Raw genomic sequence first — 41,928 nt, 5'->3', positions numbered from 1 at the left:
CGACCTCATCCCCAACATGCCACAGCCGCGCCTTGCGCCGCTGATGCAGGGCTTCGCCAAGGCCGTGGCAGATGCCAACCTCTTCGTGCGAGCCAACGCCGGTTCAAAATGAGGGGATGGGTGAGGGCGCGAAGACATGGTCGAAGAACTAGCTGCATGATACTGGATAAATTGTTGACGCCCTGCCTGGTCCTCGACCTCGGCATCCTCAGGCGCAACCTCGCCGCCATGCAGGCCGCTGTGGCGCGCCACCCTGGCCTCGTGCTGCGGCCGCATCTGAAGACGGCGAAGAGCCTCGAGGTCGCGAGGCTGGCGGCGCCGGGCTTCGGCCCGGTCACCGTCAGCACGCTTGCCGAGGCGCGCTACTTCGCGGCGGGTGGCTGGCGGGACCAGATCTACGCCGTCGGCATCACGCCGCAGAAGCTGGAGGCGGTGGCGGCGATCGAGGCCGAGGTGAAACTCATCACCGACGATCTCGACGCCGCCCGCGCCATCGCCGCCCACCCCGCCAGGCTGCGCGCCCTGATCGAGGTGGATGTGGGCGAGGGCCGCGGCGGCATCCCGCCGGAAAGCCCCCTGCTGCCGGAGATCGCCGCGGCGCTCGGGCCGCGCCTCGCTGGCGTCATCAGCCATTCCGGCCATTCCTATGCCGGGCGCAGCGACGCCGACATGGCCCGCATCGCCGAGGAGGAGCGGGCCGGCATCACCCTGGCTGCGTCGCGGCTGCGGCAGGCGGGGCATGCGGTCCCGATCGTCTCCCTCGGCTCCTCCCCCACCGCGCTGCATGCGCGGCGGATGGATGGCGTCACCGAGGTGCGGGCCGGCGTCTATATGTTCGGCGACCTGTTCCAGGCCCAGCTCGGCACCCATGGGCTGGAGGATATCGCGATGACGGTGCTCGGCTCGGTCATCGGCCGCAGCGAGGCGCGCAACACGCTGCTCCTGGACGCCGGCGCCCTGGCGCTCTCCAAGGACCGCAGCACCGAGGCAGCGCCGAAGGATTGGGGTTTCGGGAGGGTCCTGGACCTGGACGGCAGGCCCCTGCCCGGCGAGGCCTGGATCGCCCGCGCCTATCAGGAGCATGGCGAAGTCCGCGCCCGCGCCCCGCTGCCCATGCTGCCGGTGGGTGCGAAGCTGCGCGTCGCCCCCAACCACACCTGCCTCACCGCCGCGGCGCATGACCGCTACCATGTGGTGGATGGCGGGCGGGAAGTGATCGCGGTGTGGGACCGGGTGAATTACTGGTAGCCCGCGCCTTCCTTCCCCGGCCGGCGGGGGATGGCATGGGTGTGCTGCGGCGTGACGACGGGCGGCCAGCACTTCGTTCGTTCCGCCACCCCCACCCCAACCCTCCCCCCGCCAGCGAGGGAGGGAGCGGCTGACCGCCATCCCGCCTCCGCCTTCAGAACAGCAACGCAATCCAGACGTTCCGTGGACGCGGCGCTGGCACCGGGGCGGGCGCTTTCGCCCTCCCCTACCCGCCTTTAGGGTGCCGCGTTGCCAAACCGGCCCGGCCCCCGCCCGGCCCGCCCTGTTGCAGGAGCGATGCGATGATCCGCCGCTGGCTGTCCCTGCTCTATGTCCAGGTGCTCATCGCGATCGTCATCGGCGTCGCGGTCGGCGCCCTCTGGCCGGAAACCGGGGAAGCGCTGAAACCCCTGGGCGACGGCTTCATCAAGCTCATCAAGATGGTCATCGCCCCGGTGGTGTTCTTCACCGTGGTGCATGGCATCGCCAGCGTGCGGGATGCCGGCAAGGTCGGCCGCGTCGGCATCAAGGCGCTGCTCTATTTCGAGGTGGTCTCCACCTTCGCCCTCTTCATCGGCCTCGCCGTGGCGAAGCTCTTCCAGACCGGCAGCGGCTTCAACATCGACCCCAGCCAGCTCGATGCAAGCGCGGTGCAATCCTACGCCCAGCGCGCGCATACGGACAGCGTGACGGGGCATCTGATGGCCATCATCCCGGACACCTTCCTCGGCGCCTTCGCCGGCGGCGACCTGCTGCAGGTGCTGCTGCTGGCGGTGCTGACCGGCTTCGCCATCAACGCCCTGCCGGAAAAGGCCCGGCTGGCGGCGAGCGACGCGGTGGACGGGCTTTCCGCCATCTTCTTCGGGGTGGTGCGGATCGTGGTGAAGGCAGCGCCGGTCGGGGCCTTCGGCGCCATGGCCTTCACCATCGGCGCCTATGGCTTCGGCTCCCTGCTCCAGCTCGGGGAGCTGGTGGCGACCTTCTACCTCACCTCCATCCTCTTCGTGCTGCTGGTGCTCGGCGCCATCGCGCGCTTCTGCGGCTTCTCCATCCTCCGCTTCATCGCCTATATCCGGGAGGAGCTGCTGATCGTCCTCGGCACGTCGAGCAGCGAGAGCGTGCTGCCGCAGGTGATGCGCAAGCTGGAACGGCTGGGCTGCGCGCCGCAGGTGGTGGGGCTGACCGTGCCGCTGGGCTACAGCTTCAACCTGGACGGCACGAATATCTACATGACGCTGTCCACCATGTTCCTCGCCTATGCGACGAACACGCCGCTGACGCTGGGGCAGGAGATGACGATCCTGCTGGTCGCCATGCTCACCTCGAAGGGCGCCTCCGGCGTGACGGGGGCGGGGTTCGTGACGCTGGCGGCGACGCTCTCGGTCATCCCGGACATCCCGATCACCGCGCTGGCCGTGCTCGTCGGCATCGACAAATTCATGAGCGAGTGCCGGGCGCTGACCAACCTCGTCGGCAATGGCGTCGCCTGCGTCGCGGTCAGCCGCTGGGAAGGCGCGCTGGACACGGCGCGGCTGCAGGCGGAGCTGGCGCGCGGCCCGGATGCGCCGGCCCTGGCGGAGCCCGTTCCGGCCCGGGCCACGGGGTAAGGGCAGCAGGTCCCGGCCGCCGGCCCGGGGTCACTCCGGGCGCGCCCATCCGGGGTAGGCCGGCAGCCCGTCCGCCAGGCTGACCCAGCCCAGGCGATGGGCGGTCTGGGTATGGTCCTGCGGCGGCACCGCCTCCGGGTCGTCCAGGCTGGCGGTGGTGATGTCGATCTCTGCCGCATAGGCTGCGCTCTCATAGGTGAGCGAGGTGCCGCAGCGCGGGCAGAAGGTCCGGGTGACGCCGGGGCTGGAGGCGTAGCGGGCGGGCGTGCCGGCCAGCAGCCGGTATCCCTCCCGCGGCACCGAGAACCAGGCGACCACCGGCGCCCCCGCGGCGCGGCGGCAACTGCCGCAATGGCAAAGGGTGGGGTGGAAGGGCGCGCCATGCGCCGCGTACCTGATCTCGCCGCAAAGGCAACCGCCGGTGAGCATACGCCTCTCCTTTCCCGGGGACGGGCATGATCGCCGGCGCGGCCCGGGGCGCGTCAATCGCGCCGGCTTGCCCCGAGGAGCAAGAATGGGCGAGGCTGGCCCGGAGGAGACCCAGCCCATGCCGCCAACGCCCCTTTTCCCGCCTGCCCGCGTGGTGCCGCTCGGCGGCGGGGCGAAGCTGATCTTCTGCTCCGGCGTCACCGCCCGCGGCAGTCAGGCGGCGGGCCGTTCCGTGCAGGAACAGGCGCGGGAATGCCTGAACAAGCTGGAGCGCGCCCTGGCCGCCGAGGGGGCGCGGCTGGAGCATCTGCTGAAGATCACCACCTGGCTCAGCGACATGCGCCACTATGAAGGCTTCAACGAGGCCCGCCGCGCTGCCTTCGCCGGCATGGAAACGCCGCCCGCCAGCACCTGCGTCGGCGGGGCGCAATTCACCTCCACCGATGTCTGCATCGAGATCGAGGCGATCGCCGTGCTGCCGGGGCCGAAAGCATGAGCGCGAGCCTCGCCGAACGGATCCGGACGGAATCGGCGCGGCTGGCCGCGCTCTGCGTCGCCTGCGGCGAATGCGTCCGGGCCTGCCCGATGACGCCCTATGCACCGGGGGCGGAGGCGGCGGCGCCGAATGCCGTGGCCGCCGGCATGCGGGACGTGCTGCAGGATGGCGAGGGCACGCCGGAAGCCCGCGCCTGGATCGCCGCCTGCACCCGCAGCGGCGTGTGCAGCCCGGCCTGCCCGGAGGGGCTGGACGCCGCCTTCATGCTGCGCCTGGCGCAGTGGCGGGCCAAGGGCGCGCTCGGCAACGCGCCGCTGATCCCGGTGAAGGAGGACACGCAGTACTCGCCGAAGGTGAAGGCCTTCGCCCGGCTGACCCTGACGGAGGAGGAGCAGGCGAAATGGCTCTGAGTCCTTCCCACGACGTCGCTGCGCGCCATCCTGGGGACCCCGGGAGTCGCTGCCTTCCCGAAGCCTCCCACAGCCTGAAGCGGCAAAGCCGCTACACCGGGCAGCGACCATGACGGAGAGGACGCCATGACGGAGAGCGCCACCGCCATCTTCTGGTATGGCTGCAACATGACGCGGCATGGCGAGGTGATCCGCGCCACCACCCGCTTCCTCGAAGCCGTGGGCGTTGCCGCGGAGCCCTCCGGCGGCCCCGCCCATTGCTGCGGCAGCCCGAAGGATGCGAGCGCGCGCATCAATGAGGGCATGGCGCGGCGGACCATCACCGGCTTCAACGCCAGGCTGGCCGGTGCGGCCGATCCGGACCCCCAGGCTGCGCCTTCCGATCGTCGGACGGGCGCGGGCGGGCAGGTCATCACCTGGTGCCCCTCCTGCCACATGAACATGCAGGACAGCATGGCGCCGGTGACGCCGACCAATTTCGAGACCGTCCACATCACCGAGGTGCTGCATGCGCGGCAGGAGAGGCTGCGGCCGCTGCTGGCGCGCCCGGTGAAGCGGCGCGTGCTGCTGCACCAGCATCTCGGCTTCAACGGCCGCGTGCCGGTGAATTCCATGGTGGCGGAGCTGCTGCGCCTGGTCCCGGGCCTCACGCTGGCGGAGCACCCTTACCGGGCGCCGGGGCATATGTGCTCCTCCCTGGCCGGCGTGCCCGGCGCGCTGGCGGATGCGCAGCGTGCCACCCTGGCGGCGATGGCGGAGACGGGCGCGGACACCCTCTGCACCATCTTCCATTCCTGCCATCGGGACGCGGTGGCGCTGGAGCGCCACGGCATCCAGGTGGCGAATTGGATCCACCTGCTGGCCGAAAGCGCCGGCTGGCCGGCCGAGGACGAATACAAGGCCTGGCGCAACGCGGCGGATGCCGGCGCCGCCATCGGAGCCGAACGGATGGGCGCCGCCGGGGCCGTCGCGGTGGAGAAGCTGGTGCTGCCGGAACTGGCCAAGCCGCCGGTGGTCTGACGCCGCCGGATGCGAGGCCTTCGGCCCGTGGCGACTCCCCGGGTCCCCATGCGCTGCGCAGCAGCATCATGGGGATAAGGATCACCCCTCGATCGTCAGGTTCAGCCGCTCCGCGATCTCGGTCCATTCGCGCAGGTTGCGCTCGATCTGCGCCCGGAAGGTGGCGGGGTCCTGGTAGCTCGGCACGGTGTCCACCGCCAGCAGGCGCCGATGCGTCTCCGGCTTCCCCGCCGCCACGCGGAAGGCCGTATCCAGCCGGTCCAGGATGGGCTGCGGCGTGCGGGCGGGGGCGAGCAGGCCGGAGAAGCCGTTGAAGGAAAAGCGCTCGGAAAAGCCCAGCTCCTTCAGCAGCGGCACCTCGCCCAGCGCCGGGATGCGGCGGTCCCCGGCCGTCGCCAGCGGGCGGACGCGGCCGGCCTTCATCATCTCCCCCGCCGCGGCCATGGAATGGAAGCCGCCATGGATGGCGCCGGCCAGGATGTCCTGCAGCATCGGCGTCTCGCCGCGATAGGCGACATGCTCCATCTTCAGCCCCGCCTCCTCCGCCAGCAGCAGGGCGAAGGCATGGCCGGTGGAGCCCGGGGCGTAGGAGCCGAAGGAGAGATCCCTGCCCTTCGCCCAGGCGAGGAATTGCGGCCAGGTGGCGATCTCCGCCGGCACCCGCGGCCCGACGACGAAGGTGGTGGAGGTGGTGCCGAGCCGCCCGATCGGCGCGAAATCCTTCACCGGGTCATAGGGGAAGCGGCGCATCACCACCGGCGTCTGGACATGCGTGGTGATGGTGAAGAGCAGGGTGTAGCCATCCGGCACCGCCTTCGCCGCCGCCTCGGTGCCGACCATGCCGCCGGCCCCGCCGCGGTTCTCGATGACGATGGGCTGGCCGAGTTCCGGCTGCATCCCCTCCGCCGCGATGCGCGCCCAGGTATCCGTACCGCCGCCGGGCGGAAAGGGGACGATGAAGCGGATGGGACGGTCCGGATAGCTGCCCTGGTAGCTCCCTTGGGCCCGGGCCAGAACAGGGGTGGCAAGCGCGGTCAGCGCCAGCAGCCGGCGACGATGCATGCGGTTTCCTTCCCTCTTGGGCCCCCGGATGGCGGGCCTGCCCCGTTCGGGGTCGGTGCAGCCTTTCACATTCGCGGCCCGTCCCGGAAGGGCCGCGATGCCGGGACGCCCGGCAAGGCTTCCGGATCGCCGGCCCATGCCTCCGCCGGCGCGCCGCCTGCGGCGGCCATGGCGCTCGCGCCTGCGCCGGGCAGGATCCTCGCCGGGGCGGCACCGGGCCGCCGCCCGCGACGCGTCATCCCATGAAGGAAGGCGCGTGATCCTGCCGCGGCGCGGCGCCCGCCGGTGAAGCCCGGCGGCAGAAGGCCGGCCTTGTTTCGCTGCCCGCCTCGACATGAGGGTATGTTATAATGTAACGTCACTACCCTGTCATTGCGGGGCCTCCATGATGCTTTCATACCGTGCCGCCTTGCTCTCTGCGGTCGCCGCCGTGGCGTGCCTCGGCGTGCCGCCGCCATCCTCGGCGCAGGTGACGACCATCCTGCCGGAGATCTCGGTCACCGCGAGCCCCATCGCCGGCAGCCAGCCCGGCAGCTTCGTGCCGGTGACGACGATCGACCGCTCCCGGATCCTCCGCGAACCGGCCCGCTCCCTGGGCGACGTCCTGCTCAACGAGCCGGGCGTTACCGGCACCAGCTTCGCCCCCGGCGCCAACCGCCCGATCATCCGCGGCCTCGACAATTTCCGGGTCCGCCTGCAGGAGAACGGCTTCGGCGCCGGCGACGTCTCGGCCTATGGCGAGGACCATGCGGTGCCGCTGGATCCGCTCTCGGCGCAGCGCATCGAGGTGATCCGGGGGCCCGCCTCGCTGCGCTGGGGCTCCCAGGCGATCGGCGGCGTCGTGAACGTCATCAACAACCGCATCCCGACCGCCCTCCCCGACCGCGCGGTGCAGGGGCAGGTCTTCGGCGGCTGGAATTCCGGCACAAGCGGCTGGGACGGGGCGGCGACGGCGGAGATGCGGGCGGGCCGCTTCGTCCTGCATGGCGATGTGTTCGGCCGCCAGGACGGCAACTACCGCATCCCCGGCGGCAAGCGGCAGGCCAATACCGGCCTCAGCACCGATGGCGGCGCGGTGGGCCTCAGCTACATCTTCGACCAGGGCTTCATCGGCACCTCGATTTCGCGCTTCCACAGCCTCTACGGCATCCCGGGCGGGGAGGAAGCGGCGCTCGGCACCCAGATCAGCATGGAGCAGGTGCGCTGGGCGAGCCGCGGCCAGTACCGGCCGACTGCCGGCCCGATCCAGGCGGTCAATTTCTGGCTGGGCTACACCACCTACCGCCACGAGGAAATCGGCGCCGAGCACGAGGAGCACGACCATGACCACGATCATGAGCATGAAGAGGAAGGCGGCGGCCATGCCGAGACCGGCGGGGGCCGGCACATCCATGGCGGCTTCCGCAACCACTCCTGGGACAGCCGCTTCGAGCTGCAGCACGTACCGGTCACGACGGGCCTCGGCGAGCTGAACGGCAGCATCGGCGTTTCCTTCGAGCAGGAGCGGCTGCGCACCACGGGCGAGTTCTTCGAATTCCTGCCGCCCGCCCAGACGGACCGCTATGCGGGCTACGTCTTCGAGGAGCTGACCCTGGCGCCCGGCTGGCGGCTGCAGGGGGCGGCCCGCATCGAATTCGTCCGGGTCGATGGCTCCACGGCGACCTTCCCGGGCGGCAACCTGCCGCTCAGCGCCGACCAGGAATTGGAGAACATCACCCGCCGCCGCAATTTCACGCCGGTCAGCGTCAGCCTCGGCCTGCTGCACGACCTGCCCTGGGCCATGCAGCTTCGCCTGACCGGCCAGTATGTCCAGCGCGCCCCCAGCGCCGCGGAGCTGTATTCGCGCGGCGCGCATGATGCGTCCGGCACCTTCGACATCGGCGATCCGAATCTGGGCATGGAATCGGCCGGCACGCTGGAGCTGGGGCTGATGCGGGAGGTCGGCTCCCTCCGCTTCGACACCAGCGCCTATTACTCGCGCTTCGACGGCTTCATCTATCACGCGCTGACGGGCAACAATTGCGGCGAGAGCTTCAGCTCCTGCGCGCCGGGCGGCGATGGGGAGTTCCGGCAGGTAGCCTACGGCCAGCGGGATGCCACCTTCTATGGCGTGGAGGCGAAGGCGGAGCAGGACCTGCTCAGCTTCGGCGACAACACCCTCGGCGTCTCCGGCCGCTATGATTTCGTCCGGGCCGAATTCGCCGATGGCGGCGGCAACCTCCCGCGGATCCCGCCGCACCGCCTGGGCGGCGGCGTGTGGTGGCGCGGGGTGAATTGGCAGGCGAGCGTCGACTATCTCCACGCCTTCGACCAGACCCGTATCGGCGCCAATGAGACGCCCACCAAGGGCTATGACCTGCTGGGCATCCGCGTCGGCTACACCGCGCATGTCAACGATACGACGGCGGTGAACCTCTCCGTCATCGGCAGCAACCTGCTGGATTCCGACATCCGCAACGCCGCGTCCTTCAAGAAGGACGAGGTGCTGCTGCCGGGGCGCAGCGTGCGCTTCCTGCTGACGATGAATTTCTGAGCGCGCGGCCGGCTGCGGGGAGGCAAAGGCCCGCAGCCCTGCAGCTTCGGCAGGGCGCTCAGCCCCTTATCCGCGCGCGGCCGCCGCCTGCGCGTTGCCGTCGCTCGCCGCGCGCAGCAAGGCGAGCATCGCGCGGTTGAGCGGCGTCGGCATGGCGTGCCGCTCCCCCGCCGCCACGACGTAGCCGGTCAGCGCCTCGGCCTCCAGCGACTTGCCGGCCATGGTGTCGTGATACATCGATGTGCCGGCCTCCTCCGGGAAGGTCATGAGGGTGGCCCAGACCGAAGCGGCCTCCTCGGGCGCCAGCGCCACCCCCTCGGCCCGGCCGACCGCCACCGCCTCCTCCAGCAGGGCGAGGCCGAGGGCGCGGATATCCGGCCGCCGCAGCACGCGCTGGCGCTGGCGGGTCAGGGCGGTCAGCGGATTCGCCACGATGTTGAGCAGCAGCTTGCGCCAGGCGAGGACGGGGAAATCCGCCGCCTGCTGGGCGCTGAGCAGGCTGCCGCGGAACAGCGCCGCGAAGTCCCGGCCATGCGCATCGTCCGGCACCACGACATCGGGCGCCGGGACATGGCGGAGCCGCACCTCCCCGGGCGCGATGCGCTCGCCATTGTAGTAGACGATCACCGGCACGACCGGCGCCTCGCCCAGGAAGGGCCGCACCCGCTCCGCATGGCCCAGGCCGTTCTGCAGCACCGCCACGCGGGTGCCGGGGCCGGCCAGGCTTTCCAGCCAGGCGCCGGCCGCCGCCGTATCCTGCGCCTTGGTGCAGAGCAGGATCCAGTCCACCGGCGCGGCCTCGGTCGGGTCGGTCAGGCAGCGCAGCTTCACCTGCGCCATGCCCTCCGGATGGTGGAAGCCCAGCGTCCCGAGCGGCCGGCGGGCGCAGGCCAGGACATCATGGCGGCCGGCCAATTGCAGCGCCGCCGCGGCGACGCCGCCGATTCCACCCAGGCCGACAACGGCGATTTTCTGCGGCGTCATGGCACGCGCTCCTGCTTCCTGCGGGCATAGGGTCCCTGGTATCGGGCGGCCTGGCGGCGGCGGTGCGCTACTCCACCCCCAGCTCCGCCCCGCACAGCTCCCGCCCCTCCAACCGCATCTCATGCCCGTCGGCGAATACCGCCACCAGATCGGCCCGGCAGGCGGCGGCTTCCAGCTCCGCCTGCTCGCCCGGCGCCAGCTCCGCGCCCAGCCGGTTCGGGCCGCGTTCGGTGCCCGGCGCATCGGCATAGACCGCCACCACCGGTACCGTCCCCGTATTCCGTAGCCGGAAGCCGCCGCCGGCGGGTGCCGCGCCGGGCGCCGCCTCGCCCTCCAGCACCTCCGCCGCCGTCCAGCCCGGGCGCAGCGCGATCACCGGCGTGGCACAGATATCCACCTCCCGCCGTTCCTCCGCCGCGCGATTGTCGAAGACGATGCGGAGATCCGCCCGGCAACCGCCCGCGAATTCCACCGCATGGCTCGCGCCGGCCGGCAGCAGAGTCTCGCCCAGCCGGTCCTCGCCCCAATCATCATCGTCGGGCGGGCTGAGATAAAGCTGCTCGATGGTGCGCGGCATCAGGTTGCGCAGCGTCACCCGCCGCACCTCGCCCGCCGGGGCCTGGCCGAAGGCGAAGGGACCGCCGGCGCAGAGATCCACCCCTTCCTGTACCGCCTCCTGGTCGTTCTCGAACACCGCGCGCAGGTCGAAGCGGCATTCCTGGGCGCGGACCCGCAGGGTGAAATTCTCCCGCGGCGAGATGATGGAAGCCCCCAGCCGGTCCGGCCCCCAGCCGCCGGCGCCGACGCGCCGCGCATAGAGTTCCCGGATGGTGCGGCGGCCGCGATTCTCCACCTGCGCCTCCCGCACCGGCAGGTTCGGGTCGCCGAAGGCGAGGCGCGGCGTGCGGCAGAGATCGACGCCGCGCCGCATTTCCTCGGTGTCGTCGGAGAACACCGCCTGCACGTCGAAGACGCAGTCGCTGCCGCGCAGCCGCAGCCGGTAGCGCTCCCCGGGCGAGACGGTGGAGCTGCCGAGCCGGTCCCGCCCGCGCTCGGCCGCGCCGGGGCGGGCCAGGTAAAGCTCCCGCAACTCCTGATCCGCGTCATTCGCCACCTCCACATCGCGGCGAGGGCCGGTCTCGGCCAGGCGCAGGCGCGGGGACTGGCAGAGATTCACCCGGCGGCGCAGCTCCTCGCCATCCTCCAGCACGCCGCGCACCTCCCAGTGGCAGGTCCGCGCGGCCAGCGGCACGCGCAGGCTGCCGCGCGGCGGCAGCACATTGCTGCCGAGGCGGTCCGGCCCCTCCGCCTGGCCGGGCTGGAAGAGGTAGAGCTCATACAGCGTCTGGTCCGTCTCGTTGGCGATGGTCGCCTCGCGCGGCGGCTGGGGCGGCGGGGCCTGCTGCGCCTTCGCCGCGGCGCCGAGCGCCAGCAGCAGGGACAGGATCAGGGACAGGCGCATGCAGGACTCCTCCGCGAGGCGCCGGAGGATGCCGGGGCGCTCCCCCGGCTTGCAAGCGGCCCTTGCGTCCCCGGTCAGCGCGGCGGATTCTCGCCGAGATCCCACCAGATGCCGGCCATCAGCCCGAGACCTTCGCGCAGCAGCGGCGCCAGGGCGTGTTCATCCGGCCCGTGCTGGTTGCAGCCGGGATAGGAGTTGGGGATCCAGATGCAGGGCGCGCCGAGGATCTTGAGGAAGAGGTCCGAAGGCGAGGAGCCGGAGGAATTCGGCACGATGTTCGGCGCCCGGTTGGTGCTGCGCTGCATGGAGCGGGCGACGGCCTTCACCCAGGGGTCGTCCGGATCGGTGCGGCTGGCCGGGAACATGCTGCGGCTCATCGCTTCCTCGATCCGCACCATGGGGAAGCCCTCGGCATCCAGATGGCGGCGGAGGTTTGGGATGATGGTCTCGGCCGGCACGTCCACGGTATGGCGCACCTGCAGCCGGGCGCGCGCGCGGCCCTGCACGGCATTGGTCGGCGCATCCGGGTGGCCGCAGGTGAAGGCCAGGACGATGACGCTGGTCTGGGCATAGACGCGCTGCGCCTTGGAGAGGCCGGGCTCACCCCAATCCGGGCTGCCTTCCGGAATGCCCGGCATCTCCTCGAACTCCAGCGAATCCACCGCCGCCCGCACCGCCTGCGGCACCTGGGCCGGCTGCCAGCCGGGGACGCGGATTTTTCCGCGCGGCGTCACGATGCGCGACAGGGCGTGGGCGAGGACGAAGCCGGCATCGTCCAGGATGCCGCCGAAATGGCCGGAATGATGCTCGCCGGGGCGGAAATCCACCACCAGGTCGAAGGCGACGCCGCCGCGGGCGCCGAGCGTCATCTCCGGCACGGCGGTGCTCTGCCGTGGGCCGTCGAGCGCGATGAAGACATCGGCGGCGCAGAGATCGCGGTGGCGTTCGAGGAATTCGGCGAGGCCGGGGGAGCCGACCTCCTCCCCCGTCTCGACGAAGAATTTCACGTTGAAGCCGAGGCGGCCGCGCTCCGCGAGGACGGCGCGCAGCGCCTCCAGCGCGATGAGATGCTGGCCCTTATTGTCCACCGTGCCGCGGCCGTACCAGCGATCGCCTTCCAGGGTGACCTTCCAGGGGTCGCGGTGGTTGCTCCATTGCGGGGCGAGGCCGCGCACCACGTCGCCATGGCCGTAGATGAGGATGGTGGGCAGCGCCGGGTCCTCGAGGCGCGTCGCCAGCAGCACGGGGCCGCGCCCGGCTTCGGGATTCTCCAGTAGCTGGCTGGCGAAGCCGAGCGGCGCCAGCATGGGCGGCAGGGTCTCGGCGCAGTAGCGGATGAGGTCGGGCAGGCGCTCCGGCATCTGGCTTTCGGTTGGCACGGCGACCAGGGTGCGGAGCGCGGCGAGAAACGCGCCCTGATCGAAATAGGCATGGGCGCGGGCAATGGCGCCCTCGCGGGAAGCAGGCATGACGGACCCCCCTTCGGCTGGCGCCATGCTGCGGGGCGGACGGGGTGCGGTCAACGCGGCGGGGCCCGCCTCGCTGGCGCGTCGGCCATCGCCGGAACGGCCGGGCTGCATTAGCCTGCCTCCGGGCCATTCATTCGGGCCGGCCATCGGCTGCGGGAGTCAGGGCATGAGAGTTGGCGTCTTCCTGTTTCACGAATCTCGCTACCCATCGGCGGATGCGCAGGTGATCGACGAGGCGGTCCGCGAGGCCAAGCTGGCCGAGGATGAGGGCATGGATGCCGTCTTCCTCGCCGAACACCATTTCGACGGCAATTGCGCCTATGTCGATCCGCCGACATTCGCCGCCGCCCTGGCCATGGCGACCAGCCGCATCAAGATCGGCTTCGCCGTGCTGCAGACCTCGCTCTACCACCCGATCCGCATGGCCGAGCAGATCTCGCTCATCGACAACCTGGCCAAGGGGCGGCTGATCGTCGGCCTCGGCCGCGGCAGCATGGTCAACCTGCACGAATACAGCGGCTATGAGATCGACCCGGACAGCGCCCAGGAACGCTTCGAGGAGATCGAGCAGATCCTGCTGCAATGCTGGACCAGCGAGCAGCTCAGGCATGCCGGCAAATACTGGAATTTCGACGTCCCGATGATGCTGCGGCCGCGGCCCTACACCAAGCCGCATCCGCAGCTCCTGCGCAGCGTCGCCTCGGAGGGTTCGATCGCGGCGCAGGCCCGGCAGGGCCGCCCGGTGCTGATGGCGGCGGCGACCGCCGCCGGCGCGGCGCGCAATGTCGAGGCCTACCGCAAGGCGGCGCAGGAGGCCGGTGTCAGCGCCGACCGGATCGACCACGCCATTGCCGAGAGCTGGGTATCCCGCACCGTCGTCCTGGCGCCGACCGACGAGGAGGCGCATGCGGTCGGCATGCCCTATTTCCGGCAGATGCAGACCTACCGCGCGGCGCAGAGCTCGGCCTTCGAGGCGATGGTGGCCAAGGCCAATGCGCAGCCCGCCCCGCCAGTGCTCTGCGGTTCGCCGGAAAGCATGGTGGAGGATTTCCGCAGCCTGGCCAGAACCGGCATCGGCGGCGTCAGCATCCGCTTCCGCACCGGGCCGATGCCGGCGGAATTCTCCTCCCGCGCGCTGCAGCTCTTCATGCGGGAGATCGCGCCGGAAATCAGGGAAAGCGCGCCCCTCCCCGCGGCGTCCTGAACCCGGCCGCCCGGCGGGGATCGCTCTGCGTCGCCAGCCCGACGGCCAGCATGCGGGCGATGCCGAAGCGCATCGCCAGCCAGCCGCCGATCAGGTTGGCGCCGATCCCCGCCGCCTCATAGAGCAGGCAGCGGATCGCCGCCGTCATTGCCTGCGCCGCCCGGATCGACCGAAGCTCCCATTCCACTGCAAGAGCGAGGGAGGCTTTCCATGGCTTTGCCACTCACCGGCCGCGTCGCCCTGGTCACCGGCGGGTCCCGCGGCATCGGCGCCGCGATAGCGCTTGCCCTGGCCGAGGCGGGCGCGGCCGTCGGGGTCAATTACCGCGCCGGCGCGGCGGCGGCGGAGGCGGTTGCCGGCACCATCAATCAAGGTGCCGGCAAGGCCGTCACCGTTCAGGCGGATGTCTCCGACAGCGCCGCCGTCGCCGGCATGGTCCAGAGCGTCGCGGAGCGGCTCGGGCCGGTGGATATCCTGATCAACAATGCGGGCGTCGCCCTGATCCGCGGCATCGACGACCTGACCGAGGCCGATTTCGACGCGACGATCGCGGTCAACCTGAAATCCGCCTTCCTCTGCACCCAGGCGGTGCTGCCGCATATGCGCGCCCAGGGCTGGGGCCGGATCGTCAATATCTCCTCCGGCGCGGCGCGCGGGGCGGGGGGCGTCGGCCTGCACTACAACGCCTCCAAGGCCGGGCTGGAGGGGCTGACCCGCGGCTATGCCGCCCGGCTGGTCAAGGAGGGGATCACGGTGAATGCGGTGGCGCCCTCCCTGATCGAGACCGACATGGTGAAGGCGGGCCTGGCCCCGACGCCGGTGCGCATCCCGCTCGGCCGCTTCGGCACGCCGGAGGAGGTGGCGCAGGTGGTGATGCTGCTGATGGCCAACGCCTATATGACCGGCCAGACCGTGGCGCTTTCCGGCGGCATGGCATTCAACTGAGAGCGGCCGGGAGACGGGTGCCGCCCGCCGCTGCCCGGCCCCGCTGCCGCCGCGGCAACCGCGCGGCGACGGCGGGCGCCGCCCGGTTCCGGCCGTGCCGCCACGGCCGGGCGATGCCATGGGACCGGCCCGGCCACGCCGGGTCCGGCCCCGCTACCGCCGCGGCAACCGCGAGGCGACAGCCGGCCCCGCCCGGTTCCGGCCGTGCCGCCACGGCCGGGCGATGCCATGGGACCGGCCCGGCCGCGCCGGGTCCGGCCCCGCTACCGCCGCGGCAACCGCGAGGCGACAGCCGGCCCCGCCCGGTTCCGGCCGTGCCGCCACGGCCGGGCAATGCCATGGGACCGGCCCGGCCGCGCCGGGTCCGGCCCCGCTACCGCCGCGGCAACCGCGAGGCGACAGCCGGCGCCGCCCGGTTCCGGCCGTGCCGCCACGGCCGGGCGATGCCATGGGACCGGCCCGGCCGCGCCGGGTCCGGCCCCGCTGCCGCCGCGGCAACCGCGAGGCGACGACCGGCGCCGCCCGGTTCCGGCCGTGCCGCCACGGCCGGGCGATGCCATGGGACCGGCCCGGCCGCGCCGGGTCCGGAGCGGCTTCGCCGCGGCGCGGGTTACTGCGGCTGCCGGATCAGCAGCACATCCGCCGGGGCCGAATGGAGGATCCCCTTCGCGGTGCTGCCGATGAGGATGTCGAAGGCGGCGCTCCGCCCATGCGTGCCCAGCACGACCAGGTTGACGTTCCTCTCCCGCAGATAGGCGCGAATCACGGCTTCCGGCGGACCATGCTCGATCAGCACCCGGACCCGGCGCCGCACCTCCTCCGACAGCGCCGAGGCGGCGAGGAATTCGTCGCAGGCCTCGACCTCCAGCGCCCGGAAGCGGTCCCCGAGGTCGTGCCGGTCGAGCAGCCCGGCGAAGGGCATCTCGAAGGCGTGGAGCAGGGTGATGGCGGATCGCGGGAAGAGCTTCGCCGCGGCCTCCAGGGCCTGCCGCGAGGGGTCGGAGAAATCCGTCGCCACCACGATCTCGTCATAGGGCCGCAGCCGGCTCTTGACGGTCAGGATGGGAATGGTCGAGCGGCGGACCAGGCGATCCACCGTCGTGCCGAGGAGCTGGCGCCCCAGGCTTTCGTCGCGCGCCACCCCGGTCACGATGAGGCCGCACCCTTCCGCCTGCGCGACCTCCTCGATCACCGCGGCCGGCATCCCCGTCTCGACGCGGACCGCGACATCGCCGGGCTGCTCGCGCAGATCGCGGCGGATCTGCGCCTCGACCAGCCGGGCGGGATCCGGCGGCCGGCGCCAGGTCGGCAGGTAGTCCAGCCGCCGTGCCTCGAGAAACGCCTCCGCCGGGTCCATCGCATGCAGGACGAGCAGGCGGGCCTGCCACTGCCCGGCGAGCTGGGCCGCGCGGTCCAGCGCGCGATCGCACCGGCTGCTGAGATCGGTCGCCAGCAGGATCTTCCCCGGCGTGGTCCAGGACGGTGATGCCAAGGCTCGATCCTCCGCCATGTTGCGCATGGGCCAGGCTCGCCGCCCGTCTTGAGGCAGGCCTTGATCTATGACAAGTCGTTAATCTTTCCGCCATGGTCTCCTCGGCCAGCCGCGGATCGCAGGCCCTTGCCGCGCCGGCCTCAGGAGGTAACTGCGGTGCCGACACTTACCCTGATCGCGCTCGGCCCGTGCCTGGCCGGCCTTCTCGCGCTGATCGCGGGGGCCGAGCTGGTGACGCGGGGCGGCAGCGCCCTGGCCGCCCGGCTCAACGTGCCGCCGATTCTCATCGGGCTGACGATCGTCGCCGTCGGAACCAGCATGCCGGAGCTGGCGGTCGGGATTGATGCCGCCCTGCAGGGCAATGGCGCCCTCGCGGTCGGCAACATCGCCGGCACCAATACGGTGAACCTGCTCCTCATCCTCGGGCTCAGCGCGCTCATCCGGCCACTCGCGCTGCACCGGCGGAGTCTCAGGCTGGACCTGCCCACCATGGTCGTGGCGGCCCTGGCGCTGCTGCTCCTCGCCATGGATGGGCGCCTGTCGCGCGCCGATGGCGCGATCCTGATCGCCATGGGCGTGCTCTATACCGGTGCGATCCTCTGGACCGCCGGGCAGGAAAGCCGTGCCGTCCGGACGCAATTCCAGAAGGAATATGCACCCCCGGAGAATGGCCGGACCGACGGGCAAAGTGCCCTCCACAGCGGCGCGGCGCTCATCCTCGGCATCGCCGTCATCGTCGTCGCCGCGGATTGGTTCGTCGATGGCGCCGTCGCCCTGGCGCGGCTCTGGGGCGTCTCCGATGCCTTCATCGGCCTGACCGTCGTCGCGATCGGCACCTCCTCGCCGGAGCTGGTGACGACACTCGTCTCCACCGTCCGGGGGGAACGCGAGATCGCCATCGGCAATCTGCTGGGCAGCAGCGTCTACAACATCGTCTTCATCCTCGGCGCGACCTGCGTCGTACCCGCGGGGGGGCTTCCCGTCGATCCGGCACTGATGCGCGTGGACATCCCGGTCATGGCGCTCGTGGCGCTCGTCTGCATCCCCGTCTTCCTGAGCGCGCGGCGGGTCTCGCGCACCGAAGGAGCGCTGTTCGTCGGCGCCTATGGCGTCTATCTCGGCTATCTGCTGCTGACCCGCATGTGAGATGCCCTGCGGCCCCCGCGCCCCGGCCGCGAAAGGCGGGAATAGAGGGGTCCGGGACAGGTACGGGTGGCGATGGCGTCCAAGGGCGGCGATCTCGCATATGGCAGACAATGTCCGGGCAGATCGACGATCCGGCCCGGGAGCTGCCTGCGCACATTTCACACCGCCGCGGGGCGCTGCGCTGCAGGGCGGCCGTCATCGCTGCCGCAGGAGGCCTCGCAGGCCCAACGCCGAGGGCAGGACGGGCCAGCAGGGCGGCAGGCAGCAGCCAGGCCCCGTCCGCAGCATCAGCCCCACCAGCCCCGCCAGGCTGAGGGCCGCCAGCAGCACCGCCCGGCTCTCCTCGAAGGCGGTCACGCCCGGCGGGCGCAGGCCGATGAAGGCGCGGTCCGGCGCCTTCGGCGGCAGCCAGGGCGACATGGGCAGCAGGCCCGGACGCTGCCGCCAGGGCGGCCTCGGCCAGCGCCGCCAGGCTCGGCGGCGGCGCCGCCGGCCCTGCGGCGGGCAGGTCGCCCAGCAGCACATCCACCTCATCCTTCAAGATCAGCACGCTGCCGGTGAAGCAGAGGACCGGGAAAAGGGCCTGGCCAGCAGCCCGGTCCAGCGGTGCGTCGCGGAAGTACGCCTAGTATCTTCCCTTCTGGGCCTGAGGTTCATTTTCCTCGGCGCCGTAGCGGCCGCGTCGTCCGGCCGAAAATTCTTTTGGATCAGATGTTTGCTTATTTAAGGCTTTCCCCAAGCGAGCCTCCTGTCGAGAGGCGGCCCCAGCAGCCATGCCCGCCCGCATCGCCGACAGCAGCGCCGCCGCGGCATCGGGACCGTGCTCGCGCTGTTAGAGATGCCGCGCCAGGCTGCGCCGGATGCGCGTGGATGCTTCTGGCCAATGTGGCCGAACGACGCTCCGCCACCGCAACCGGCGCCCTGCTGGGATGCGCGCCGGCGCTTGGGCGGCCCTACTGCGCCGGGCATACCCGCGGCGGCCAGTCGGAGTATGCCCTCAGGGAGGAGGCGAGGCGGGGAGGGTCGGTACCGCCAGGGCTCCGCTGCACCGATATGGGAGATAATGTAGGAGACGCCCGCGAGCGCCGCGGCCAAGGCCTTGAAAACCCTGGCGTCCCCTAGGGGATTCGAACCCCTGTTACCGCCGTGAGAGGGCGGTGTCCTAGGCCTCTAGACGAAGGGGACTGAGGCGAGGCGCGCCTTCTAGCCGCGACCGGGGCGGGGATCAAGCGCCCATCCGCCGCCTGGGGCGGGATTTCGCTCGCTCCCCGGCGCCGAACGCCTCTCCTCCCCCGCTTCACCGCCCCGGCCGAATTTCCCCCACCACCTGCCCACGCTTCGGGTCCACCAGCACCACCCGTTCCCCCTCGGGCCGCTGCAGCAGCACCGCCACCGCCTCCCCGGCCGCCGCTACCCCGGCAATGCGCGTCCCCTCCGGCGCCTCCAGCGCCAGCTCCCACCGCCCGCCCGCGCCCAGCCCGCCACCGGCGCGCTGGACGAGCAGCACGACGAGCGTCACGGTGCCGGCGACGATCAGCACCCCCATCCCGATGACCAGAGCCTTGAGCGCGCCCACCGAATCTCCCCCCACCGCCGAGACCATTTCCATCACCGCCGGGCCCGAGGCGGCGGGCGAGCGCGCCGACCGCTTCCTCGCGGCGGCGATAGGCTCGCTCTCCCGCTCCCGCGTCAAGGCGCTGATCGCCGCCGGCGCCGCCACCCGGGACGGCGCCCCGCTGCGCGATGCCGCGGAAGCGGTGAAGCCCGGCGCCACCTATGCCCTGGCCATCCCCGCCGCCGCCCCGGCCCTGCCCATGGCGCAGGACATCCCCCTGACCATCCTGTTCGAGGATGCCGAGCTGATCGTGCTGGACAAGCCGGCCGGCCTCGTCGTGCACCCCGCCCCCGGCAACCAGGACGGCACGCTGGTGAACGCCCTGCTGGCCCATGCGGGGGAGGACCTGCCCGGCATCAACGGGGAAAGGCGCCCCGGCATCGTCCACCGGCTGGACAAGGACACCTCCGGCGTCATGGTCGTGGCGAAGACGGAACGGGCGCTGCGGGCGCTCTCCGAGGCCTTCGCCACCCGCGACCTGGACCGGGAATACCTCGCCCTGGTCTGGGGCCTGCCGCAGCCGCCGGCCGGCGAGATCGAGGGCCCGATCAGCCGCCACCCCACGGACCGCAAGCGCATGGCTGTGACCACGCGCGGCGGCAAGCCGGCGCTGACCCGCTATGCCACCACCCGCGCCTGGGGCGCCGCCTGCGCCCTGCTGCGCTGCCGCCTGGCGACCGGCCGCACCCACCAGATCCGCGTCCATCTGGCGGAATGCGGTCACCCTTTGATCGGCGACCCCGTCTACCTGCGCCGCACCCCTGCCGCCGCCCGCCTGCTGGCCGAACCGGCGCGGGAGGCCCTGCTGAGCTTCCCCCGCCAGGCCCTGCACGCGGCGACGCTGGGCTTCCGCCACCCGGTCACCGGCGCCGCTTTGCGCTTCGAAAGCCCACTGCCCCCGGATTTCGCCGGGTTGCTGAGATTGCTGGACGGTAACGCGGAGTAACCGACTCCGATACTCGGTTTTTATGGACAGCGCAGCCCAAAGGCGGTACAAACTCCCCGAAGGCAGCGCCCCCGGGTGCCACTCAACCCTCGTTCCGCAGCCTTACTCGCCCTGTCGTGACCGGGGCATGCGGGCCGGGCGGGCCTGTGGGGCGTTCGAACTGCCAGGCATGCGCGCCGGCCGGGCCCCGCCGTCACGGGGAGGCTCCTCGGCGCAGGAGGCAGATATCCCTATGGCTTCCAGCTCCATCATCCCGATCGCCCCTGAGGGCAACCTCTCCCGCTACCTGCAGGAGATCCGCAAATTCCCCATGCTCTCCGCCGAGGAGGAGCTCGAACTCGCCAAGCGCTGGCGCGACCACAGCGACGAGCGCGCGGCGCACAAGCTGGTGACGTCCCACCTTCGGCTCGTGGCCAAGATCGCCATGGGCTATCGCGGCTACGGCCTGCCCGTCGGCGAACTGATCTCCGAGGGCAATGTCGGCATGATGCAGGCGGTGAAGCGGTTCGACCCGGACCGGGGCTTCCGCCTCGCTACCTACGCCATGTGGTGGATCCGCGCCGCAATCCAAGAGTACATCCTGCACTCCTGGTCACTTGTGAAGATGGGCACCACGGCGGCGCAGAAGAAGCTGTTCTTCAACCTGCGCCGGCTGAAGGCGCAGATGTCCGCGCTGGAGGATGGCGACCTGCAGGCCGAGCAGGTGGAGAAGATCGCTCACGCCCTGCAGGTGCCGGAACAGGACGTGGTCTCCATGAACCGCCGCCTGGCCAGCCCCGACCATTCCCTGAACGCCCCGGTGCGGGCGGACAGCGAGGGCGAGTGGCAGGACTGGCTGGTGGACGAGCAGGAGACCCAGGAAAGCGCGCTGGCGGACCGCGAGGACCTCTCCAACCGCCGCGCCCTGCTGGGCGAGGCGCTGAAGACGCTGAACGAGCGCGAGCGCCACATCCTGATCGAGCGCCGGCTGAAGGACGAGCCGACCACGCTCGAGGAACTCTCCCAGCAATACAACATCAGCCGGGAGCGGGTGCGGCAGATCGAGGTCCGTGCCTTCGAGAAGCTGCAGAAGAGCATGAAGCAGCAGGTGGTCGAGCGCAGGCTCGCGGTCTGAGACATGCGCAGGCGCGCGGCTTGAGACGTGCGCAGGCGCGCGGTTTGAGGCGGGCGCCGGAACGGATGGGCGGCCGGGGCAACCCGGCCGCCCTGCTCATTTCCGGCGCGGATCACCGGCATCCCGCAGGATGATTGGCGCCGGCGCCGCGCACGCGCCAGATTTGCGGGCGAAGCAGGAGCACCGCCATGTCCATCCACCCGGAGGCCCGTATCGGCCATGTGCATCTGAAGGTGGCCGATCTCGACCGCGCCCTCCACTTCTGGCGCGACGTGATCGGGCTGGAGGAGCAGGCGCGCATGGGCAACCGCGCCGCCTTCCTCTCGGCGGGCGGCTATCACCACCACATCGCGCTGAACACCTGGGACAGCGCCGGCGGCGAGCCGCCGCCGCGCGGCAGCACCGGGTTGTATCATGTCGCGCTGGTCTATCCGGACCGGGCCGCGCTGGGCGTGGCGCTGCTGAAGGTGCTGCAGGCGGGGGTGGAGCTGGAAGGCGCCTCGGACCATGGCGTCTCAGAGGCGGTCTATCTGCGCGACCCGGACGGCAACGGGGTGGAGCTCTACCGCGACCGGCCGCGGATCGAATGGCCGCGGGACCCGGAAGGAAATCTGCGGATGACCAACCGGCCGCTGGACCTGCAGGCGCTGTTGGCGGAAGGGGCGGCGGCGGAAGCGGCGTGACGAGGGCTCCGCCCCCGTAAGCCCCCGCCAGGGGCTCTGCCCCTGGACCCCGCCGTGAGTTTGCTGGCTGGCCCCCGAGCCGGAAAACTCAGACCCGGGTCCGGTGCCAGGGGCGGAGCCCCGCTATGCCACACCGGTCACGCCGCCGCGTGGTCCCGCACGTGTTCCGCCAGAAACCGCGCCGCCTGGGCGGGGCGGAACACCTATGCGTGCCGGCCACCGCCGCCCGCCGGCCCCGCCACCCTGGCGCCGGAGCCGGGGCCGGCCTACATGGCGCGCATCATGGACGCGAATCTCACCGCCCCGGCCGATGCCGCCACCAGCGAGGTCGCCGCCGAGGCGGCGCGCCGCCGCACCTTCGCGATCATCGCGCACCCGGATGCCGGCAAGACCACGCTGACGGAGAAGCTGCTGCTGAAGGGCGGCGCCATCCAGCTCGCCGGCGCGGTGCGCGCCAAGGGCAATGCCCGCCGCACCCGGTCGGACTGGATGAAGATCGAGCAGGATCGCGGCATTTCCGTCGCCACCTCCGTGATGACCTTCGAGCGCGGCGGGCTGGTCTTCAACCTGCTGGACACGCCGGGCCACGAAGACTTTTCCGAGGACACCTACCGCACCCTGACGGCGGTGGACGCCGCGGTGATGGTGCTGGACGCGGCGAAGGGCATCGAGAGCCAGACCCGCAAGCTGTTCGAGGTCTGCCGGCTGCGCGACATTCCGATCATCACCTTCGTCAACAAGATGGACCGGGAATCGCGCGACCCCTTCGAGCTGATCGACGAGATCGAGAAGACCCTGGCGCTGGACGCCGCGCCGGTCGCCTGGCCGGTGGGCCGCGCCAGCGAATTCGCCGGCACCTGGGATTTACTGGAGAAGCATTTCCTGCCGGTCGATGCGGATGATTCCAGCGCCGTCGCGCTCTCCGGCCTCGACGACCCGAAGCTGGATGCGCTGGTCGGCGCCGAACGCGCCGCGGCGCTGCGCGAGGAAGCCGAGCTGGCCGAAGGCGCCTGCCCGCCCTTCGACCTGGAGGCCTTCCGCCAGGGCACGCTGACGCCGGTTTTCTTCGGCTCGGCGCTGCGGGATTTCGGCGTCGGCCATCTGCTGGACGGCCTGGCCCGCTACGCCCCGCCCCCCGGCGCGCGGGAGGGCGATCCGCGCGCGGTGGCGCCGGAGGAGCCGAAGCTGACGGGCTTCGTCTTCAAGGTCCAGGCCAATATGGACCCCAACCACCGCGACCGCGTCGCCTTCGTCCGGCTCTGCTCCGGCAAGCTGGTCAAGGGCATGCGCCTCAGGCAGGTTCGCACCGGCAAGCAGGTGCCGGTGAACGCGCCGCTCTTCTTCTTCGCCAAGGACCGCCAGGTGGCGGAGGAAGCCTGGCCCGGCGACGTGGTGGGCGTCGCCAACCATGGCACGCTGCGCATCGGCGACACGCTGACCGAGGGCGAGGAGCTGCATTTCCGCGGCGTGCCGAGCTTCGCGCCGGAAATCCTCCGCCATGTGCGGCTGGAGGATCCGATGCTGGCGAAGAAGCTGAAGACCGCGCTGGACCAGTTGGCGGAGGAAGGCGTGGTGCAGCTCTTCCGTCCGCTCGACGGCTCATTGCCGGTGGTCGGCGTGGTCGGCCAATTGCAGCTCGACGTGCTGCAATCGCGGCTGAAGGTGGAATACGGCGTCCCCGCCGGCTTCCAGGACACCATCTGGTCGATGATGCGCTGGGTCGCCGGCGAGGATAAGGCGGCGCTGGAACGCTTCGCGCAGCAGAACCGGCGCGACGCCGGCGAGGACCATGACGGCGCCCTCGTCGCCTTCTTCGGCTCCGACTGGCGGCGCAAGCGCGCCGAGGAGGAATGGCCGATGCTGCGCTTCCACGCCGTCAGGGAGCAGCACGGCTTGGTGGCGGCGCGGAAATAGGCCCGGGCTCTCGTCCCAGCTTGATGTCCAGCGCCCAGGCCCCTGGCCCCGCGGCGACGAAATAGAGGAAGACGAAGCAGTAGAGAATCGCCGCGTCGCCCCCGTTCAGCGCCGGGAAGGCGCTGCGCGGCGCGTGGAACAGCCAATAGGCGAAGGCCATCTCGCCCGCCAGCACGAAGGCGACCGGCCGGGTGAAGAGGCCGAGCACCAGCAGCGCGCCGCCGACCAATTCCAGAATCGCGCCGAACCACAGCAGCGAGACGGCGGCCGGCAGCGTTCCGCCCATGGGCGGTGGAAAGCCGAATAATTTCTGCGTGCCATGTTCCAGGAAGATCAGCGCCGCCACGATGCGCAACACGGCCCGCATGCGCGGCGCCAGCAACACCATATCCCACATGGATGGGCCTCCTTGGCTGAAGCGGCCCGCCGGCGCGGGTCCGTGCCGCGCGTGTAGAGACTTTCCGCGCATGCGGCCATCGCAATCGGCAGCGGGGGAACCGCGGCCGACGGCACGGTGTTTTTCGCCCAACAGCGCCGGCCACCGGCGCAGCGCAACTGGGAGAATGCCATGAGTCTCGCGACCGACGCGCAATTGGCGCAGCTTTCGCTCGCCGCCTATTCCGACACCGCTGCCGGCGTGCCGCCCGGATTCAGCACCCTGGCCATCGACTCGCTGCCGATCGACCCCGCCACCGGCGCGAGCTTTGCAAACGGCGTATATCACAATGGCAATGCCGCCGCGCTGGTGACGAGTGCGGAGCTGGACGGCCAGACCTCGCTCGTCGTCGCCTTCCGCGGCAGCGATGACGGCGTCGACAGCCAGCATTCGCTGAGCGGCATCAACCAGGATTACGCCCTCTTCGCGCCGCTGGTGGCGGCGGTGGATGCGGCGGCGGCGAGCGGCGCCTACGACCAGGTGGTGGTCACCGGCCACAGCGCCGGCGGCGCCATGGCGCAGCTCTACATGGCATCGCATCCGGACCAGCCGGGCAGCATCCCCCATGATGCGGTGACCTTCGGCTCGCCGGGCGCCATGCTGCCGCCGGGCGGCGATGCGCGGCCGACCAATTACGTCGTCGCCGACGACCCCGCCGTGTTCCTGGGCGCCCACCGTGCCGAGATCGGCGAGGTGCTGCGCGCCGATGGCTATCTCGCGGATGCCGCGGCGGCGCGCATCTCGCAGGAAATGCCGGGACTGACGCATGACGCGGCGCTGGCGACGCTCGGCACGCTGACGGTGAATTACGAGAATCGCGGCGACATCGTGCTGCTGCCGACGGCGGAGGGCCAGCTCTCGCCGGAAGCGGATATCGCGGGGCTGGCGCAGCTCGACCCCACGCGCCATGACATCGAGACCTATCTCGCGGGGATGCAGGCGGCAGCGGCCGGCGGCCCCACCACCCTGGTGCCGCCCGCGCCGCAGGGCGATCCGGGCCTCGCCTTCCTGCGCGACGTCTATAACAGCGACCCGCCGCCGCCGAGCATCGATGCGGCAGGGCAGGTGCTGGAGAGTTGGGCGCAGGACCTGCGCGACGACGCGCAGCCCTGGCTGAACGATGCCTTCACCACGGTGCGGGACGGGCTGGGCGATCTTGGACACGACCTGAACTTGATCTGAGAATACCAGGGGGCTCCGCCCCCGGGCCCCCGCAGGGGCGCTGCCCCCATCGAACGCATGCGTCCGGTCCCCGCCGGGGACCGGACGGTCCCCGGATCCCGGCCTGAGTCTCGGGGCCGAGGGTGGAAGCTGCGCGGCGGCTCAGCCGGCCGGGCGCCCGTCGAGGATGCGCCACAGCAGGAAGGCCAACGCCACGGCCAGCCCCAGAAGGAGCCAGGGCACGGCGGCCAGTGGCGCCAGGCCGAGCAGCGCCGGCAGCACGCCGGCGCCAAATGTCGCCGCCGCCACCTGGAACCCCACCGCATGCGCCGCCGCCGCGGCGCCGAGCCGTGCCGGCGTGCGGGCCATCAGCGTGGGGTAGAGCGGCGCGAGCGCCACCGCCAGCAGCGCCAGGAAAGGCGCGCCCAGCCCGAGCGCGAAGCCGGCCGAGCCCAGCAGCATCGGCGGCAGCACGGCGCGGAGCAGCCGGTCCGCCCCCAGCCTGTCCACCACGAAGCCAAGCAGGATGCGCCCCGGCGCCAGCGAGGCCCAGAACAGCGCCGTTGCCGCGCTCCCCGTTTCGGCCGAGGCGCCGCGGCTTTCCACCAGCACCGTCGCGGCCCATTGGCCGGTCCCCGCCTCCAGCCCGCAATAAAGAGCGAAGGCGGCGATCTGCCGCCGCGCGAGCGGCAGGCGCAGCACGGCAAGGGCGGTGAGGCGCGGACCGGCGGCGGCGGCCTCCTCCTCCTCCCCTGCCTGCCAGCGTCCGCGCGTCGCCAGGAAGCCGAGCGCCAGCGCCGCCAACACCAGCCCGACCGCCCCCCAGGCGGCGCGCCAGGGGAAGCCTGCGGCCAGCAGCGCGGTGGCCATGGCCGGGCCCAGCGTGGCGCCGAGGCCCCAGCAGGCATGCATCCAGTTCAAATGGCGCGGCGCGAAGCGGGCGGCGGCGAAGGCGTTCAGCGCCGCATCCACCGCGCCGCCGCCGCAACCGCCCAGCAGCGCCAGCAGGACCAGTACCGGGAAGGGCGGCGCCAGGGCGAAGCCCAGCGCCGCGGCCGCCGTCGCCGCCACGCTGGCCGCCAGCACCCCGCCGATGCCGAGGGCGGCGATCAGCCGCCCCGCCAGCAGGCTGGCGGTGAAGGTGCCGGTGGAGGTGGCCGCCAGCAGCAGGCCGAGCGCCGCGTGCGGCGCAGCGTAATCGGCCCGCAGCACCGGCCAGAGCGCGCCCGGCATGGTGTCCGGCAGGCCGAGGCCGATGAAGGCGAGATAGGCGAGGAGAAGCAGCGGCACGCGCGGCCCTTAGACCAACCGCCGCGGCCTGTCGCCACCCATTGCCGGTCCGGGGAGCCCGCGCCGGGCCCCGGGCAGGAGCCTCCGGAGATCCTGGCCCAGCGGTTCCGCGGGGGGGGCGCTCCGGGCAGCCTCCGACCGGCCGGGCTTACTGATCGAGAAATCCTTTACCGGTCCGATGGCAGGCTGGGGCGGGTTCCGCGAAGCGGGCCGAGCGGAACCGGCCTAGCTGCCGACCTTCAGCGTACTCGTCAGGCCGCGCAGGCAGGCGAGGATGGAGAGCGGGGTGATCTTGCCGGTACGGGGATTCTCCTCGCTCGGCACGTTCTCGATGGTCATGGTCAGCCGCGCCGCCGCGGCTTCCACCCGGATGGTGTGGGTGTTGCGGGTCACGCCCGGGTCGCCCCAAATCTCCACCATGGTCCGCTCCGGCCCGATGCCGGCCAGCGCCAGGGCGGCGGCGACGTTTACATTGGCCGGAAAGCCGCGCGCCGCGTCGAAGGCATTGCCCTTGAAGACCAGGGTCGCGGCGGTGATGCCCAGCACGTCGATGTCGTTCTCGATGAGGTAGGGCGCGCCTTCCAGCCCGCGCGGCGGCTTGCGCGTCTCGATGGTGACGCTCGCCACCTCGCCCTCCGCCGCGGCGCGCACGGCGTCCAGCCCCAGCAGCGCGCCGGTCGGCACGACGATGCGGGCGCCGCTTGCCTTCGCCCGCGCCACCAGATGCATGCGCGGCAGCAGCGCGCCGACGCTGCTCGGGACGAAGATGCGGCCGCGGGTGATGGCGGCCTCGGCGATCTGCTCGAACACCGCGGCCGGCGCCGCTTCCACCACGATGTCGGCGCGCTCGGCGAGCTCCGGCAGGCTGACCAGGGCGGGCATGGCCCGGAAGCCGGCCAGGGTGCGCCGCGCCTTCTCCTGATCCCGGGCGGCGACGGCGGTGAGGCGCAGCCCCTCCACCCCCGCATCCAGGGCGCGCGCGAGATGCGCGCCGATCGCCCCAAGGCCGCCGATCGCCACCCTCAGTTCGCCCGCCATCGCATCCTCTCTGCCCCGTCGTCGCAGGCTGCGCGTAGCAGATGCGGGCCCCGCGGCGGAAGGGGCGGGCGGAACCTTTGCCGGCCCCGGGCTTTCACCCCCCGCACCGGAACGGCGAAGGAGAGATTGCATGCCCGTCCCTGTCCTGCTGCGCGGCCTGGCCGCCTCGGCGCTGCTGGTCCCCGTCCTCGCCGCCTGCGACAGCACGCGGGACGGCAGCGCGGGCAACCCGCCGAGCACGGCGATGCAGCGCGCCTATGACCGCGCCACCGGCAGCCCGCGCACCTCGCCCGACGGCACCGGCAACAACCCCACCGGCACCGCGGCGGAGCGGGCGCTGGACCGGACGGCGGGCAGCAATGTCTCCGGCGCCTATCCCACCCAGTCGGACGGCATGCCGGGCAACCCGCCGGGCACGGCGGCGCAGCGGAGCTATGACCGCGCCACGGGGTCCAACACCAGCGGCGCCTATCCGCAGAACCGCTAGAGCGTGGAGCTTTCGCTCACGCACCCCGCTTCTGGTCTGGTCGCGCGATCGCGGTTTCGGTTGATTCAACCTCAACCGATCGCGCTCTGAACCGGCGCGGGCAACCACGCAGAGCCGGCGCGCAGCTTGGCCATCAGCGCTGCGCCGCCACCTGCGCCGCTCTTTGCCCCGCCGCGGCCTTGCCGCGGCGGGCTGTGCCGGATGCCTGACTTTGCGCCGTTTACCCTCGGGGTCCCCGAGGCACCGCGCAGCAATGTCGTGGGGGAGCTAGACGACAGGGCTGCGGGCACCGTCCACGTTGATGGCCGTGCCGGAGATATAGCCGCCCGCCTCCGAGCTGAGGAACAGCGCGAGGGAAGCGAATTCCTCCGGCTTGCCGTAGCGGCCGAGCGGCAGCGAAGCGCCGAGCTTGCCCAGCCATTCCTCGTAGGATTCGTTGCTGCCGCTCTTCTGCCAGCGGCGGTAATGCTGGTCGCTGTCGATCAGCCCGACCAGCATGGCATTCACCAGGATGTTGTGCTTCGCCCCCTCATGCGACTGCACCTTGGTCAGCGCCATGCCGGCGGCGCGGGAAACCGCCGTCGGCGCGCCCTCGCCCGGCGGCGCCTTGGCGCCGGTGTTCAGCACGTTGATGATGCGGCCCCATTGCCGCGCCGCCATGCCCGGCCAGACCAGCCGGCCCAGCCGGATGGCGGCGAAGAGCTTCAGATCCAGATCGTTCTGCCAGAGCGCGTCGGAGACCTCGAGGAAGGGGGCGCGCTGGCTGGTGCCGGCATTGTTGACGAGGATGTCCACCTGGCCGAAGGCCTTCTCGGCCGCGGCGAAGGCGGCGTTGCAGCCCTCGGCGGTGGAGATGTCGGCGCTGATGGCGGCGAGTTTGGCGGCGGGGGCGACGGCCTTGATCGCGGCCTCGGCGGCGGCGAGCGAATCGGCGGCGCGGGCGACGATGGCCACATTGCCGCCGGCAGCGGCGAAGGCCTTGGCCATGGCCAGGCCAAGCCCCTTGGAGCCGCCGGTGATGAGCGCCGAACGGCCGTCGATCCTGATGTCCATGCTGGGGGTTCCCTCGCCTGAAGCGGCGCTCCGATGGCGCCATGAGGGTATTCTGCCTGTCTCGGCGGACGCTGCAATGCGGGGGCTTTGGCCCCCACACCCCCAGCAGAGGGCGCTGCCCTCTGCACTCCCGCCGGGGGGAAGGCTTCCCCCCGGACCCCGCCGTGAGTCGGGAGGTTCAACCTGCGAGGCCTAAAACTCACATCGGGGTCCGGGGGGCCGTCCAACCCCAGGGGTTGGCGGCGCTGCCGCCAACGGGCGGAGCTCCCAGGCTCACGGCCCCGCCAGCGCCTCCGTCGTCACCCACCCGGGGAATTGCCACCGCCCTGCCCCCGCCGGAACAGCAGCGCGGCGCCTTCGGGAAATTCCGCCTGGCCCAGCCTCCGCTGGCCCGCCGCGAGGGGAACGCGGCAAGCCAGGGGGGACGGATCGGAGGACAGCTCTTCCAACCCCAGGCCTGGATAAACTTCCAACCTCGCAGAAAGCCGCCATTCCAAGGGAGAAAATGGGGCGACCAACGGGACTCGAACCCGTGACATCCAGGACCACAACCTGGCGCTCTACCAACTGAGCTATGGCCGCCGCAGAGGCCGGGGGAAATAGGGCTAGCCGGCCGCCGCCGTCAACTGTTGCCCGCGCCGGCGCTCCAGCCATTCGCGCATCCGCCCCAGCGCCTCCTCCAGCACCTTCTCGCCCTTGCAGAAGGCGAAGCGGGCGTAATGGCTCGGCGCACCCTCGCTGGCGTAGAAGGCCGTCACCGGAATGGCCGTCACCTTCGCCTCCTCCGTCAGGGTGCGGCAGAAGGCGACGTCGTCGCCGTTGAAGCCCAGCGGGCGGAAATCCGTGGTGATGAAGTAGCTGCCCTGGGTCGGCAGCACGCCGAAGCCCAGCTCCGCCAGCCCCCTGGCCAGCAGGTCGCGCTTGGCCTGCAGGCTGGCGGAGAGCCCAGCGAAATAGGCATCCTCCTTCATCAGCCCCACCGCCACGCCGCGCTGCAGATTGGGCGCGGTGGTGAAGGTCAGGTTCTGATGCGCCTTTGCGACGTTGGGCGCCAGGGAGCGGTCGCAGGTGATGTAGCCCACCTTCCAGCCGGTCAGGCTGAAGGTCTTGCCGGCGCTGCCGATGCGCATGCAGCGCTCCCGCATCCCCGGCAGGGTCATCAGCGGTATGTGCTTCCAGCCATCGAAGGTCAGGTGCTCATAGACCTCGTCGCAGATGGCATAGGCGCCGTGGCGCTGCAGCAGATCGGCGATGAAGGCCAGCTCGGCGGCGGTGAAGACCTTGCCGGTCGGGTTCATCGGGCTGTTGAAGAGGATGGCCTTGGTCTTCGGCCCGAAGGAAGCGGCCAGCTCGGCCCGCGGCAACGCCCAGTCCGGCGGGGCAAGCCGCACCAGCTTCGGCACCGCGCCGAGCAGCTTCACCACCGGCAGGTAGGTGTCATACAGCGGCTCGATCAGCACGCATTCATCGCCCGGGTCCAGCACCGCCATCAGGCAGGCGGTGATGGCCTCCGTGGCGCCGGAGGTGACGACGATCTCGGCATTCGGGTCCACCTCCAGCCCGTAGAACCGCTTGTTGTGCGCGGCGACGGCCTGGCGCAGCTCGGGCACGCCGGTCAGCGGCGGGTACTGGTTGCGGCCATCCTTCAGCGCGGCGGCGGCGGCGTCGATGACGTCCTCCGGCCCCTCGTAATCCGGGAAGCCCTGGCCGAGATTGATCGCCCCATGCTGCACCGCCAGCGCGGACATCACCGTGAAGATGGTGGTGCCGATGCCCGAGAGCAGCGCGTTCTGGTTCTTCAATGGGGGCTGCATCCGCCCGACCCTTCCCCTCAAGGCGAAGGCCATCCGCGGCGCCCTGCCGGCGGTCCTGGCCAACGCGACCAAAGACGAGCCTGGCACGCGCTGCGTGAAGGAAGCGGAACGCCCCGCCTGCCAGGAGCGGCGACGCACGCCGCCCTCGCGGAACTGGTGGCCGCGCCGGGCCGCGCGGGCGCCTGGTTGCTGGGACCATAATGGGGGCGGGGCAGCCCGGCCGCAACCCGGCCGTCACGGCATCTATGCTGAAGCTTTGGGCAGTATGCCGCCGCCAGCGGCGCAGCCCTTCCGCGACTCCCAACGATTCCGGCCCGCCGCCCGATTGAACCCGTGGCACGGGGCGTGCAAAAAGCGCGGGGGTCGGCGCTTCGGCACGGGGGTGCCGGCCTGGATCCGGGTTGCCCAGGCGGGCCCGGTTCCGGTCACTGCGCGACGCGCCGGAGAATTCCGCCGGCCGGGCCAACCACGCCGGAACGCAAAGCGGAGCCGATGAAGAAGATCGAGGCCATCATCAAGCCCTTCAAGCTCGACGAGGTGAAGGACGCCCTGCACGAGATCGGGCTGCAGGGCCTCACCGTGGTCGAGGCGAAGGGCTTCGGGCGCCAGAAGGGCCATACGGAACTCTACCGTGGGGCCGAATACGTGGTGGATTTCCTGCCGAAGGTGAAGATCGAGGTGGTCTGCTCCGACGATCTGGTGGAGCGCGCGGTGGAGGCGATCAGCCAGGCCGCGCGCACCGGGCGGATCGGCGACGGCAAGATCTTCATTTCCGAAATCCAGGAGGTGATCCGCATCCGCACCGGCGAACGGGGCGAGGACGCGGTCTGAGCATGATCCGTTCGCTTGCGCCCACGGCTCATGCTTCAGGTCCTTGTTTGATCGCGCGAGGCGCGCCTGCGGCGATGTCACCGAAGGCGATCGCGCTGCAGGGCGCGTCCGCTCGCGGGGCAGCGGGATTCGCGCCATAAGGCAGGGCCCCGGGGCGGCATGCGGGCACGCATCCCGCCCGGGGCCGGCCGGCGCGGCCGCGCCGGCGGAGAGGGGAGAGCGGGATTCGCCGCCGCCGGGACAAGCCCACGGCGGGCGGCGCAACCCCCCTATGCGGGCCGCCATGGGGCGGCGCGGCACGGGGGTCGCGGTGCGTGCCAGGGGTGCGCGGCGCAGCAGCGGGCGAAGGGGGGACCCCGCAAGGGGGCCCGGGACAGGCTCAAGGGACCAGGATAACCGACATGGCAGATAAGGCAGCCGCCGTCTCCAAGGTCATGGAAATGATCAAGGAGCACAGCGTCGAGTACGTCGACTTCCGCTTCACCGACCCGCGCGGCAAGTGGCAGCACACGGCGCAGCACGTCTCCACCTTCGAAGAGGACACCTTCAACGAAGGCATCATGTTCGACGGCTCCTCCATCGCCGGCTGGAAGGCGATCAACGAGTCCGACATGATCCTGATGCCGGATCCCGAGAATGCCTGCATGGATCCGTTCTCTGCCAAGCCGCAGCTCATCCTGTTCTGCGACATCATCGAGCCCTCCACCGGCCAGATGTATTCCCGCGACCCGCGCAGCACGGCGAAGCGCGCCGAGGCCTATCTGAAGTCCTCCGGCATCGGCGACACCGCCTTCTTCGGCCCGGAGGCCGAGTTCTTCGTGTTCGACAGCGCGAAGTTCGGCACCGGCGGCAATTTCGCGCACTACTCGCTGGAGTCCATCGAGGGCCCGGGCGCGAACATGAAGGACTACCCAGAAGGCAATATGGGCCACCGCCCCGGCGTGAAGGGCGGCTACTTCCCGGTCCCGCCGGTGGATTCCGAGCAGGACCTGCGCGCCGAGATGCTCTCGACCATGATCGAGATGGGCGTCCCCGGCGAGAAGCACCACCATGAGGTAGCGCAGTCGCAGCACGAGCTCGGCACCAAGTTCGGCCCGCTGGTCACCCAGGCCGACTTCATGCAGATCTACAAATACTGCATCCACAACGTCGCCCACAGCTACGGCAAGACGGCGACCTTCATGCCGAAGCCGATCTATGGCGACAACGGCTCCGGCATGCATGTCCACCAGTCCATCTGGAAGGACGGCAGGCCGCTGTTCGCCGGCAATGGCTATGCCGACCTCTCGATGGAGGCGCTCTACTACATTGGCGGCATCATCAAGCACGCCAAGGCGCTGAACGCCTTCACCAATCCGCTGACCAACAGCTACAAGCGGCTGATCCCGGGCTTCGAGGCGCCGGTGCTGCTGGCCTATTCGGCCCGCAACCGCTCCGCCTCCTGCCGCATCCCCTACGCGACCAGCCCGAAGGCGAAGCGCGTGGAGGTCCGCTTCCCGGATCCGGGCGCGAACCCCTACCTCGCCTTCTCCGCCATGCTGATGGCCGGCCTCGACGGCATCCGCAACAAGATCCATCCGGGCGACCCGATGGACAAGGACCTGTACGATCTGCCGCCGGAGGAGCTGAAGGGCATCCCGACGGTGTGCGGCAGCCTGCGCGAGGCGCTGGGCGCGCTGGAAGCCGACCATGAATTCCTGCTGGCCGGCGATGTCTTCGGCAAGGACCAGATCGAATCCTATATCGAGCTGAAATGGGGCGATGTGTACCGCTTCGAGCACACCCCGCACCCGGTCGAGTTCGAGATGTACTACTCCGTCTGATCCCTGCCTGGTCGGATGACAGGGGCCGCGTCCTTCGGGGCGCGGCCTTTTTCGTTGGTGGCGGGGCGGGGCTGCGTGGGGATACGCAGCTGCCACCCATGCCGGAATTGCGGCGGCGCGCCGAGGCCGGAAGCTGCGTTGGGAGCGCGGGCGGACGGTGGCCTGCCTGCGGGGATGGCCGCGGGCCGGCCGGCTCCTCCGGCCCGCGGCGCCCGCCTTTTCCCGTTAACCCCGCTTTCACCCGCCCCGGCGCAAGCCTTCTCCGCCAGCAAGGCAGGGTGACCGAGATGCAGGACGCGCCGGAATCAGCGCCAAGCGCAGGGGCCGCGCGGCTGCCGCGCCTCGCCATCCTCGAACTCCGCGGGCTGGAGCATTTCCTGCCCGATCTTGCGGGCGGCCTCGCCGCCTCCGGCCAGGTGGAGGTGCGGCGCTTTCCGGTTTCCGGCCCCGCCGACCTCGCCGCCGCGCTGCGTTGGACGGATCAGCCGTCGCGCGACGCCCTCTGGTTCGAATTCTGCTGGCCGCCTTTCCCGGAGCTGCTGGCCCGCACCGAGTTCGGCGGCCGCCGGGTGCTGCTGCGGGTGCATCGCATCGAGGCCTATGAGACCCCGCATGTCGCCCGCACCCCCTGGGCCGCGGTGGATGACTGCATCGTGGTCAGCGAGGACATGGCCCGGCTGGTGCGGGCGGCGGCACCGGGGATCGACGCCACCACGAGGCTGCACGTGCTGCACAACGGCGTGGACACGCTTCGCTTCGCCCCGGTGGAGGGGGCGCGCGATCCCTTCCGCCTCGGCTGGTGCGGCAACATGATCGCCCGCAAGAATCCCACCCTGGCGCTGGAGATCCTGGCCCGGCTGCGCGCGGAGGATCCGCGCTGGCGGCTGCATATCGCCGCCGGCGGCGGGGACCGCATGGTGGCGGATGCGGTGGTGCATCTGGTGCCGCGCATGGGCCTCGCCGGCGCCGTGCAATTCGACGGCGCGGTGCCGGCGGCGGCGATGCCCGAATGGCATGCGCGGAATGCGGTGCTGCTCTCCACCAGCCTGCATGAAAGCTTCGGCTACGCCATCGCCGAAGCCGCCGCCGCGGGCTGCGGCCTGGCGGTGCTGGAGCATCGCGGTGCGGAGGAATTCTGGCCGGAGGAAATGCGCTTCGCCACGGTGGCGCAGGCGGTGGCGCGCATCCGCGCCGCGCGCCCGGGACGGTGGCGGGAGTATGTGGCGCGGCGTTTTTCGCTGGAACGCCAGGTGGCGCGGGTGCTGGCGCTGCTCGCCGCCCGCACGGCGCCGCGGGTGCCGGCGCTGGCGCCGCTGGCCCATGGAAGCTGGCGTGGCGTGCTGCCGCTGACCGATGCGCGGGACCATATCCAGCGCAGCGTGCTCGCCACCGGCAGCTTCTACGAGGCGCCGATGCTGGAGGATATCCGCACCCGCCTGCCCGCCGGCGCGCTCTTCGTCGATATCGGCGCCAATATCGGCAATCACGGTCTCTTCGCCGCCGGCGTCTGCGGCGCGCGGGTGCTGGCCTTCGAGCCCTCGCCCGCCTTGGCTGAGCACTGCGCCGAAACCTTTGCGGCGAACGGGCTGGACGCGATGCTGGAGCTGCGCCGCCAGGGCGTCGGCGCGGCGCCCGGGCGGGCGACGCTGTGCCCGGGGCCGGAGGGCAATGCGGGGATGACGGCGCTCGACACCGCCCACCCCGGCGACATCGAGGTGGTGCGGCTGGACGACGTGCTGGCGGAAAAGCCCGCGGTGGTGAAGGTGGATGTGGAGGGGATGGAATGCGCCGTGCTGGACGGCGCGCAGCAGGTGCTGCGGCGGCACCGCCCGGCGCTCTATGTGGAGACGGGCACGGAGGAGTCCTTCGCCGCCGTCTCCGCGCTGCTGAAGCCGCTGGGTTATGCGCCGCAGCGGCGCTTCAACGCGACGCCGACCTGGCTCTTCTTGCCCTGACGTGGTGTCGAGAGGGGCGCTGCCCCTCTCGAACATCGGACGCAGTGCGTCCGATCCCGCCAAAGGCCGAAGGGCCTTTGGAAACCATGAGTTTGGCGCCTCGACCATCGGATCCAAAACTCAAGGGTTCAAAAGGCCCTTCAGCCCTTTGCGGGGTTGGACGCACTGCGTCCAACGTGAGGGAGAGGGCAGCGCCCTCCCCCAACTTCAGCAAGGATTGGGAAGAATAGCCAACTCCTCCAACTTCCCATCCACCGTGAAATCCCCGAACTCCATCTTCAGCTCATCCGCCACGCCATTGGCATAGTAGCGCAGCCCCACCTCATAGTCGGGCGCGCTGGCGCCGCCGCCATTGCTGCCCTGCGCCGGGTTGCGGTCGAAGAACGCCACCCGCATCCGCGCACTGCCGAGCTGCGCCAGGTCCGGGAAGCGCCCGGCCTGCGGCGCCTGCCAGGCGGAGATCACGGTGGTGGTGTCCTGCGCCCCATCCGCGCTGGTGCCGTCGAACAGCGGCACCACCAGCAGCCGCGTATTGGCCCGCGCCGCGGCCAGGGCACGGATGGTGTGCAGCATCGGCAACAGCGTGCCGCGCGGCAGCGCCTCCTCCTTCGTCTCCGGGGAGGTGTAGCGCACCCGCCCGCCTTCCGGCGTCACCTCCGCCTCCCCCGCGATGCGCTGGGAGACGGCGCCCTGGCTGGTCTGGGTGAGGGAGAAGCGGAGCGTCCGCCCGTCCTTCGTCTCGAAGGTGGAGTAGTCGGAGGTGGTCTCCACCTCCTGCCCGTCCCGGTCGATGAGGCGGAGCTGGAAGCGCTGGCGGGTGGCCCAGCCATCGCAGGCATCCACCACCTCGTACAGCATGGCGCCCTCGGCCCGGGCGATGTCGGAATTCTCCCGCACCCGGTCCAAGCTGAGGCGATAGGCGGCCCGGTGGCCCACCATCGCCTCCACCCCCGGCTCCGCCGCGAAACCGGCGGGGGCGGCGGCGAGAAGGGCGGTCAGGGCAGCGGCGATCAGGCGGCGGCGCAACGGCATGCCGGGGAATCCTTCAAGGGATTCGCCCTATTTAGGACGGCTTCGGGGAAGCTGCACCCTTTACCGGGGGCAGCACGGTGCGGATATGAAGCTCCTTCAGCCGCGCCTCCTCCACCGGGGAAGGGGAGCCCATCATCAGCTCCTCCCCCTGCTGGTTCATGGGGAAGAGGTTCACCTCTCGCAGATTCGGCTCCTCGGCCAGCAGCATGACGATGCGGTCGATGCCGGCCGCCATGCCGCCATGCGGCGGGGCGCCGTAGCGGAAGGCGTTCAGCATGCCGCCGAAGCGCTCCTCCACCGCCTGCGGCGGGTAGCCGGCGATGCCGAAGGCCTTCACCATGATCTCCGCCTTGTGGTTGCGGATGGCGCCGGAGGCCATTTCGTAGCCGTTGCAGACCACGTCGTACTGAAAGGCCGGGATGGTCAGCGGGTCCTTGGTTTCCAGCGCTGCCATCTCCCCCTGCGGCATGGAGAAGGGGTTGTGGCTGAAATCCACCTGGCCGGTTTCCTCGTTCAGCTCGTACATCGGGAAATCGACGATCCAGCAGAAGCGGAAGCCCTCCTTGGCGGACAGGCCGAGATCGGCGCCGAGCTTCAGCCGCGCCTGCCCGGCGAGCTTCGCGGCATCGGCTTCCTTGCCGGCGGCGAAGAACACCGCATCCCCCGCCTGCAGCCCGCAGGCGGTGCGGATCGCCTCGGCGCGTTCGGCTTCCAGGTTGCGGGCGATCGGGCCCTTCGGCCCATCCGCCTCGAAGGTGATGTAGCCCAGGCCGCCGGCGCCCTGCTCCCGCGCCCATTCATTCATCTTGTCGAAGAAGCTGCGCGGATTGCCCGCCGCACCCGGCGCCGGGATGGCGCGCACCACGCCGCCGCCCGCGGCGATTCTGGCGAACAGCCCGAAGCCGGAGCCGGCGAATTGCTGGGTGACATCGGCGATCACCAGCGGGTTGCGCAGATCGGGCTTGTCCGTGCCGTATTTCCGCATCGCCTCGGCATAGGGGATGCGGATCCAGGGCCCGGCATCCACCGCGCGGCCCTCGGCGAAGCGCTCGAAGGTGCCGCGGATCACCGGCTCCATGGTGGTGAAGACGTCCTCCTGGGTGACGAAGCTCATCTCCACGTCGAGCTGGTAGAACATCAGCGTCCGGTCGGCGCGGCCGGCCTCGTCGCGGAAGCAGGGGGCGATCTGGAAATAGCGGTCGAAGCCCGCCACCATGGTGAGCTGCTTGTATTGCTGCGGCGCCTGCGGCAGGGCGTAGAATTTCCCCGGATGCAGCCGTGCCGGCACCAGGAAGTCCCGTGCGCCCTCGGGGCTGGAGACGGTCAGGATCGGCGTCTGGAATTCGTTGAAGCCGCTGGCGATCATCCGCTCGCGGATGTCCTGGACGATCTGGGCGCGGAGGATCATGTTCCGCTGCAGCCTTTCGCGGCGCAGATCCAGGAAGCGGTAGCGCAGCCTGAGCTCCTCCGGCGCATCCTGCTCGCCGGCGATCTGGAAGGGCAGCACCTCGGCGGCGGATTGCAGCACCAGCTCGCGGACGCGCAGCTCCACCTCGCCGGTCGGCAGCTTGGGGTTCACCGTGCCCGGCTCGCGGTGGACCACCTCGCCGGTCACGGTGATGACGCTTTCCGTGCGCAGCCGGTCGGCCGCCTCGAAGACCGGGGAGCCCTGGGCGATGACGCATTGCGTCAGCCCGTAATGGTCCCGCAGGTCGATGAACAGCAGCCCGCCATGGTCCCGCTTGCGATGCACCCAGCCGGAGAGGCGGACGGTCTGGCCCGCATCGGAGGCGCGAAGGGCGCCGCAGCTATGGGTGCGGTAGGCGTGCATGGTGTGGCTTCCGTAGATCGGTCGGCGGGGAATGGCATGCGGGGGGGCCGAGGTGTCAACCCTGGGCGGGGCTTTGGCGCCTCCGCGGCGGTTTGTCAGCCCCCTTGGGAGCGGAGCCGCCTCTCCGGCGGTTCCATCCTCTGTGCTCCCCGCAGGACCTCGAAGCGACCGGAGGCGTGAATCCCGCGACCGAACGATGGGCTGAAGCGGGACGGTTGAGCGAGGCCCAACCGCTCCCGCTCCAGTGTCCTGCCTGCGACGTTCGCTGGAAATCCAGCGAACGTCGCGGACAGGACACTGGAAACAAAAGCTAGTGGCCCGAGAACGAAGTCCGCAGGACTTCGGAAGCGGGACACTAGTGTCTGCCCACGAAGTTCGCTGGACTTCCAGCGAACGCAGCGGACAAGCAGGCCACTGAAAACAATAGCCAGTGGCCCGAGAACGAAGTCCGCAGGACTTCGGAAGCGGGACACTGGCCCGGGCGCAGGCCGGCAAATTGCCGCGGCAAGCTTACACCGGGGTCGGGGGGGGGGAGCGTCCGGCCGGAAACATCGCGGACAGCTCAGACCGGCGAGATGGCTGACGGCCTCCTTGTTTTGTTCTCTGGCTTGTCCGGCGCTACGCCGCGGCCCGGCCACCCAGGGGCGGAGCTCCCGCCGCAGCCACCCTGGACAACCCCGACTCCGCCCGCCAGGCGGCGCCCGCCCCCCGGCCAGGCCGCATTCCAGGCCCCTTCCTGCCCCGCCCGGCCAGGGCCAAGGCAGCTCCCCGGCCGCCGCCGCCACTCGCGCCCCGAACCCCGCTTTCCCGCCGCCGCCCAGCGGAGTAAACCCCCGGCATGAGCCGTCGCCAGCCCGGCGCGCCGGAGGACACCGCCTCCGCCCCCGCCCTGATCACCACCACCGAGGCCCTGGCCGCGCTGTGCGACCGGCTCCGCCAGGAGCCCTTCGTCACCGTCGATACCGAATTCATGCGGGAGCGGACCTATTGGCCCGAGCTCTGCCTCGTCCAGCTCGCCGGCCAGTCCGAGGTGGCGCTGGTGGATGCGCTGGCGGAGGGGCTGGACCTCGCCCCGCTCGGCGCCCTGCTGGCCGACCCCAATGTGGTGAAGGTGTTCCACGCCGCCCGCCAGGACGTGGAAATCTTCCTGCTGAAATTCGACGCCGTCCCGACCCCGCTCTTCGACACCCAGGTCGCCGCCATGGTGGCCGGCTTCGGCGACCAGGTGAGCTACGACCAGCTCTGCCGCTCCCTCGCCGGCGTGCAGATCGACAAGGCCCACCGCTTCAGCGACTGGTCGGCGCGGCCGCTTTCCGCCTCCCAGCTCCTCTACGCCGCCGGCGACGTCACCCATCTCCGCCGCATCTATGTGGCGCTCAGGGACCGGCTGGTGCGGGAAGGCAGGCTGGATTGGGTGGCGGAGGAGATGGCGGTGCTGCACGACCCCAACACCTACCGCACCGACCCGGACCGGGCCTGGGAGAAGCTGCGCCCCCGCACCAATAACCGCCGCTTCCTCGGCCTGCTGCGCGCCGCCGCGGCCTGGCGGGAGAGGGAGGCGCAGCGCATCAACATCCCCCGCCAGCGCCTGGTGAAGGACGAGACGCTGCTGGAAGTGGCCGCCACCGGGCCGGAGAGCGTCGCCGAGCTGGCCCGCGCCCGCGGCATTTCCGAGGGCTTCGCCAAGGGCCGCAGCGGCACCGGCCTGCTGGCGGCGGTGAAGGCGGCGAAAGCCCTGCCCGAGACCGAGCTGCCGGAGGCGCCGAAGGACCGCACCGGCCCCCCCGCCTCCCCGGCCCTGGTCGCGCTGCTGAAGGTGCTGCTGGCGGCGAAGAGCGAGGAGCATCACGTGGCGCCGAAGCTGCTCGCCAGCAGCGAGGATCTGGACCGGCTGGCGGCCGAGGCCGAGCCCGACCTGCCCGCCCTGCATGGCTGGCGCCGCCATGTGTTCGGGGAAGCGGCGCTGGAGCTGAAGGGCGGGCGCCTCGCCCTCGGCGTCGAGGGGCGGCGGGTGAAGCTGATCGCCGCGGGCTGAGCCCCGCAAGGGGGCGGCAGCGCGAGCCATCGCCGCCAGGCTTTCGGCATGCGCCTCGACTCAGGCGGGCCGACGCCAATCCGTCATTAAGCTTCGCGCGGCATGCTTGTGGGGAAATTCCATGGACGGAGCCTGACCTTGTCCCTCGCCCCCGCCGCCACGCCGGCGCGGGTGTTGGCCCTGGCCGACCACGCCGCGGCGATCGCCGCCGGCAAGGTGCGGGCCATCCAGGCCATCACCCGCCAGACCCGGATCCTTGCCCTCAACGCCACCATCGAGGCCGCGCGCGCCGGCACCCAGGGGGCCGGCTTCGGCGTCGTCGCCTCCGAGGTGAAGGGCGTCGCCGCGGAGGTGGCGCGCATCGCCGGGGAGATGGATGGCGAACTGCGCCAGGCCTTCGAGGAGCTGCGCCAGGTGGGCCAGCGCATGGCCGGGGAGGTGGGCGGCCAGCGGCTGGTGGATCTGGCGCTGAACGCCATCGAGATCATCGACCGCAACCTCTACGAACGCACCTGCGACGTCCGCTGGTGGGCGACCGACGCGGCGGTGGTGGAAGCGCTGGCGGCGCCCGACCCCGCCCGTGCCGGGCATGCCGACCGGCGGCTTGGCGTCATCCTCTCCGCCTACACCGTTTATCTGGATCTCTGGCTGGCGGATGCGGCGGGGCGGGTGGTGGCGCATGGGCGGCCGGACCGCTACCCGGGGGTGCGCGGCCTGGACGTCTCCGCGGAGCCCTGGTTCAAGGCGGCCCTCGCCTCTTCCTCCGGCGACGACTTCGCGGTGGCGGATGTGGCGCCCTGCGCCGCGCTGGGCGGCGCGCCGGTCGCCACCTATGCCGCAGCGGTGCGGGAGGGCGGGGAGGTGCATGGCAGGGTGCTCGGCGTGCTGGGCATCCATTTCGACTGGGGGCCGCAGGCGGAAACCGTGGTGCGCGGGGTGCGGCTGACCGAGGAGGAAAAGGGCCATACCCGGGTGCTGCTGCTGGATGCCGGGGGGCGGGTGATCGCCGCCTCGGACGGGGTGGGGCTGCTGCAGGAAAGGCTGGAATTGCAGGGCGGCGGCCAGTCCGGGCATTACCGGGATACGGCGGGCCGGACCATCGCCTTCCACCGGACCCCGGGCTACGAGACCTATCGCGGGCTGGGGTGGTCCGGGGTGCTGGTGCAGGGCGCGCGGGCGGAGATGTGATTCGGGACGGAGCCCCCCCCGCCGCTACCGAGCACAGGCGAGGTGAAACCGCTCTAGAGCATGCTGTGTTTGCTCTGAATCGGGGGTTCCGAAACGGGCTGAGATCTGATTCAAGCTCTGGGCTGGGCGATGGAGGCCAGCCAGGATGCGGCCATACTCCGAGGATCTGCGTGAG

Annotated in this window: 36 protein-coding genes and 2 tRNA genes; 20 read left to right on the top strand and 18 right to left on the bottom strand. The window is 71.2% G+C overall.

The annotated features are described in order from the left end of the window. Nucleotides 1-156 precede the first annotated feature (156 nt). Together E5N76_RS28240 and E5N76_RS28235 are read left to right on the top strand one after the other, a co-directional pair. Nucleotides 157-1,248, top strand: a complete 1,092-nt coding sequence (locus tag E5N76_RS28240; RefSeq protein WP_187830463.1) for an alanine racemase — start codon at nt 157-159, stop codon at nt 1,246-1,248. Nucleotides 1,249-1,550: 302 nt separating this feature from the next. Continuing rightward, entirely contained in the window at nt 1,551-2,855 is a 1,305-nt protein-coding gene (locus E5N76_RS28235; RefSeq protein ID WP_149541315.1) for a dicarboxylate/amino acid:cation symporter, read from the top strand. 30 nt (nt 2,856-2,885) lie between these two features. On the opposite strand, the gene E5N76_RS28230 is transcribed toward E5N76_RS28235, so the two are convergent. Beyond that, entirely contained in the window at nt 2,886-3,284 is a 399-nt protein-coding gene (locus E5N76_RS28230; protein ID WP_149541314.1) for a GFA family protein, read from the bottom strand. Between the two features lie 118 nt (nt 3,285-3,402). Here E5N76_RS28230 and E5N76_RS28225 point away from each other — a divergent pair, with 118 nt between their 5' ends. The 3 genes from E5N76_RS28225 to E5N76_RS28215 all read left to right on the top strand — a co-directional run bounded on the left by E5N76_RS28225 (nt 3,403) and on the right by E5N76_RS28215 (nt 5,210). Further along, entirely contained in the window at nt 3,403-3,780 is a 378-nt protein-coding gene (locus E5N76_RS28225) for a RidA family protein (protein WP_187830462.1), read from the top strand. Then, nucleotides 3,777-4,190 (top strand): 4Fe-4S dicluster domain-containing protein, encoded by a 414-nt coding sequence (locus tag E5N76_RS28220; RefSeq protein WP_149541312.1) that lies wholly within the window; start codon nt 3,777-3,779, stop codon nt 4,188-4,190. Before E5N76_RS28225 ends, E5N76_RS28220 begins: the two co-directional genes overlap by 4 nt. 126 nt (nt 4,191-4,316) lie before the next feature. Beyond that, on the top strand, nt 4,317-5,210 hold the full coding sequence (locus E5N76_RS28215; RefSeq protein WP_149541311.1) for a (Fe-S)-binding protein: 894 nt from the start codon (nt 4,317-4,319) through the stop codon (nt 5,208-5,210). 81 nt (nt 5,211-5,291) lie between these two features. Here the strand turns inward: E5N76_RS28215 and E5N76_RS28210 are convergent, their stop codons facing one another. Next, the gene (locus E5N76_RS28210) at nt 5,292-6,272 is read right to left on the bottom strand and encodes a Bug family tripartite tricarboxylate transporter substrate binding protein (RefSeq protein ID WP_187830461.1); all 981 of its coding nucleotides are present in this window, start codon (nt 6,270-6,272) and stop codon (nt 5,292-5,294) included. Nucleotides 6,273-6,660: 388 nt separating this feature from the next. On the opposite strand from E5N76_RS28210, the gene E5N76_RS28205 reads away from it, so the two are divergent. Continuing rightward, nucleotides 6,661-8,805 (top strand): TonB-dependent receptor, encoded by a 2,145-nt coding sequence (locus E5N76_RS28205; RefSeq protein WP_187830460.1) that lies wholly within the window; start codon nt 6,661-6,663, stop codon nt 8,803-8,805. Nucleotides 8,806-8,871: 66 nt separating this feature from the next. Here E5N76_RS28205 and E5N76_RS28200 read toward each other — a convergent pair whose 3' ends face one another. The 3 genes from E5N76_RS28200 to E5N76_RS28190 form a co-directional block, all read right to left on the bottom strand. Next, the gene (locus tag E5N76_RS28200) at nt 8,872-9,789 is read right to left on the bottom strand and encodes a 2-dehydropantoate 2-reductase (protein ID WP_149541308.1); all 918 of its coding nucleotides are present in this window, start codon (nt 9,787-9,789) and stop codon (nt 8,872-8,874) included. Nucleotides 9,790-9,856: 67 nt separating this feature from the next. Continuing rightward, a complete protein-coding gene (locus E5N76_RS29930) occupies nt 9,857-11,251 on the bottom strand; it encodes a hypothetical protein (protein WP_187830459.1) in 1,395 nt (464 codons plus the stop codon). A 74-nt stretch (nt 11,252-11,325) separates the two neighbouring features. Continuing rightward, nucleotides 11,326-12,720: a M20/M25/M40 family metallo-hydrolase gene (locus tag E5N76_RS28190; protein ID WP_149541307.1), complete on the bottom strand. Its 1,395-nt coding sequence runs from the start codon at nt 12,718-12,720 to the stop codon at nt 11,326-11,328. A 166-nt stretch (nt 12,721-12,886) separates the two neighbouring features. Between E5N76_RS28190 and E5N76_RS28185 the strand changes: the two genes are divergently transcribed. Further along, nucleotides 12,887-13,924 (top strand): LLM class flavin-dependent oxidoreductase, encoded by a 1,038-nt coding sequence (locus tag E5N76_RS28185; RefSeq protein WP_187830458.1) that lies wholly within the window; start codon nt 12,887-12,889, stop codon nt 13,922-13,924. Here E5N76_RS28185 and E5N76_RS28180 read toward each other — a convergent pair. Continuing rightward, nucleotides 13,890-14,072: a hypothetical protein gene (locus E5N76_RS28180; protein WP_149541305.1), complete on the bottom strand. Its 183-nt coding sequence runs from the start codon at nt 14,070-14,072 to the stop codon at nt 13,890-13,892. The two genes, E5N76_RS28185 and E5N76_RS28180, sit on opposite strands and share 35 nt — an antisense overlap. Before the next feature lie 62 nt (nt 14,073-14,134). Between E5N76_RS28180 and E5N76_RS28175 the strand changes: the two genes are divergently transcribed. After that, on the top strand, nt 14,135-14,869 hold the full coding sequence (locus E5N76_RS28175) for an SDR family NAD(P)-dependent oxidoreductase (protein WP_149541304.1): 735 nt from the start codon (nt 14,135-14,137) through the stop codon (nt 14,867-14,869). Between the two features lie 610 nt (nt 14,870-15,479). Here E5N76_RS28175 and E5N76_RS28170 read toward each other — a convergent pair. Beyond that, on the bottom strand, nt 15,480-16,361 hold the full coding sequence (locus tag E5N76_RS28170; protein WP_187830457.1) for a universal stress protein: 882 nt from the start codon (nt 16,359-16,361) through the stop codon (nt 15,480-15,482). Nucleotides 16,362-16,517: 156 nt separating this feature from the next. On the opposite strand from E5N76_RS28170, the gene E5N76_RS28165 reads away from it, so the two are divergent. Further along, nucleotides 16,518-17,507 carry a calcium/sodium antiporter gene (locus E5N76_RS28165; protein WP_207792136.1) on the top strand — a complete coding sequence of 330 codons (990 nt, stop codon included), beginning with the start codon at nt 16,518-16,520 and terminating at the stop codon, nt 17,505-17,507. A gap of 195 nt (nt 17,508-17,702) precedes the next feature. Here the strand turns inward: E5N76_RS28165 and E5N76_RS28160 are convergent, their stop codons facing one another. From E5N76_RS28160 to E5N76_RS28150, 3 genes are all read right to left on the bottom strand, one after another. Further along, complete coding sequence (locus E5N76_RS28160) at nt 17,703-17,927, bottom strand: hypothetical protein (protein ID WP_149541302.1); 225 nt, start codon at nt 17,925-17,927, stop codon at nt 17,703-17,705. Between the two features lie 689 nt (nt 17,928-18,616). Then, nucleotides 18,617-18,692 (bottom strand) — tRNA-Glu (locus E5N76_RS28155). A 112-nt stretch (nt 18,693-18,804) separates the two neighbouring features. After that, nucleotides 18,805-19,083: a DUF6476 family protein gene (locus E5N76_RS28150; RefSeq protein WP_149541301.1), complete on the bottom strand. Its 279-nt coding sequence runs from the start codon at nt 19,081-19,083 to the stop codon at nt 18,805-18,807. On the opposite strand from E5N76_RS28150, the gene E5N76_RS28145 reads away from it, so the two are divergent. The 4 genes from E5N76_RS28145 to E5N76_RS28130 all read left to right on the top strand — a co-directional run bounded on the left by E5N76_RS28145 (nt 19,058) and on the right by E5N76_RS28130 (nt 23,779). Further along, complete coding sequence (locus E5N76_RS28145; protein ID WP_149541300.1) at nt 19,058-20,068, top strand: RluA family pseudouridine synthase; 1,011 nt, start codon at nt 19,058-19,060, stop codon at nt 20,066-20,068. The two genes, E5N76_RS28150 and E5N76_RS28145, sit on opposite strands and share 26 nt — an antisense overlap. Before the next feature lie 232 nt (nt 20,069-20,300). Further along, nucleotides 20,301-21,182, top strand: coding sequence for an RNA polymerase sigma factor RpoH (rpoH, locus tag E5N76_RS28140; RefSeq protein ID WP_187830456.1), 882 nt, complete (start codon nt 20,301-20,303; stop codon nt 21,180-21,182). Nucleotides 21,183-21,370: 188 nt separating this feature from the next. Then, a complete protein-coding gene (locus E5N76_RS28135) occupies nt 21,371-21,865 on the top strand; it encodes a VOC family protein (RefSeq protein WP_149541299.1) in 495 nt (164 codons plus the stop codon). Nucleotides 21,866-22,147: 282 nt separating this feature from the next. Further along, the gene (locus tag E5N76_RS28130; RefSeq protein ID WP_149541298.1) at nt 22,148-23,779 is read left to right on the top strand and encodes a peptide chain release factor 3; all 1,632 of its coding nucleotides are present in this window, start codon (nt 22,148-22,150) and stop codon (nt 23,777-23,779) included. Here E5N76_RS28130 and E5N76_RS28125 read toward each other — a convergent pair. Next, nucleotides 23,742-24,176 carry a DoxX family protein gene (locus E5N76_RS28125; RefSeq protein WP_149541297.1) on the bottom strand — a complete coding sequence of 145 codons (435 nt, stop codon included), beginning with the start codon at nt 24,174-24,176 and terminating at the stop codon, nt 23,742-23,744. The genes E5N76_RS28130 and E5N76_RS28125 overlap by 38 nt on opposite strands. A 171-nt stretch (nt 24,177-24,347) precedes the next feature. Here E5N76_RS28125 and E5N76_RS28120 point away from each other — a divergent pair, with 171 nt between their 5' ends. Further along, on the top strand, nt 24,348-25,397 hold the full coding sequence (locus E5N76_RS28120) for a lipase family protein (RefSeq protein ID WP_149541296.1): 1,050 nt from the start codon (nt 24,348-24,350) through the stop codon (nt 25,395-25,397). Between the two features lie 141 nt (nt 25,398-25,538). Here E5N76_RS28120 and E5N76_RS28115 read toward each other — a convergent pair whose 3' ends face one another. Then, nucleotides 25,539-26,666: an MFS transporter gene (locus tag E5N76_RS28115; protein ID WP_149541295.1), complete on the bottom strand. Its 1,128-nt coding sequence runs from the start codon at nt 26,664-26,666 to the stop codon at nt 25,539-25,541. 225 nt (nt 26,667-26,891) lie between these two features. Continuing rightward, a complete protein-coding gene (locus tag E5N76_RS28110) occupies nt 26,892-27,704 on the bottom strand; it encodes an aspartate dehydrogenase (RefSeq protein WP_149541294.1) in 813 nt (270 codons plus the stop codon). A gap of 130 nt (nt 27,705-27,834) precedes the next feature. Here E5N76_RS28110 and E5N76_RS28105 point away from each other — a divergent pair, with 130 nt between their 5' ends. Beyond that, complete coding sequence (locus E5N76_RS28105; RefSeq protein ID WP_149541293.1) at nt 27,835-28,191, top strand: hypothetical protein; 357 nt, start codon at nt 27,835-27,837, stop codon at nt 28,189-28,191. Nucleotides 28,192-28,458: 267 nt separating this feature from the next. On the opposite strand, the gene E5N76_RS28100 is transcribed toward E5N76_RS28105, so the two are convergent. The 3 genes from E5N76_RS28100 to E5N76_RS28090 form a co-directional block, all read right to left on the bottom strand. After that, a complete protein-coding gene (locus E5N76_RS28100; RefSeq protein WP_149541292.1) occupies nt 28,459-29,244 on the bottom strand; it encodes an SDR family NAD(P)-dependent oxidoreductase in 786 nt (261 codons plus the stop codon). A 506-nt stretch (nt 29,245-29,750) separates the two neighbouring features. Beyond that, a tRNA-His gene (locus E5N76_RS28095) sits at nt 29,751-29,826 on the bottom strand. A 23-nt stretch (nt 29,827-29,849) separates the two neighbouring features. Beyond that, nucleotides 29,850-31,058, bottom strand: coding sequence for an aminotransferase (locus tag E5N76_RS28090; protein WP_149541291.1), 1,209 nt, complete (start codon nt 31,056-31,058; stop codon nt 29,850-29,852). Nucleotides 31,059-31,550: 492 nt separating this feature from the next. Between E5N76_RS28090 and E5N76_RS28085 the strand changes: the two genes are divergently transcribed. From E5N76_RS28085 to E5N76_RS28075, 3 genes are all read left to right on the top strand, one after another. Further along, a complete protein-coding gene (locus tag E5N76_RS28085; protein WP_149541290.1) occupies nt 31,551-31,889 on the top strand; it encodes a P-II family nitrogen regulator in 339 nt (112 codons plus the stop codon). A 401-nt stretch (nt 31,890-32,290) separates the two neighbouring features. Then, complete coding sequence (gene glnA / locus E5N76_RS28080; RefSeq protein WP_149541289.1) at nt 32,291-33,712, top strand: type I glutamate--ammonia ligase; 1,422 nt, start codon at nt 32,291-32,293, stop codon at nt 33,710-33,712. Nucleotides 33,713-33,999: 287 nt separating this feature from the next. Beyond that, a complete protein-coding gene (locus E5N76_RS28075; RefSeq protein WP_235907948.1) occupies nt 34,000-35,667 on the top strand; it encodes an FkbM family methyltransferase in 1,668 nt (555 codons plus the stop codon). Between the two features lie 207 nt (nt 35,668-35,874). Here E5N76_RS28075 and E5N76_RS28070 read toward each other — a convergent pair whose 3' ends face one another. Both E5N76_RS28070 and aspS read right to left on the bottom strand, forming a co-directional pair. Next, complete coding sequence (locus E5N76_RS28070) at nt 35,875-36,699, bottom strand: EipB family protein (protein WP_235907947.1); 825 nt, start codon at nt 36,697-36,699, stop codon at nt 35,875-35,877. 31 nt (nt 36,700-36,730) lie between these two features. Beyond that, complete coding sequence (aspS, locus tag E5N76_RS28065) at nt 36,731-38,530, bottom strand: aspartate--tRNA ligase (RefSeq protein WP_149541287.1); 1,800 nt, start codon at nt 38,528-38,530, stop codon at nt 36,731-36,733. 838 nt (nt 38,531-39,368) lie between these two features. On the opposite strand from aspS, the gene rnd reads away from it, so the two are divergent. Both rnd and E5N76_RS31225 read left to right on the top strand, forming a co-directional pair. Then, on the top strand, nt 39,369-40,565 hold the full coding sequence (rnd, locus tag E5N76_RS28060; RefSeq protein ID WP_149541286.1) for a ribonuclease D: 1,197 nt from the start codon (nt 39,369-39,371) through the stop codon (nt 40,563-40,565). A 138-nt stretch (nt 40,566-40,703) separates the two neighbouring features. Beyond that, a complete protein-coding gene (locus tag E5N76_RS31225) occupies nt 40,704-41,753 on the top strand; it encodes a methyl-accepting chemotaxis protein (protein ID WP_328593076.1) in 1,050 nt (349 codons plus the stop codon). The last annotated feature ends 175 nt before the right edge of the window (nt 41,754-41,928 follow it).

Source organism: Siccirubricoccus phaeus (genome assembly GCF_008360935.1).
Taxonomy (GTDB): Bacteria; Pseudomonadota; Alphaproteobacteria; order Acetobacterales; family Acetobacteraceae; genus Siccirubricoccus; species Siccirubricoccus phaeus.
This window is presented reverse-complemented; position numbering and strand designations above follow the sequence as displayed.

Coding starts and splice junctions, on each gene's coding strand:
- E5N76_RS28240 (WP_187830463.1), top strand. CDS start 157: ATGATACTGGATAAATTGTTGACGCCCTGCCTGGTCCTCGACCTCGGC.
- E5N76_RS28235 (WP_149541315.1), top strand. CDS start 1,551: ATGATCCGCCGCTGGCTGTCCCTGCTCTATGTCCAGGTGCTCATCGCG.
- E5N76_RS28230 (WP_149541314.1), bottom strand. CDS start 3,284: ATGCTCACCGGCGGTTGCCTTTGCGGCGAGATCAGGTACGCGGCGCAT.
- E5N76_RS28225 (WP_187830462.1), top strand. CDS start 3,403: ATGCCGCCAACGCCCCTTTTCCCGCCTGCCCGCGTGGTGCCGCTCGGC.
- E5N76_RS28220 (WP_149541312.1), top strand. CDS start 3,777: ATGAGCGCGAGCCTCGCCGAACGGATCCGGACGGAATCGGCGCGGCTG.
- E5N76_RS28215 (WP_149541311.1), top strand. CDS start 4,317: ATGACGGAGAGCGCCACCGCCATCTTCTGGTATGGCTGCAACATGACG.
- E5N76_RS28210 (WP_187830461.1), bottom strand. CDS start 6,272: ATGCATCGTCGCCGGCTGCTGGCGCTGACCGCGCTTGCCACCCCTGTT.
- E5N76_RS28205 (WP_187830460.1), top strand. CDS start 6,661: ATGCTTTCATACCGTGCCGCCTTGCTCTCTGCGGTCGCCGCCGTGGCG.
- E5N76_RS28200 (WP_149541308.1), bottom strand. CDS start 9,789: ATGACGCCGCAGAAAATCGCCGTTGTCGGCCTGGGTGGAATCGGCGGC.
- E5N76_RS29930 (WP_187830459.1), bottom strand. CDS start 11,251: ATGCGCCTGTCCCTGATCCTGTCCCTGCTGCTGGCGCTCGGCGCCGCG.
- E5N76_RS28190 (WP_149541307.1), bottom strand. CDS start 12,720: ATGCCTGCTTCCCGCGAGGGCGCCATTGCCCGCGCCCATGCCTATTTC.
- E5N76_RS28185 (WP_187830458.1), top strand. CDS start 12,887: ATGAGAGTTGGCGTCTTCCTGTTTCACGAATCTCGCTACCCATCGGCG.
- E5N76_RS28180 (WP_149541305.1), bottom strand. CDS start 14,072: ATGACGGCGGCGATCCGCTGCCTGCTCTATGAGGCGGCGGGGATCGGC.
- E5N76_RS28175 (WP_149541304.1), top strand. CDS start 14,135: ATGGCTTTGCCACTCACCGGCCGCGTCGCCCTGGTCACCGGCGGGTCC.
- E5N76_RS28160 (WP_149541302.1), bottom strand. CDS start 17,927: ATGTCGCCCTGGCTGCCGCCGAAGGCGCCGGACCGCGCCTTCATCGGC.
- E5N76_RS28145 (WP_149541300.1), top strand. CDS start 19,058: ATGACCAGAGCCTTGAGCGCGCCCACCGAATCTCCCCCCACCGCCGAG.
- rpoH (WP_187830456.1), top strand. CDS start 20,301: ATGGCTTCCAGCTCCATCATCCCGATCGCCCCTGAGGGCAACCTCTCC.
- E5N76_RS28135 (WP_149541299.1), top strand. CDS start 21,371: ATGTCCATCCACCCGGAGGCCCGTATCGGCCATGTGCATCTGAAGGTG.
- E5N76_RS28130 (WP_149541298.1), top strand. CDS start 22,148: ATGGACGCGAATCTCACCGCCCCGGCCGATGCCGCCACCAGCGAGGTC.
- E5N76_RS28125 (WP_149541297.1), bottom strand. CDS start 24,176: ATGTGGGATATGGTGTTGCTGGCGCCGCGCATGCGGGCCGTGTTGCGC.
- E5N76_RS28120 (WP_149541296.1), top strand. CDS start 24,348: ATGAGTCTCGCGACCGACGCGCAATTGGCGCAGCTTTCGCTCGCCGCC.
- E5N76_RS28110 (WP_149541294.1), bottom strand. CDS start 27,704: ATGGCGGGCGAACTGAGGGTGGCGATCGGCGGCCTTGGGGCGATCGGC.
- E5N76_RS28105 (WP_149541293.1), top strand. CDS start 27,835: ATGCCCGTCCCTGTCCTGCTGCGCGGCCTGGCCGCCTCGGCGCTGCTG.
- E5N76_RS28100 (WP_149541292.1), bottom strand. CDS start 29,244: ATGGACATCAGGATCGACGGCCGTTCGGCGCTCATCACCGGCGGCTCC.
- E5N76_RS28090 (WP_149541291.1), bottom strand. CDS start 31,058: ATGCAGCCCCCATTGAAGAACCAGAACGCGCTGCTCTCGGGCATCGGC.
- E5N76_RS28085 (WP_149541290.1), top strand. CDS start 31,551: ATGAAGAAGATCGAGGCCATCATCAAGCCCTTCAAGCTCGACGAGGTG.
- glnA (WP_149541289.1), top strand. CDS start 32,291: ATGGCAGATAAGGCAGCCGCCGTCTCCAAGGTCATGGAAATGATCAAG.
- E5N76_RS28075 (WP_235907948.1), top strand. CDS start 34,000: ATGCAGGACGCGCCGGAATCAGCGCCAAGCGCAGGGGCCGCGCGGCTG.
- E5N76_RS28070 (WP_235907947.1), bottom strand. CDS start 36,699: ATGCCGTTGCGCCGCCGCCTGATCGCCGCTGCCCTGACCGCCCTTCTC.
- aspS (WP_149541287.1), bottom strand. CDS start 38,530: ATGCACGCCTACCGCACCCATAGCTGCGGCGCCCTTCGCGCCTCCGAT.
- rnd (WP_149541286.1), top strand. CDS start 39,369: ATGAGCCGTCGCCAGCCCGGCGCGCCGGAGGACACCGCCTCCGCCCCC.